The organism is Streptomyces tamarix (genome assembly GCF_032423885.1).
In the GTDB taxonomy this organism is placed as follows: Bacteria; Actinomycetota; Actinomycetes; order Streptomycetales; family Streptomycetaceae; genus Streptomyces; species Streptomyces tamarix.
The window spans coordinates 1-54,105 of sequence record NZ_JAWCTQ010000050.1 but is presented as its reverse complement, the minus strand read 5'-3'; the positions used below and the strand labels follow the sequence as shown (position 1 = coordinate 54,105).

At 73.9% G+C, this 54,105-nt stretch carries 51 protein-coding genes; 18 read left to right on the top strand and 33 right to left on the bottom strand.

Going from position 1 to position 54,105, the window contains the following annotated elements; all coding sequences use genetic code 11:
* Nucleotides 1–356: 356 nt before the first annotated feature.
* On the top strand, nt 357–1,208 hold the full coding sequence (locus tag RND61_RS28190; protein WP_315880955.1) for an RNA polymerase sigma factor SigF: 852 nt from the start codon (nt 357–359) through the stop codon (nt 1,206–1,208).
* Between the two features lie 20 nt (nt 1,209–1,228).
* On the opposite strand, the gene RND61_RS28185 is transcribed toward RND61_RS28190, so the two are convergent.
* The 4 genes from RND61_RS28185 to RND61_RS28170 all read right to left on the bottom strand — a co-directional run bounded on the left by RND61_RS28185 (nt 1,229) and on the right by RND61_RS28170 (nt 4,293).
* Nucleotides 1,229–2,419, bottom strand: a complete 1,191-nt coding sequence (locus tag RND61_RS28185; RefSeq protein ID WP_315880954.1) for a phospholipase D-like domain-containing protein — start codon at nt 2,417–2,419, stop codon at nt 1,229–1,231.
* A complete protein-coding gene (locus RND61_RS28180) occupies nt 2,416–2,550 on the bottom strand; it encodes a hypothetical protein (RefSeq protein ID WP_315880953.1) in 135 nt (44 codons plus the stop codon). Before RND61_RS28180 ends, RND61_RS28185 begins: the two co-directional genes overlap by 4 nt.
* A gap of 249 nt (nt 2,551–2,799) precedes the next feature.
* Nucleotides 2,800–3,603, bottom strand: a complete 804-nt coding sequence (locus tag RND61_RS28175) for a pectate lyase (protein ID WP_315880952.1) — start codon at nt 3,601–3,603, stop codon at nt 2,800–2,802.
* Nucleotides 3,604–3,978: 375 nt separating this feature from the next.
* Complete coding sequence (locus tag RND61_RS28170) at nt 3,979–4,293, bottom strand: hypothetical protein (protein WP_315880951.1); 315 nt, start codon at nt 4,291–4,293, stop codon at nt 3,979–3,981.
* Between the two features lie 780 nt (nt 4,294–5,073).
* On the opposite strand from RND61_RS28170, the gene RND61_RS28165 reads away from it, so the two are divergent.
* The 3 genes from RND61_RS28165 to RND61_RS28155 all read left to right on the top strand — a co-directional run bounded on the left by RND61_RS28165 (nt 5,074) and on the right by RND61_RS28155 (nt 8,177).
* Nucleotides 5,074–5,535, top strand: coding sequence for a cupin domain-containing protein (locus RND61_RS28165; protein WP_315880950.1), 462 nt, complete (start codon nt 5,074–5,076; stop codon nt 5,533–5,535).
* A gap of 222 nt (nt 5,536–5,757) precedes the next feature.
* Nucleotides 5,758–7,401, top strand: coding sequence for a ribosomal protection-like ABC-F family protein (abc-f, locus tag RND61_RS28160; RefSeq protein ID WP_315880949.1), 1,644 nt, complete (start codon nt 5,758–5,760; stop codon nt 7,399–7,401).
* A gap of 116 nt (nt 7,402–7,517) precedes the next feature.
* Nucleotides 7,518–8,177: a maltokinase N-terminal cap-like domain-containing protein gene (locus tag RND61_RS28155; RefSeq protein ID WP_315880948.1), complete on the top strand. Its 660-nt coding sequence runs from the start codon at nt 7,518–7,520 to the stop codon at nt 8,175–8,177.
* Between the two features lie 205 nt (nt 8,178–8,382).
* Here RND61_RS28155 and RND61_RS28150 read toward each other — a convergent pair whose 3' ends face one another.
* Together RND61_RS28150 and RND61_RS28145 are read right to left on the bottom strand one after the other, a co-directional pair.
* The gene (locus tag RND61_RS28150; RefSeq protein WP_315880947.1) at nt 8,383–9,831 is read right to left on the bottom strand and encodes an FAD/NAD(P)-binding protein; all 1,449 of its coding nucleotides are present in this window, start codon (nt 9,829–9,831) and stop codon (nt 8,383–8,385) included.
* Nucleotides 9,832–9,844: 13 nt separating this feature from the next.
* Nucleotides 9,845–11,056 carry an ATP-grasp domain-containing protein gene (locus tag RND61_RS28145; RefSeq protein ID WP_315880946.1) on the bottom strand — a complete coding sequence of 404 codons (1,212 nt, stop codon included), beginning with the start codon at nt 11,054–11,056 and terminating at the stop codon, nt 9,845–9,847.
* A gap of 292 nt (nt 11,057–11,348) precedes the next feature.
* On the opposite strand from RND61_RS28145, the gene RND61_RS28140 reads away from it, so the two are divergent.
* Nucleotides 11,349–12,326 (top strand): phenylacetaldoxime dehydratase family protein, encoded by a 978-nt coding sequence (locus RND61_RS28140; protein WP_315880945.1) that lies wholly within the window; start codon nt 11,349–11,351, stop codon nt 12,324–12,326.
* A gap of 80 nt (nt 12,327–12,406) precedes the next feature.
* Nucleotides 12,407–13,189: a class II aldolase/adducin family protein gene (locus RND61_RS28135; protein WP_315880944.1), complete on the top strand. Its 783-nt coding sequence runs from the start codon at nt 12,407–12,409 to the stop codon at nt 13,187–13,189.
* Between the two features lie 579 nt (nt 13,190–13,768).
* Here RND61_RS28135 and RND61_RS28130 read toward each other — a convergent pair.
* Together RND61_RS28130 and RND61_RS28125 are read right to left on the bottom strand one after the other, a co-directional pair.
* Complete coding sequence (locus RND61_RS28130) at nt 13,769–14,047, bottom strand: hypothetical protein (RefSeq protein WP_315880943.1); 279 nt, start codon at nt 14,045–14,047, stop codon at nt 13,769–13,771.
* Between the two features lie 327 nt (nt 14,048–14,374).
* A complete protein-coding gene (locus tag RND61_RS28125) occupies nt 14,375–14,893 on the bottom strand; it encodes a CGNR zinc finger domain-containing protein (RefSeq protein WP_315880942.1) in 519 nt (172 codons plus the stop codon).
* Between the two features lie 200 nt (nt 14,894–15,093).
* Between RND61_RS28125 and RND61_RS28120 the strand changes: the two genes are divergently transcribed.
* The gene (locus RND61_RS28120) at nt 15,094–15,438 is read left to right on the top strand and encodes an alpha/beta fold hydrolase (RefSeq protein WP_315880941.1); all 345 of its coding nucleotides are present in this window, start codon (nt 15,094–15,096) and stop codon (nt 15,436–15,438) included.
* 156 nt (nt 15,439–15,594) lie between these two features.
* Nucleotides 15,595–16,002 carry a hypothetical protein gene (locus RND61_RS28115; RefSeq protein WP_315880940.1) on the top strand — a complete coding sequence of 136 codons (408 nt, stop codon included), beginning with the start codon at nt 15,595–15,597 and terminating at the stop codon, nt 16,000–16,002.
* A 114-nt stretch (nt 16,003–16,116) separates the two neighbouring features.
* Here the strand turns inward: RND61_RS28115 and RND61_RS28110 are convergent, their stop codons facing one another.
* The gene (locus tag RND61_RS28110; protein ID WP_315880939.1) at nt 16,117–16,488 is read right to left on the bottom strand and encodes a hypothetical protein; all 372 of its coding nucleotides are present in this window, start codon (nt 16,486–16,488) and stop codon (nt 16,117–16,119) included.
* Between the two features lie 375 nt (nt 16,489–16,863).
* On the opposite strand from RND61_RS28110, the gene RND61_RS28105 reads away from it, so the two are divergent.
* Nucleotides 16,864–17,688 carry a hypothetical protein gene (locus RND61_RS28105; protein WP_315880938.1) on the top strand — a complete coding sequence of 275 codons (825 nt, stop codon included), beginning with the start codon at nt 16,864–16,866 and terminating at the stop codon, nt 17,686–17,688.
* Between the two features lie 515 nt (nt 17,689–18,203).
* Here RND61_RS28105 and RND61_RS28100 read toward each other — a convergent pair.
* Nucleotides 18,204–18,407 carry a cold-shock protein gene (locus tag RND61_RS28100; protein ID WP_019330262.1) on the bottom strand — a complete coding sequence of 68 codons (204 nt, stop codon included), beginning with the start codon at nt 18,405–18,407 and terminating at the stop codon, nt 18,204–18,206.
* 795 nt (nt 18,408–19,202) lie between these two features.
* On the opposite strand from RND61_RS28100, the gene RND61_RS28095 reads away from it, so the two are divergent.
* Nucleotides 19,203–19,580 carry a hypothetical protein gene (locus RND61_RS28095; protein WP_315880937.1) on the top strand — a complete coding sequence of 126 codons (378 nt, stop codon included), beginning with the start codon at nt 19,203–19,205 and terminating at the stop codon, nt 19,578–19,580.
* 146 nt (nt 19,581–19,726) lie between these two features.
* On the opposite strand, the gene metX is transcribed toward RND61_RS28095, so the two are convergent.
* The 4 genes from metX to RND61_RS28075 form a co-directional block, all read right to left on the bottom strand.
* Nucleotides 19,727–20,920 (bottom strand): homoserine O-acetyltransferase MetX, encoded by a 1,194-nt coding sequence (gene metX, locus RND61_RS28090; protein WP_315880958.1) that lies wholly within the window; start codon nt 20,918–20,920, stop codon nt 19,727–19,729.
* Nucleotides 20,917–22,278, bottom strand: a complete 1,362-nt coding sequence (locus tag RND61_RS28085; protein WP_315880936.1) for a bifunctional o-acetylhomoserine/o-acetylserine sulfhydrylase — start codon at nt 22,276–22,278, stop codon at nt 20,917–20,919. The genes metX and RND61_RS28085 overlap by 4 nt, the downstream gene beginning before the upstream one ends.
* A 563-nt stretch (nt 22,279–22,841) precedes the next feature.
* Entirely contained in the window at nt 22,842–23,324 is a 483-nt protein-coding gene (locus tag RND61_RS28080; protein WP_315880957.1) for an ATP-binding protein, read from the bottom strand.
* Between the two features lie 122 nt (nt 23,325–23,446).
* Nucleotides 23,447–24,541 (bottom strand): helix-turn-helix transcriptional regulator, encoded by a 1,095-nt coding sequence (locus RND61_RS28075; protein ID WP_315880935.1) that lies wholly within the window; start codon nt 24,539–24,541, stop codon nt 23,447–23,449.
* Nucleotides 24,542–24,984: 443 nt separating this feature from the next.
* On the opposite strand from RND61_RS28075, the gene RND61_RS28070 reads away from it, so the two are divergent.
* Nucleotides 24,985–26,148, top strand: coding sequence for a S8 family peptidase (locus RND61_RS28070; protein ID WP_315880934.1), 1,164 nt, complete (start codon nt 24,985–24,987; stop codon nt 26,146–26,148).
* An 86-nt stretch (nt 26,149–26,234) separates the two neighbouring features.
* Here the strand turns inward: RND61_RS28070 and RND61_RS28065 are convergent, their stop codons facing one another.
* Both RND61_RS28065 and RND61_RS28060 read right to left on the bottom strand, forming a co-directional pair.
* Entirely contained in the window at nt 26,235–26,819 is a 585-nt protein-coding gene (locus tag RND61_RS28065; protein ID WP_315880933.1) for an ABC transporter substrate-binding protein, read from the bottom strand.
* A 310-nt stretch (nt 26,820–27,129) separates the two neighbouring features.
* Entirely contained in the window at nt 27,130–27,747 is a 618-nt protein-coding gene (locus RND61_RS28060; protein WP_315880932.1) for a TetR/AcrR family transcriptional regulator, read from the bottom strand.
* A 103-nt stretch (nt 27,748–27,850) separates the two neighbouring features.
* Between RND61_RS28060 and RND61_RS28055 the strand changes: the two genes are divergently transcribed.
* Nucleotides 27,851–28,909, top strand: coding sequence for an aldo/keto reductase (locus RND61_RS28055; protein ID WP_315880931.1), 1,059 nt, complete (start codon nt 27,851–27,853; stop codon nt 28,907–28,909).
* 6 nt (nt 28,910–28,915) lie between these two features.
* Here the strand turns inward: RND61_RS28055 and RND61_RS28050 are convergent, their stop codons facing one another.
* A complete protein-coding gene (locus tag RND61_RS28050) occupies nt 28,916–29,875 on the bottom strand; it encodes a DUF389 domain-containing protein (RefSeq protein ID WP_315880930.1) in 960 nt (319 codons plus the stop codon).
* Nucleotides 29,876–30,087: 212 nt separating this feature from the next.
* On the opposite strand from RND61_RS28050, the gene RND61_RS28045 reads away from it, so the two are divergent.
* A complete protein-coding gene (locus tag RND61_RS28045; protein WP_315880956.1) occupies nt 30,088–30,342 on the top strand; it encodes an EF-hand domain-containing protein in 255 nt (84 codons plus the stop codon).
* Between the two features lie 263 nt (nt 30,343–30,605).
* A complete protein-coding gene (locus RND61_RS28040; protein ID WP_315880929.1) occupies nt 30,606–31,904 on the top strand; it encodes an MFS transporter in 1,299 nt (432 codons plus the stop codon).
* 809 nt (nt 31,905–32,713) lie between these two features.
* Here the strand turns inward: RND61_RS28040 and RND61_RS28035 are convergent.
* Both RND61_RS28035 and RND61_RS28030 read right to left on the bottom strand, forming a co-directional pair.
* Nucleotides 32,714–33,187: a hypothetical protein gene (locus tag RND61_RS28035; protein WP_315880928.1), complete on the bottom strand. Its 474-nt coding sequence runs from the start codon at nt 33,185–33,187 to the stop codon at nt 32,714–32,716.
* Between the two features lie 114 nt (nt 33,188–33,301).
* A complete protein-coding gene (locus tag RND61_RS28030; protein ID WP_315880927.1) occupies nt 33,302–33,691 on the bottom strand; it encodes a hypothetical protein in 390 nt (129 codons plus the stop codon).
* A gap of 659 nt (nt 33,692–34,350) precedes the next feature.
* Here RND61_RS28030 and RND61_RS28025 point away from each other — a divergent pair.
* A complete protein-coding gene (locus RND61_RS28025) occupies nt 34,351–34,938 on the top strand; it encodes a choice-of-anchor C family protein (RefSeq protein ID WP_315880926.1) in 588 nt (195 codons plus the stop codon).
* Nucleotides 34,939–35,205: 267 nt separating this feature from the next.
* Here RND61_RS28025 and RND61_RS28020 read toward each other — a convergent pair whose 3' ends face one another.
* Both RND61_RS28020 and RND61_RS28015 read right to left on the bottom strand, forming a co-directional pair.
* Nucleotides 35,206–36,390, bottom strand: coding sequence for a GDSL-type esterase/lipase family protein (locus RND61_RS28020; protein ID WP_315880925.1), 1,185 nt, complete (start codon nt 36,388–36,390; stop codon nt 35,206–35,208).
* A gap of 86 nt (nt 36,391–36,476) precedes the next feature.
* Nucleotides 36,477–37,046: a TetR/AcrR family transcriptional regulator gene (locus RND61_RS28015; protein WP_315880924.1), complete on the bottom strand. Its 570-nt coding sequence runs from the start codon at nt 37,044–37,046 to the stop codon at nt 36,477–36,479.
* A 238-nt stretch (nt 37,047–37,284) separates the two neighbouring features.
* Here RND61_RS28015 and RND61_RS28010 point away from each other — a divergent pair, with 238 nt between their 5' ends.
* On the top strand, nt 37,285–38,376 hold the full coding sequence (locus RND61_RS28010; protein WP_315880923.1) for a GNAT family N-acetyltransferase: 1,092 nt from the start codon (nt 37,285–37,287) through the stop codon (nt 38,374–38,376).
* Nucleotides 38,377–38,407: 31 nt separating this feature from the next.
* Nucleotides 38,408–39,001 (top strand): DinB family protein, encoded by a 594-nt coding sequence (locus tag RND61_RS28005; protein WP_315880922.1) that lies wholly within the window; start codon nt 38,408–38,410, stop codon nt 38,999–39,001.
* Between the two features lie 425 nt (nt 39,002–39,426).
* Here RND61_RS28005 and RND61_RS28000 read toward each other — a convergent pair whose 3' ends face one another.
* From RND61_RS28000 to RND61_RS27955, 10 genes are all read right to left on the bottom strand, one after another.
* On the bottom strand, nt 39,427–40,710 hold the full coding sequence (locus RND61_RS28000) for an MFS transporter (protein ID WP_315880921.1): 1,284 nt from the start codon (nt 40,708–40,710) through the stop codon (nt 39,427–39,429).
* 240 nt (nt 40,711–40,950) lie between these two features.
* Nucleotides 40,951–42,105, bottom strand: a complete 1,155-nt coding sequence (locus RND61_RS27995) for a polysaccharide deacetylase family protein (RefSeq protein WP_315880920.1) — start codon at nt 42,103–42,105, stop codon at nt 40,951–40,953.
* A gap of 2 nt (nt 42,106–42,107) precedes the next feature.
* Nucleotides 42,108–43,484 (bottom strand): condensation domain-containing protein, encoded by a 1,377-nt coding sequence (locus RND61_RS27990; RefSeq protein WP_315880919.1) that lies wholly within the window; start codon nt 43,482–43,484, stop codon nt 42,108–42,110.
* A gap of 70 nt (nt 43,485–43,554) precedes the next feature.
* Nucleotides 43,555–44,694, bottom strand: a complete 1,140-nt coding sequence (locus tag RND61_RS27985) for an acyl-CoA dehydrogenase family protein (RefSeq protein ID WP_315880918.1) — start codon at nt 44,692–44,694, stop codon at nt 43,555–43,557.
* 133 nt (nt 44,695–44,827) lie between these two features.
* Nucleotides 44,828–45,577, bottom strand: a complete 750-nt coding sequence (locus RND61_RS27980; protein ID WP_315880917.1) for a class II aldolase/adducin family protein — start codon at nt 45,575–45,577, stop codon at nt 44,828–44,830.
* Nucleotides 45,574–46,290, bottom strand: coding sequence for a dihydrodipicolinate reductase C-terminal domain-containing protein (locus RND61_RS27975; RefSeq protein WP_315880916.1), 717 nt, complete (start codon nt 46,288–46,290; stop codon nt 45,574–45,576). Before RND61_RS27975 ends, RND61_RS27980 begins: the two co-directional genes overlap by 4 nt.
* On the bottom strand, nt 46,283–46,546 hold the full coding sequence (locus RND61_RS27970; RefSeq protein ID WP_315880915.1) for a phosphopantetheine-binding protein: 264 nt from the start codon (nt 46,544–46,546) through the stop codon (nt 46,283–46,285). Before RND61_RS27970 ends, RND61_RS27975 begins: the two co-directional genes overlap by 8 nt.
* A gap of 28 nt (nt 46,547–46,574) precedes the next feature.
* Nucleotides 46,575–48,014: a class I adenylate-forming enzyme family protein gene (locus RND61_RS27965; RefSeq protein WP_315880914.1), complete on the bottom strand. Its 1,440-nt coding sequence runs from the start codon at nt 48,012–48,014 to the stop codon at nt 46,575–46,577.
* Nucleotides 48,015–48,019: 5 nt separating this feature from the next.
* Complete coding sequence (locus RND61_RS27960; RefSeq protein ID WP_315880913.1) at nt 48,020–49,453, bottom strand: nitroreductase family protein; 1,434 nt, start codon at nt 49,451–49,453, stop codon at nt 48,020–48,022.
* A gap of 648 nt (nt 49,454–50,101) precedes the next feature.
* A complete protein-coding gene (locus RND61_RS27955; RefSeq protein ID WP_315880912.1) occupies nt 50,102–50,788 on the bottom strand; it encodes a lysophospholipid acyltransferase family protein in 687 nt (228 codons plus the stop codon).
* Between the two features lie 267 nt (nt 50,789–51,055).
* Here RND61_RS27955 and RND61_RS27950 point away from each other — a divergent pair, with 267 nt between their 5' ends.
* Nucleotides 51,056–52,375, top strand: coding sequence for a cation:proton antiporter (locus tag RND61_RS27950; protein WP_315880911.1), 1,320 nt, complete (start codon nt 51,056–51,058; stop codon nt 52,373–52,375).
* Nucleotides 52,376–52,790: 415 nt separating this feature from the next.
* Here RND61_RS27950 and RND61_RS27945 read toward each other — a convergent pair whose 3' ends face one another.
* Nucleotides 52,791–53,411 (bottom strand): L-threonylcarbamoyladenylate synthase, encoded by a 621-nt coding sequence (locus tag RND61_RS27945; RefSeq protein WP_315880910.1) that lies wholly within the window; start codon nt 53,409–53,411, stop codon nt 52,791–52,793.
* A gap of 41 nt (nt 53,412–53,452) precedes the next feature.
* A complete protein-coding gene (locus tag RND61_RS27940; RefSeq protein WP_315880909.1) occupies nt 53,453–53,770 on the bottom strand; it encodes an alpha-amylase in 318 nt (105 codons plus the stop codon).
* Between the last annotated feature and the right edge of the window lie 335 nt (nt 53,771–54,105).

Below are 54,105 nucleotides of genomic sequence, written 5' to 3'. Positions count from 1 at the left end.
GGCGGCCGGGTGGGGGGGGGGGGGGGGGGGGGGGCCCGCCCCGGCAGGGTCCGCCGGAACCGCGCCCACCGACCACGGCGGGAAGCGACGGACGGCGCCGCTCTCGTCCTGGGGGCCCTCCTCCTCTCCGGCGCCTGAGCAACACGAAGAAGTAAAGGAGGATTCATGGCGCTTTGCCCACCGGTTTCTCGGGACTCCGGCGGCGCGGACCCGTGAGGGAGACCGGGGGCACCCGCCTCACGCACCCGCTCACCTTTTCGAAAAACATTGAAGAGCATGAGGGAGGGACTTGTGGGTAGGCGCGCCACGTCGGCCCATGCAGGGCCGAGAAGAATCCGTGTACTGAGGAGGGGACGATGACGGTGGCGACGACCGACACGAGCACGAGGGCCATCAGCGGTATCGCCACGCTGCCGGAGGTGGCGGACCCCCGGAACGTCCCGCCGAAGGACGCCCGGGCGCTGACGAAGCTGTTCCTCGAACAGCTCGCGGTCCTGGAGGAGGGCACGCGCGAGTACCAGTACGCGCGCAACACGCTCATCGAGATGAACATGTCCCTCGTCCGGTACGCGGCGGGCCGGTTCCGCAGCCGCAGCGACGAGATGGACGACATCGTCCAGGTGGGGATGATCGGCCTCATCAAGGCGATCGACCGGTTCGAGCTCTCCCGCGAGGTGGAGTTCACCACGTTCGCCGTGCCGTACATCGTCGGCGAGATCAAGCGGTTCTTCCGCGACACCTCGTGGGCCGTGCACGTGCCGCGCCGCCTGCAGGAAGCGCGCGTCGAGCTCGCGCGGGCCACCGAGGAGCTGCGCACCCGGCTGGGACGCACGCCCACCGTCAAGGAGCTCGCCGAGCTGATGAACCTGTCCGAGGAGGAGGTCATCGAGGCCCGGCTCGCGTCGAACGGCTACAACTCCTCCTCCCTGGACGCCGCCATCAGCGGTGACGAGAGCGGCGAGACCGCGCTGGCCGACTTCATCGGCACCGAGGACCCCGCCATGGAGCTGGTGGAGGACTTCCAGTCCCTCGCCCCGCTGATCGCCCAACTCGACGAGCGCGACCGGCGGATCCTCCACCTGCGGTTCGTGGAGGAACTCACCCAGGCTCAGATCGGCGAACAGCTCGGCTGCTCGCAGATGCACGTGTCACGCCTGCTGTCCCGCACCCTCAAGCGCCTGCGCGAGGGCATGCTGACCACGCGCTGACCGCGCGGGCCACGGGCCCGCTACAAGAACCTCCGAATCGGAGTGACCGCCGCCTCCCGCAGCCGCTGGAAGGCGGCGCGTCGCTTCCAGCGGGAGAGGTCGACGGCCACGCTGCGGGTGAGGTCCTCGTCGAAGTGGTCGTCGAGGGTGGCGGTGAACTCCTCGTCGAGCACGGCGAGCATGACCTCCTCGTCGTGGTCCATGGAGCGGCGGTTGAAGTTCGTCGAGCCGATCAGCGACGCCACCCGGTCCACGGTGATGACCTTGGCGTGCATCATCGTCGGCTGGTACTGCAGGATCTCCACGCCGGCTTCCAGCAGATCGGTGTAGTGGGCCTGGCCGGCGAGCCGGCAGGCGCGCTGGTCGGTGTACGGGCCGGGCAGCAGGATCTCCACCCGTACGCCCCGGCGCGCGGTGGCGCGGAGCAGGTCGATGAAGTACTGGTCCGGCGCGAAGTAGGCGGTGGCCAGGCGGAAGCGCTCCTCGGCCGAGGTGAGCATGACCCGGATGAGGGTCTGCATGTCCTGCCAGCCGATGCTCGCCGACCCGCGGACGACCTGGACGACCGACGTGCCGTACTGGGCGTGCTCGGTGAAGCGGTCGCGCTCGTCGTACAGGTCGTCGTGGCACTCGGCCCAGTTCTGGGCGAACGCCGCGGCGATGCCGTCCACGGCCGGCCCGCGGACCTGCACGTGCGTGTCGCGCCACTCGCCGGGGTTGCGGGCGTCGCCGCACCATTCCTCGGCGATGCCGACGCCGCCCGTGTAGGCGGTGTGCTCGTCGACGACGAGCGCCTTCCGGTGGCAGCGGTGGTTCTGCTTGAACGGCGAGAGCCACACCGGTTTGCGGAACCAGGCGACCTGCACGCCGGCCGCCTCCATGTCGTCGAGCAGGTCCGTCTCTATCAGCCTGGCGCCGAAGCCGTCGAGCAGCAGCCGCACCCGGATCCCGGCGCGGGCGCGTTCGGCGAGTGCCGCGGCGAATTCCCTGGCGATCTCCCCCCGCCAGTACACGAACGTCATCATGTCGACGGTGTGCCGGGCGGTGCGGATGGCCTTCAGCATCGCGGGGAAGATCTCGTCGCCGTTGCGCAGCGCCACGAGTTCGTTCCCCTCGGTGGCGGCCACGCCGATCAACCGCTCCAGCCGTCGCCTGAGCCGCTGCTTGCGCTCCTCGCTGTCGGCGGTGGCGACGTCGGAGAGGGGGGTCATATGACGTCCCCCGGGGTGCGGGCGGCGAGTGGACCGCCGATCGCGTCGCGGGCGGACGCGACACCGGCGGGCGCGGCGGCCTCGGGCGTGGACACGCAGGCGGCGTGCCGGGCGCCAAAGTGCTCGGACATCGGTTCTGTACCTCTCTGGGCGGCACCCGCCGGTGGGCGGCGGGCCGACGTCGGAAGCCTAGTCCCCGTACGGAGGCGGTCCGGCCCCGGTGCCGGCGTCACCGCCGGTGGCACCGCCCGGAACGAACCGTCCCCGCAGGGCGACCCTGCGGGGACGGTTCCGAACACGGCTGCCCCGGCCCGGCCGTGCGAGGCGTCGCGCGGCGCCTCGCACGGCGGTGCGCGGTGCGGCTCCCTACCGCCGGGCGGTCACCTGTAGGTGATGTCGGCCGCCGTGTACTTGCAGTAGGTCCCGTCGGGGCCGCTGCCGTTCGTCTTCGGCTCCGCACCGGTGTTGTTGCCGATGTACTTCTGGCACGGGACGATCTTCCGGTCGGTGTCGCCGACGATGGTGATGTTCCTCAGCGTCGCCGAATCGCCGTAGTTCGTGTTGATGCCGACGATCCTGCTGCCCTTCCAACCCACCTCGATGGTGTTGAGGTTGATCGTCCGCTTGTACTGCGTCTTGCAGTTGCCGCAGGAGCGGATGAAGGTGCCGAAGTCCTTGACCGCGAAGTTCGACACGTTGAGCGTTCCGGCGCCGTTGAACTGGAACACCTTGTCGCTGGCCGACTTCGCGCCTCCCCCGGTGACGGTGTAGACGCTCGACGAGGAGGTGCCGCGGAACGTCGCCGCGTCCTCGCCGACGTCCTCCCACCAGACGTTCTGCAGCGTGCAGCTGCCCAGGCAGTGGATGCCGTCCGCGGCGGGAGAGCCGATGATGACGTTCTTCAGCACGGCACCGGCGGCGAGCTGCAGGATCGGCCCCTGGTCCTCGTCCTGGCTCCCGGAGCCCAGGTCGCCCGTGCCGTAGAGGCGCTTCATCCCGTAGTCCTTGGTACCGGAGATCGAGATGGTGGAGGCGACGGGCTCGCTGCCGTTGGGGGTGGGCCAGGTGGCGGCACTGGCCGGCGACGCCCCGCCGGTCATGAGCATGCCAACCGAGAGGGCCAGTGTGGCCAAGGCGCTGCCCACCGCGCGCCGGCGGTGGCGCGGTCGTGTCACGGAACTCACAGTGCGGCTCCTTCTTCGTGTTCAAGAGGACTTCCGGGTACGGAGAACGGGCTCCAGTGGCGGGTCGAGCACGCGGTACCGAGCGCACCGGCCCCTGACGGGGTGGCGAGCCGCCGCGGCGCGGTACACCGCACCCGCCACGACGCAGACCGTCCGGTACACAAGGAGACACGCTCCTCTCCCTGAACGCCGTTCACCATGCGGAACAGGCCGTACGGGATGACGCCGTCCCAGTGGGTCATTCCCGTACTTTCACCTCACTCCCGTTGCCCTACGGTGTGGGGGTGAATCACATTCTTGAACGGAAGGTAGAGGGCAAGCGCTTTCTAGTCAACGCTTCGCGCAAGACATCTCGCAAGCGGCCGTCGCGGGTGGTCAGGGCCGGGGGTTGGTGCGCTGCCACCGGGGACGCGCGTCCGCGCCCCGGCGTCCGGCGACCGCGGCGCACCGGTGGCACAGGCGCTGGACCCGGTCGGCCGCGCCCCCGGACTCGGGCATCGTGTCGATCCAGGGCACGTGGGGGAAACGGGTCAGCAGCGAGCGGCTGAGCGAGAGTCCGCACACGGTTTCGTTCCGGCCGGGTTCCCACGCGTGGACCTCCCCTGCGGGCAGCCTGCGCCGGCGCCCCTCCTCGTTCTCGGTCCACTGTCCGGAGGCGGCGACCGCGTAGTGCTTCTGTCGTGTTGCCATGTCGTGCGGCTACCCAGGAAGAGCGGGTTATGCGACCCGTACGGCGGCCCGCCCGGCGACGGGCCGGCGGGCCCGCGGCCGGGCGGGAGCACGAAGAAGCCCCGGCTGGTCGGGGGGAAACCAGCCGGGGCGGCACGGAGGCGGGTACGAAGGGCGGTCGCCTCTCGGCGAAGAGCTCCATGGGGCTTCAGCCGAACGATCTTCCCCATGGGCGAGGGATGAGGCCCGGGGACACAGTCCCCTCCGTACCCACACGTAGATGAACGGTGAACCACCTCCCGGTGTTCCGGGAACGGTGTGAAGCCCGTCACCCTCACCTCCGCGCCCACGGGAACGCCTTTTCGGCCCGGTCCTTCCGGCCCGGTCCCGTGCCCGGACCGGCGGCTGCCCCGCCCCGCCCGACGGGGGACCCACAGGGGTGCGGGCGCCTTGCCCCCGCGGAACGGGCCCCGCCCCCGCCCCCTCGGAGTCCCTCCGGACGTGTGGTCGTGCCGACACCGGCCCGCCCCGCGCCACCCCCGCACCCCGTCGGCGGTCACGCCTCGCACCGCCGCACCGCAGGTCACCCGGTCAGCCGGCGTGGGGCGCCCCGCGAGGCCCGGCCGTCCGTACGCGGCCTCCCTCCCCCGAGCCCCCGGACGAAGCACCCCACCGGCCGAACCGCGTACGACGCCCCCGGCGGGGGCGGGGCGGCGGACGACCCACCGGGCGCGGGCGGCAACGGGGCTCCCCGGCCGGAGTTGCGTAGGGTGGCCCGCACCCGAGGAGAGCGAGGCGACGGTGCCGGACTGGAGACGCCGACTGGGCCTGGAAGCGCACCCCGAGGGCGGGTTCTTCCGGCGGATCTACACCAGCCCCCACACCACGCGCACGGCCGGGGGGCCGCGTCCGACGGCGACCTCCATCCACTACCTGCTCACGCGCGACGAACCGCGCGGACGCCTGCACCGCAACCGCAGCGACATCCTCCACTTCCTCCTCGACGGGGGACCCGTCGAGTACGTGACCCTCACCCCGGACGGCGTCCTCGAACGGGTCACCCTGCGGGCCGGCGACCGGCACTTCCTCGCCGTCCCCGGCCGGGTGTGGAAGGGCTCCCGGCTCGTCGGCGGGGCCGCCCACGCCCTGGTGGCGGAGGTCGTCACCCCCGGGTTCGACCACGCCGACCACCGGTTCGCCGTGCGCGAGGACTTCGCCCACCTGCCCGCGCTGCGTGCGGACCTCGCCCCGTTCCTGCCCTGAGCCGCGCCCGCCGACCGCGCCGCCGCCCCGGAAACTCCTTCGCCCCCGGCGGGCCGCGCCCCGTACACTCGGGCCCGTGGGTTCGTTCTACTTCTTTCTCTGATTCCGGGCGCGGACACGCGGTGACCACCGGCCCGCAGGCCGGCGCGTCGGCACCGCCGTCCCCTCCCCCAGGTCCGTGAACCCCGGCCTGCGCCCACGCCTCCACTCAGGGAAAGAACCATGCGCGACCGCGCCCCCTCTCAGCTGTCCGTCAAGGACGTCTCCAAGACGTACGGCGTACGGACCGTCCTCGACCAGGTCTCCTTCTCCGTCCGTCCCGGCGAGCGGATCGGCGTCATCGGGGAGAACGGATCCGGGAAGTCGACACTGCTGCGGCTCCTCGCCGGCATCGAACGGCCCGACACCGGTGACATCACGGTCGATTTCGCCGGTGGCGTCGGCCACCTCTCCCAGACCCTCGCGCTCGCGCCGTCCCGCACCGTGCAGGACGCCGTCGACGCCTCCCTCGCCGACCTCCGCGCCCTGGAGCGGCGGATCCGGCGGGCCGAGGCCGCCCTCGCCGACGCGACACCCGGACAGCTCGACGCGTACGGCGACCTGCTGGCCGCCTACGAGGAGCGCGGCGGGTACGAGGCGGACGCCCGCGTGGACGCCTCGCTGCACGGGCTCGGCGCGGACCGGCTCGCGCGGGACCGGACGCTCGGGTCCCTGTCGGGCGGCGAGCGGTCCCGCCTGGCGCTGGCCTGCGCCCTCGCCTCGGGGGCCGAGCTGCTCCTGCTGGACGAGCCGACCAACCACCTGGACCTCGACGCCGTGCGGTGGTTGCAGGAGCGACTGCGCGCCCACCGCGGAACCGTGCTGGCGGTGACCCACGACAGGGTCTTCCTGGAGGAGGTCGCGACGGCGCTCCTGGAGGTCGACCGGGACTCGCGCGCCGTCCACCGCCACGGCGACGGCGACGGCTGGAACGGGTACCGCGCCGCGAAGGCCGCCGCCCACCGCCGCCGGGTGCGGGAGTACGAGGAGTGGCGGGACGAGCTGGCCCGTACGGAGGCGCTGGTCGAGGCCGCCGGGCAGCGGCTCGCCGTCACGGGCAAGGACCCTCGGCAGGGCTTCGGCAAGCACCGCCGCTCCTCCGAGGCGAAGTTGTCCGGGCAGGTGCGCGCCGCCCGCGTACGGCTGGAGCAGTTGCGCCGGGCCCCGGTGCCGGCACCGCCCGAACCGCTGCGGTTCACGGCGCGTCTCGCGACCGGAACGCCGACTGGAACGCCGGGCGGGACGACGGGCGGCGTCGTCGCCGAGCTCACGGACGTCGTCGTGGGGAACCGGTTGCGTCTGCCGGGGTTGCGGGTCGAGGCCGGCCAGCGCCTGCTGGTGTCCGGTCCCAACGGCGCCGGCAAGACGACGCTCCTGCGGGTGCTCGCCGGTGACCTGCGCCCGGACACCGGTACGGTGCGCGGCACCGCCGCGGTCGGTTACCTGCCGCAGGAACTGCCCGCCGCACCGTCGCGCGAGCCCCTGCTGGCGGCGTACGCGGCGGGCCGCCCCGGGCCCGCGGAGGAGTACGCCGACGAGCTGCTGGCACTCGGGCTGTTCCGCGAGGACGACCTCGACGTGCCGGTCGCCTCCCTCTCGGCCGGCCAGCAGCGACGGCTGGAACTGGCCCGACTGGTGGCCCGCCCGGTGGACCTGCTGGTCCTGGACGAGCCCACCAACCATGTCGCGCCGGGCCTCGTCGAGGACCTCGAAGAGGCACTGGCGCGGTACGAGGGCGCCGTGGTGGCCGTCTCGCACGACCGCCGGTTCCGCAGCGGCTTCACCGGCGACCGCCTGGAGCTGCGGGCGGGCCGGACGGCCGCCTGACCGCCCCGGGGCACCGCGCCCGCCGCTCCCGGTGGCGGCGGGCGTTCCGTGTGATCGGTGCCGCGCGGAGGGAGGATGTGAGGGCTCGTATCCGCTCAAAGGGAAGGGACTCCGACATGGCCGTCATCCACCACACCGCCCTCAAGCCGACCAAGCTCGAACTGCTCACCTCCTGGCTGCCCACCCGGCCGTGGTACGGCGGCGCGGGGAAACCGGAGCTGGTGAAGGCCGGCGGCTTCCGGCTGGACGACCCGCAGGGTGAGGTCGGGATCGAGTTCATCGTGGCCACCGACACGTCCGGGGCCCGGCCGGTCGCGTACCTGCTGCCTCTCACGTATCGCGGTGCCCCGCTCGACGGGGCGGAGCACGCCCTCGTCGGCACGCTGGAGCACGGGGTGCTGGGGCGGCGCTGGGTCTACGACGGCTGCCACGACCCGGTGCTGGTCGCCCAGCTGCTCGCCCTCGTCGAGGCCCGCGTCCAGGCACAGGACCAGGACACCAGTGACACGCCCGACCCCGAGGTCACCCGCTCCTACACGGGTGACGGCCCCCTCCTCGCGAACCGCGTCACCGCCGACGACGACCGGGAGGGCACCACGCTGGACGTCGCGCGCGGCATGACCCTCCGCCTGCACCGGGTCCTGAGCCCCGCCCCGGACGGCCCGCCCGTCCTGTCGCGGGCCGCGATCGGCCACGTCGCCGGCCCCTGGCACCTGCCGGACGGCACCCGGGTCCGGGGCCTGTTCGCCGTGCTCCACACCAACCCCCAGGGCTAGGCGGTTCCGTTCCGGCCGGTGGGACGCCGGTCCGGGGGTGTCGTCGGATGACGCGCGGCGGGCGCGGGCCCGGCCACTCTCGGTTCGCCCTTCCTCGTTCGCGTATGGGCCAGTTGTCCGGAATGTGTGTGCCGGGATGTGGGGCACGGAGCGAAGTCCGTGCCCGAGCGACCACCCGGCCCTGGGCCAGGGCCCCGCCGTCGGCTCACCCGTCGTCGCTGACGCCGCGGCGGCCCCCTGCCGGGAGCGCCCGCAACTGGCGCATGACGTGGGAGATCTGGGGGACGACGGCGACCACCCCGTGCACGAGCGGCACCCGGGTCGCGGAGCACTGTCCCACCGCGAACACGCGCTCGTCCGCGTCCCGCCCGAGGTCCACGCGCAGATCGGCCGACACCGCGGGCGGCGCTCCCCGCCGGCGTTCTCCCAGGAGGAGCCTGCCGCCCGCACACCGCAGGGCGGGCGGACGGTAACCGGTGGCGTAGACGACGGCGTCGAAGCGATCACACGAGCCGTCCTGCCACGTCATGGCCCACCGGCCGCCCGTCCGGAACAGCTCGGCCGGCCGGCGCCCGCGCACCTCGAGGCGTCCGGCGTCCGCCAGTGACAGGAGCTTCTTCGCGTTGTCCACCGGCATGGCCGAGATGTAGCGGTCGAGGACGCCTTCCACGATTTCCCAGAAGTCCTGCCACGCCGCCGGCGGTTGCCGGAGCAGCCACTCATTGGTCAGCGCGATGAATTCGACGGTCAGCTCCTGCCAGAAGTTGTGTCCTTCCTCCGCGATGGCGATCTCCGCGCGCAGGCGTTCCACCGGGTCGTCCGCCAGGGACAGTTGGTCGCGCAGGTGGGGACGGCCGTGACCGGCCAGGCCACGGACCAGGCCGGCGACGAACCGGTCGGCCTGCGCCGCGTCCGTCGTCCCCACCCAGGGGTGTCCCGCCAGGGCGGTGAGCGATCCCCTGTCCGAGGGGTACATCCGGGTCCTCACGGAGGGCAGGGTGCCCGACGGCGAAGCCACCTGGACACGGCAGCCGGAACGGCCGAGCAGGATCACCGCGTCGACCGCGGACAGTCGGCTTCCCAGGACCAGGACACGTGCGTCGCGGGGCAAGGTGCTCGTCGAGCCCAGGGCCGAGGCCGGCACCACCCCCGGGTGGCACCAAAACGGCCGGACGACCGGCGGGGTCCAGGCGTCCACTCCCATGCAGAGCATCACGGCGTCGGCCGGCCATTCGGCCCCGCCCTCGGTGAGGAGGGCGTAGCCCGGCCCCGCGCCCGCGACGGAGGCCACCTTGTCCCGGTGGTGACGGAGCCGTACCCCGCGTGTCGAGGCTTCCGAGCGCAGGCCCAGGTACCGGTCCCGGCAGTACTGCGCGAACAGGTACCGCGGAACGCAGTCCTGCGGCGCGACGGGCATGCCGAGTCCGTGCAGATAGTCGACGAAGTCACCGGGACGCCCGGCGTCCAGCGACATGCTGTCGGCCGAGGTGTTGCACAGGAGCGCCGGGTCCGTCGAGGAGAAGGCGTCCCCGTGGCCGATCGCGCCCGGTTCGAAGACGTCGATGCGCTGGGCGACGCCGGACCGGACCAGGTTGACCACCGCTGCCGTACCGGTCGCACCGGCTCCCACCACGGCGACGTCGCGGAGCACCACCGGTGCCTCCGGGTCACACCGCGGCGATGTCGAAAAGCGTGCCCGCGTCCTCCATCCCCACCAGAACGGCGAGGGACTTCTCGACCACGGGCTCGTCCTCGTGGACGAAGTACACGATGCCCGTGGTTCCCGTGGTGAGAGCGTGGTCCTCGACCGTGCTCCCGACCTCGGGCAGGGACGTGACGCTGTGAAAACCCGGCAGGCGGCGGACGGCCTCCAGCCCCGGGATGCCGCGCAGGACACCCGAACCGAAGCTGCGCAGGAACGCCTTCCCCATCACGTTCGGCGGGGCGTACCCCAGACGCAGGCGCCGTCGGAAGTCGGCGGGAGCCAGCAGGCTCTCGACCAGGAGGTGCTGCTGACTCGATCCGAAGGCTATGAAGTAGGGATCCGGGTGAAGGGTCGGCCCGAGGATCCGGGCGTTCACCTCGATGATCCGGGGCCCGGCCTCCGTGAGGCGCACGTCCGTGTTGGCCGCGCCGCGCCGGATCCCGAGGGCGTCCAGGCACGCGCACACGTAGGCGACCAGGCGGCGTTCCTCGGACCCGAGACGGTGGCAACTGATCGTGTGGCGCCGCGTCGGGGTACCGCCGCGTTCGTCGATGCGGCTGCGCGACAGTTCGTGGAGATGGTGCTGTCCGTCCATGCTCACCGTGGCGACGACGTACTGGGTACCGGGAAGGTACTCCTGTACGAGCACTGCCTCGTTGACCTTGCCGATCAGGTTGGAGCGACCGTGGACCGCCGTGAAGTGCTCGACGGCCTCCCGTTCCGTACGGCAGATCCTGCACCCGTCGCTCCCGGAACTGGCGGGGGGCTTGACGACAGCCGGCAGTCCCACGTGATCGAGGGCGCGAGCCAGGTCTTCCCGGGTGGTGACGAGGGCCTGCCGGGGCACCTGGAGGCCGGCGTCGCCCAGGGCCTTCACCATCTGCGCCTTGTCACGCCGTGCCGAGGCCGTCGCGTCGTCGTTGCGCGGAAGGTCCAGGTGCTCGGCGAGGCGGTGGGCGAGGTCGACGCCGGCCTCGCTTCCGGGAACGACGTGCCGGACCCGCAGGTCGCGCAGCAGGCGGGCGGTGCTGTGCACGTCCCGGTGGACCACACGCCGGCCGGGACCGCCGCTCCCGGCTTCCGCGGCGAAGTGCCCGTCGTAGACGAGCGCACACTCCTCGCCGCGCTCCCGGAGGGCCGCCGACAGGAAAACCCCGCTCGAGACAGGGTTCACGAGGGCAATCATCAGCGCACCTCCGCCTATCGATCTCCGCTTGGACCGGCCGCCCGGACCGGCCGCCCGCATCACGAGTCGAAGTCCGGGCCGACGGGCACGTCTCGACCGCACTCAGACTATTCCCGCGCCCGGTAAGACGCGATCGGAGCAGATCAATACAACCGGCACCGGTCCAGAAAATGCCGAATCGTGAAAACACGCTACAATGGATCGGGGTCCTGTTCCAGACCCTCGGCCCCTCCCACTCCTGGTCAAAGCCCCGACGAAGTCTCGCACCAAGGATGTGGCCATGACGAAGAATTCCTCTGCCCCTCCCCAGCACACTCCTCGCTTTCCCGCGTTCACCGGGGTCTTCCCGTCGGGGTGCACGGGCTACGTGATGGGTCAGTACGGTGTTCAGTCCGCCTCTGGTGCGATACACGAGAGGGCGGCGGCTGAAATGCGTGAGAGGTTTCAGTCCGCCAACCGGCCGGATGTCGTCAATCGGGGATCGTTCACGGATTCCTCGGGACTGACGAACACCATGTGGTTCGCCTACTGGCTCGAGCCGGCCCGTCATCGCTCGTGGGTCGCCGAGGGGAAACACTCGTCTCCGGTCCAGGGAGCAGGCTGGTGGTGGGAAGAGGCACTGATACCCGTTGAATCCACCGAAACCCTGCACACCCACCAGCAGGAGCAGTATCCCACTAGTGGCCTGGCGGAAATCCTCGATCAGGAATCGACCGAACTGCACGACTACTGGGGGTCCGCGCGCGACCGCATGCGGAAAGCCTCGGTACCGCCGACCCGTGGTGCCGCGCTCGGGGTCCACGACAGCACCGTGGATGTGGTCGTGGAAGGGGGAATCTGCCTCATCCGCACCGCCCAGGACTGGTCAGGGAGCAGCGTTTTCCGCGAACGCTTCCTGCAAAAAGTCCAGCCGGTCATGAAGAAAGGCGTCACCTACCTCGGCGAGCACCCGGAAACCGGTTGCATATGCACGCGGGAAATATCCGAGCAGGATATGGATGGACACCCGCTGGACCGAGCGTGCACCGTGGCCTGGTTCGTCTCGCTCGATCATCTTCTGTCGTGGACCCATCACCACGAAACACACCTGCGGATATACCGGTCGTTCTTCTCCATGCTCCAGGAGGAACAGAGCCCCCTGGACATCGCTCTGTGGCACGAGGTGAGCGTGCTGCCGCCGGGTTCCGTACGGGCCCGCTATGTCGGATGCCATCCGACCACCGGGTTGCTGCCACTCGGCCTCTCCCCCCACGAATGAGACGTCCAAGGTCCGCCGCTTCGCCTCCCGGGTCCTCGTCCAGCACCTGCCCCACCCCGTTCAGCGAAAGGACCCCACTCGTGACAGACCATGAATCCGACACCGGCCTGCCCATCCCCGACCCACCCGTCTTCGCCTCGCCCGCCGACGAACGCCGCCACCGCAAACAGCGCCTGACCGCGGCCCTGCGCCTCTTCGGCAAGTACGGGTACGGGGAAGGCATCTCCGGCCACCTCTCCGCGCGTGATCCCGAACACCCTGATCACTTCTGGGTGAATCCCTTCGGTCTCTCCTTCAACCGCCTCCGCGTCGCCGACCTGATCTGCGTCGATGGCACCGGGACCGTGGTGGAGGGCCACCACCGGCTCAACACCAGCGCCTTCGTCGTCCACTCGCCCATCCACAAACGGCGCCCCGACGTCACCGCCGCCGCCCACGGCCACACCGTGCACTCCCGCGCGTTGGGCTCCCTCAACCAACTCCTGATTCCCCTGGATCAGGAATCAGCCGCCTTCTACCAGCAGCAGGTCCTCTACGAGGACTACGAGGGCCCTTCCGTCACCCTGGCCCAGGGCCGCGACATGGCCCACAAGCTCGGCGACCGCCGGGTCCTCCTCCTCAAGCACCACGGCCTCGTCACCGTCGGCGCATCGATCGAAGAGGCCGTGCACTGGTTCTTCACCTACGAGACCTGCGCCCGCGTCCAGCTCCTCGCATCGGCAGCCGGAACCCCCCAACCCTTCACCCACGAACAGGCCCTCGCCGCGGCCGAAGGCTTCGGTGCCCCCGAGCTCGCCCGCTTCAGCTTCGAGCTCCTGTGGGAGGAGATCACCCACGAACACCCCGAGCTGCTCGACGAGTGACACCCTCAAGACCGGCAAGAACGGGCCTGTCGAACGAACGGCGCGACAGGGGTCGAGAGGTACTGGCGGACCGCGGAGAGCCGACCGCCGAAGGTGGCGTCGAAAGCGTTCAGGGTCGTCTTCCCGCGCGTGGTCCAGCGGGCCCGACCCTTGCTGGGTCGGGGCCGGCGGTTCTCCCCTCCGGGCCGGGTCACCGCGGGCCTGCCGGTCGAGCCACGCCCCGGCGGCCGGGCGCCTCCCCGTCTCAGTGGCATGTCAGGCCGCCCGGCCACGGGGTGGAGGCGCGCGTCGGAGAGGCCCGGCCGGCCGGTGACGGCCCGTGGGCGGGCGCTTACGGATTCGGCGACGGACGTCAGGCCCGCCGGCATCCCCGCGACCGAGGCCGGCCCTGAGCGGCCGGTCCGCGTCCGGTCCCTCCTCGGCGGTCGGTTCCGGGGCGTCTTCCCGGGCGTGCGCCCGACGCGCCACGGCCCCGGCACGCGCTCCACGGCCGCGCCCGCGACCACTCCGGGGTGCCGGGCACGGCAGGGGGGAACGCCCCGAGCCGATCCGTGCCACGCGCGTCGTCCACAGGTGCGATCAACGGTCCTCGTGGTGACGGGGGAGGAGCACCTCGCCCACCGTGCCCACCACGTGCGCCGACTCGGCCTTCTCCTCGACGGTCTCGGAACAGTCGATGTACCCGTCGGCGGCCGCGAGGTTCGGCTGGTCGAAGATCTCGACGACGCTGCAGCTGAGGACCTGCGTGCTGTTGTCGATCTTCGACGTGTCGTCGTCGGCCGCCTGCGCGGTCCCGGTGCCACCACCGACGACGGCCAGAGCGGCGAACGTGCAGGCGAGGGCGTTCTTGAGCTTCATGGTTCTCTTGCCTTCCGAGGTCATTTCATGTCGGCGCGTCGACAAATAGATAAAAAGGGGTGCACGGCCGATCACCCGCCCGCGCGGGTGTGCGGAACAGCCCATCGCCACGGACGCCCCTGTCCGCGAAGCGCCGGATTCGCGCACACTCTCAAGCGGTAAACGAAGCGCCGCCCGGGAAGGCATTGCTCCAAGCAGGTGGCGCCGCCCCGTACCCCGCCCCTCCGCACACGCCCGCGGGCAACGCCTCGCGGCCCACGGGAGACCGCCCTTCCGGACGCCGTCACGGCGTGCCGTACCGGGCGCGGCGCCACGCCCCTCCCCCGGTCACCCCTCGCCGTCGGCGGGCTTTCCGTGGCGCCGGTAGTAGTGGGCGACGCGGGCACGGTTGCCGCAGCATCCGGCGGAGCACCAGCGGCGGTGGGGGTGCGCGGGCAGGAAGAGCATCACGCAGTCGTCGGCCTCGCGCTCCTTGAGCCGGCCGATCATGGGGTCGGTGAGCAGGTCGGCGGCGGCCTCGGCCAGTTGGGCGGCGAGACGCACGCCGAGCGGGCCAAAACGTCGGGACGCGGCGGTGACCGCGGCGCCGTCCCAGGCGAGTTCCCGGGCGGCGGGCGCGGCGCGCGGGGCACCGGTGAGCCCGCGCAGGGCCGCCGCGGAGGGCTCGGCCCCGCGCAGCAGGGCGCGTACGGCCGCCTCGGTGTGGTCCTGGACGGCTTCGCGTACTCCTTCGAGCGGTTGGCCGGCGTCGTCGAGGGCTTCACCGAGCGGCTCGGCCTGTCCCGGTACGCGGTGTACGTCTTCGACTTCGGCGCCCCGGACGGCTTCCGCCTCGCCCTTCGCCACCCCGAGCGAGTCGCCGGCCTCGTCGTGCGAAACGGCAACGCCTATCGGGAGGGCCTGTCCGAAGCGGCCCGCGAGTTCACCGCGCTCACGCCCCAGGCCCCCGGCGCCGAAGCCGCGGTCCTCGACCTGTTCACCCCGGCCGCCACGCGCGCCCAGTACGAGGGAGGCACCGCCGATCCCGCGCCGGTCGCCCCGGAAGGGTGGCTGCTGGACCAGTCCTGGACCGGCCCGGCTGCAAGCAGGCCCAACTGGCGCTCGCCTACGACGACAAGAGCAACCTCGCCGCCCACCCGGACCGGCAGGCGTGGCTGCGGGAGCACCGCCCGCCGACGCTGATCACCCGGGGCACCGGCGACCCGTTCTTCACCGGGTCCGGCGCCCGCGCCTACCTGCGCGACGTACCCGACCCCGAACCGCACCTCCTCCCCGCCGGCCACTTCGCCCTGGAGGGCCACCTCCCGGAGATCGCCCCGCTCGTCGCCGGCTTCCTCGACCGGTCCTGGGCCTGGCCCGCCCGTACGCGAGGCCCCTCCCGGCCGACATGACGCCGCGTCACGCACGAACCGCCCGCCGGGGGCGGTAGCCACGCGGCTGGACGGGGTACACCGATCTCCTTACTTCGTGTCGAACAATCCGGTTATCTCCTCATGTGCTTACGTTTCCGGTGAGTCCTTCCCCCTTCCTCACCTGGGAGACAGAGCATGCGTCAGTCCGTACGTACCCGGGGTGCCGGAATCGCCGTGGCGGCCGTGGTGGCCGGTTCGGTCGGCGCGGCGATGGCCGTCGCCTCGCCGTCCCCCGCACGGCACCAACCGGCCGCCTCGGCCGCCACGGCCTTCTCGGCCCAGGCATCCGCGAAGAACGTGCGCGCCTGGCAGCAGTTCCGGGTCCGCGGTGTCGCGAGGAACGTGCCGCCCGGCAGCCGGGTCACCCTCCAGCAGAAGGTGCGCGGCGGCGGCTGGGCCACCCTCCCCGCGTCGATGAACACCAACTCCCGGTCGATGTACAACATGCGCGTCGTGCTCGGCATGAAGGGCCACAACAAGCTGCGCCTGGTCGACAGCGGCAGGCGGGCCGTCTCCCCGGTCATCGACGTCTGGGTGCGCTGACCCCCCGCACGCCACCCGGCGCGCACACGCGGACGCCTCCACCGGTTCGACCGGGGAGGCGTTCGTGTGTGCGGGGCCCGCCGCCGCGCCCCGGCCCGTCGCCCGGGGTACGGCTCAGCCGCGCGCCAACTCCTCCGCCGTGCGCGCCACCGCCTCGCGGGACACCTCCAGGGCCTCGCGGGACGCCTCCCGCGCCCGGCGCAACCTGACCCGGCCGTACCGGAAGAGCGCCGAGGCGCCGGTGGCGTACGCCAGGGTCAGCGCCCCCGCGGCGACCTCCGGCGACCACGCCCGGGCCAGCCGCTCCTGGAGGGCCGCGTGCGCGGTCAGCGCCGCGAGCAGACCGCACGCGCCTCCTGCGGCGATGGCCGACAACCCGCCCCGGGCTCCCTCGACGGCCTCCGTCACCGTGCCGCCCAACTCTTCGCGTACGCTCATCGCTTCCTCGACCACCACGGCCACCACGTTCTCGGCTGAATCCGGCATGTTCCCCGCCTACCCGCCGCGTCCTCGCTCATACGGGGCGGCGGAGGCGGCGGCCGTCGAGAGCCGGCGGCCCGCTTCCGGTGCCTCGGCGGCCGGACGGCGAACGGCGCGGGGCACGACGGCGGCCGGACGGGGCCGCGCCCCGGGTGGCGGGGCCGGTGGCCGGACGGACCGTTGCCACGGGGAACACGGTCGCTGCCACGGGGACACGGGCGCACGGCCCACTCGCTCTCCTCGTATGCTGCGGCGGCACCTCCCTTCCCGCGCCGCTCCACGCGCCACGGGACGGGAGGTGCCGCTTCGGCCGCCGACCGCGGCCGGGGACACGGCACAGGCGTGCCCGTGCGCGCCGGGAGGAAGACGAGGTGGGATCCGATGAGGCCCAGGACATGGACAACGGCCGCCGTTTCGGCGGCGCTGCTGGTCGGCACCGCGCAGGTGAGCCCCGCGGGGGCGACCGCGCTGCCCGTCTGCCCGACGGTCTTCGGGCACGGCGGCTACCCGACCGGGGAGAACCCCTGGGAGCGTGACCAGATACGCCAGCCGAACCATCCGAAGGGCCTGGCGGCACAGAAGGCTTGGGGGGCGGGCGGGGTGGAGGCCGACCTCCAGCTCACCAAGAACGGCACCAAGGGCGTGATGTGGCACAACACCACGACCAACGGGCTGACCGGCACCCGCAAGCCGATCACGGAGCTGTGGTGGGCGACCGGAACCGAACAGCTCAAGGGCCGCACGATCACCCGCGGCCCGTACACCGGGGAGACCGTCTACACCTTCCGTGAGTGGCTCGACAGCGCCAGGTCCATGCGCCTGGTCCCTCTGGTGGAACTCAAGGGCGAGGCCAAGCAGTCCCTGCTCAACAGTGACCCGGCCATCCGCGAGACGGCGTGGAAGGAGGTCATCGCGCCCATCTCGGAGCGGATCTCCTCACAGGAGATCATGATCTACACGCACGACGCCGCGCTCAAGCCGGAGCTCGACAAGCGCGTCAGGGAGGCGGGGCTCGCCGCCGCGCTCACGGGCCGCCCTTCCTGGGTCGACGGGATCGGCTGGGAGGAGCCGCCTCCGGCGGCTTCCGGCAACCACGCGTCGTGGCAGGCGGAGTTGGCACGGCTCGGCTCCACCACGGCGCCGGCGCGGATGGCCACCTCGTGGACGAAGGACTTCACGACCTGGCTGGACGGGAAGTGCGTCTGACGTCGCGGGGCTGACGGTCCGTCACCGCGGTGCGCGAGCCGTCCGGGCAGCGGTACGCGGGCCGTCGGGCAGCGGACGCGCGGGCCGTCCCAGGAAGACCGGATCACGCAGGAGTCGGCTGTCGCCGGGCAGCGGGCGCGCGGGCCGTCCCTCCCCCGGCGCGTCCCGGCGGCGGGGCGCCTGTCCGGTCCGTACGCGAGGTGCGCCTCGCCGGCCGCCTTCCGGCCCACCGCCCCGGTGACCAGCGGGCCGCCGAGGCCGCCGCGGAAGGCCGCCGCCGGGACGGTCACCGCTCCCCCGGCGCGGGCGCGGTCCGTGGCGTACGCGAACGTGTCGGCGTCGGCCCCGGTCCCGGCCGGCGCGCCGGGCCGTCCCCGCGTCCGCCGGTCCTGGGCCGCCGCCCTCGGAGCTTCCGGGCGGGCGCCGGGGGCCGGACCGTCGTGCCGTGGCGGAACGGGGCAGGGCCCCCGGAGCGGGTGCTCCGGGGGCCCTGTCGTGATCGCCTGACCGGCGGATCAGGCGGGGGTGATGTTCTCCGCCTGCGGGCCCTTCTGGCCCTGCGTGATGTCGAAGGTCACCGCCTGGCCCTCCTGGAGCTCGCGGTAGCCGGTGGCGTTGATGTTGGAGTAGTGCGCGAAGACGTCCGGACCGCCGCCGTCCTGCGCGATGAATCCGAAGCCCTTCTCGGAGTTGAACCACTTCACGGTTCCGCTGGCCATGCTCATGCCTCTCAGTCGATATCGGGCCCGCACCGCGCGAGCCCGGAGGTGATCGCCCTGGTTCTCAGGCACTGCACAGCAAGAAGCCCACGCCTCGGCGTGGGCAGGAACTGCGAACCACGACATCTGCCCATGACGCTACACCGCGAAAACGCTCATCACCAGAGAGCAACTGCCCACGGTTCGCGGTCGCGTCGCCGCGGAGCCCCCACCGGTGGGCCCCGCGGCGGTGCCGTCCGCCGCGTCGTCCCGGGTCCCCCGAGCGGGGGGAAGCGCGGGGTCACAGGCGCCCGAAGGAGGTGGCGGCCACGACTGCGAACGGGTGAAAGGCCAGGTCAGAGGCTGGTGACGCAGGGACGGCGCGTACGCGGGCGGGCCCTGCGCGGCCCGGGCGCGGGTGCTGCCGTACCGCCGCCGAAGCGTGCCGCCGCGCGCCCCGAACAGGCGCCCCCTCCCAATGGCCTACGTCCTGCGGCCTACTTCCCGCGGAGCACGGTCGGTCCGTCCCGGGGCCGCCCTCGACGACGGGGCGGGCAGGGGCCGCTGCCCGCGGGGAGGGGCGCCGGGAGATCCGCGGCCCGCGAGGGCCGCCCGGCCTCGCCGCGTCCGGTACCGCGGACCGGGCCGTGGGGGCACCCCGGCACCGGCCGCGTCCCCAGGGGGTGCGCCGATCAGTCAGATGGCCGGAAGGGGCCGGCCGGAGGAGTTCGGTGACCTGCGGGGTGTCTGCCCGGCTTCTTCAAGTCGCGTCGTTCGGAACGGTTTTCACGGCGGAAGACGGGTTACGCGCACTGCATGAGCGAAACGGACAAGAACAAGAGCAAGGGCCCGACCACGGGCACGGGGTCGGCCAACGGGAAGGCCGGTGCCACCGGCACGGCCACGAGGACGGTCCGCCGCGCGGCCCGCACCGTCACCGACCGCGCCGACGGGGCCCGCCAGGAGACGATGAGCGCGCTCGCGAACCCGGCGCAGGCACTGACGTCCACGGTCGGCGTCGTGTGGCGCAAGGCCGCGGTGCCGGCGCTGGGCCTCCTCAAGGCCAATCCGGTCACCGCGGGCGGAGTCGCGGCGGCCGCGACGGCGGTGGCGGTCAGTGCCTACGCCGGTGGGCGCAGGTCCGTCCGGCGCACCTACGGCCCCGTCACCCGGCTGACGGGTGGCCGCCTCTGAACGCCCCTGCGGTGCGCCCCCGTCCGGCGTACCGGCGCCTCCCCTCTCGCTGAGCCCCCCAGCCCGTGCCGGGGGGCTCCGGCCGTGCCGGGGCGCGCCGTGGCGCAGGGGCCGGTCGAGGGGGGGCGGAGAGGGCGGCTCCCCCGTCAGGACAGGAGCCGGTGGCGGTCGTCCGGAACCCGGGCGCCGTGGAGGAGCTCGCCCACCAGGGCGGCGATCTGTTCCGTCTCCAGCAGGAAGCCGTCGTGTCCGTACGGCGACGCGATCACCCGCACGTCGTCCGCCGACGGTATCCCGGCCGCCAGTCCCCCCTGCTGCGCCAGGGGGAAGAGCCGGTCGGAGTCGACGCCCGCCACGAGGGTCCTGGCCCGGACCCGGCGCAGGGCGGCGGCGACGCCGCCCCGCCCGCGGCCCACGTCGTGGGCGTTCATCGCCTCGGCCAGCACGACGTAGCTGGCGGCGTCGAAGCGGCGGACCAGCTTGGCGGCCTGGTGGTCGAGGTAGGACTCCACCTGGTACCGGCCGCCGTGCCGGGGGTCCTCCCCGCCCTGCGGCCGGTTGCCGAAGCGGGCCTCCAGCTCGGCCGCGGCGCGGTACGTGACGTGCGCGATGCGGCGCGCCGCGCCGAGGCCCGCGTGCGGCCCCCGGCCGGGTCCGGCGTCGTGGTAGTCGCCGCCCCGCCAGTGCGGGTCGGCGCGGATCGCGTGGAGTTGGGCGGAGGTCCACGCGATCTGGTCCGCGCTCGCCGCCGCCGGGCAGGCGAGCAGCAGCAGGGCGTCCACGCGGCCGGGGTGCGACACGGCCCACTCCAGTGCCCGCATCCCGCCCATGGACCCGCCGAGGACGAGCGCCCAGCGGTCGATGCCCAGCGCGTCCGCGAGGCCCGCCTCGGCCCGCACCTGGTCGCGCTGCGTCAGCCGGGGGAAGGCGCCTCCCCAGCGGCGCCCGTCCGGTCGCGGTGCGGCGGGGCCCGTACTGCCCTGGCAGCCTCCCAGGACGTTGGGGGCCACCACGAACCAGCGGTCGGTGTCCAGGGCGCGGCCCGGTCCGACCAGCCCGTCCCACCAGCCCGGTGTGGGATGGCCGGGCGCGGCCGGGCCCGCGACGTGGCTGTCACCGGTCAGCGCGTGCAGGACGAGCACCGCGTTGGAGCGGTCGGGCGCGAGCCGCCCCCAGGTCTCGTACGCCAGCCGGACGCCGGGCAGTCGGCCGCCGCCCTCCAGGGGGAGGGGTCCTTCCCGGTGGTGCCAGCGGCGGCGTCCCGGCGGGTCGCCCTCCCGCCACGCACCGGTGGCGGGAGGGAGCGCGGCCCCGGGGGCGGTCGCGCGGGTGGCGGTCAGGACGCGCCCTTCGCCGCGCGGAAGCCCGCCTCCAGGTCCGCCTTGAGGTCGGCGAGGTTCTCGATGCCGACCGACAGGCGCACCAGGCCGGGGGTCGTCCCGGTCGCCGCGAGCTGTTCGGGGTCGAGCTGGCTGTGGGTGGTGGAGGCCGGGTGGATGATGAGGCTGCGCACGTCGCCGATGTTGGCGAGGTGGCTGAAGAGTTCGACGGCGTCGACGAAGCGCTTGCCCGCCTCGGCGCCGTCCCGCAGCTCGAAGGAGAGGACGGCGCCCGCGCCGCGCGGCAGGTAGCGCCGCCCCGCCTCGTACCAGCGGTTGGAGGGGAGCCCCGGGTAGTGGACGGCGGCGACCTCGTCCCGCTGCTCCAGCCACTCCGCCAGCGCCTGGGCGTTGGCGGAGTGGCGCTCGACGCGCAGGCTCAGCGTCTCGACGCCCTGGAGCAGCAGGAACGCCGAGTGGGGGGCGATGGCGGGCCCGAGGTCCCGCAGTAGCTGTACGCGCAGTTTGACGGCGTAGGCGCCGGCTCCGAGGGCCGGCCAGTACCGCAGGCCGTGGTAGCTGGGGTCCGGTTCGCTGAAGCCGGGGAAGCGCTCGGGGTGCGCGCCGAAGTCGAAGGTGCCGCCGTCCACCACGACGCCGCCGATGGTGGTGCCGTGCCCGCCGAGGAACTTGGTCGCCGAGTGGACGACGACGTCGGCCCCGTGCTCGATCGGCCGCAGCAGGTACGGGGTGGGGACCGTGTTGTCCACGATGAGCGGGACGCCGGCCTCGTGGGCGACGTCGGCGACCGCGCGGACGTCCAGGACGTTGCCGCGGGGGTTGCCGAGGGCCTCGGCGAACAGGGCCTTGGTGCCGGGTCGGATGGCGGACCGCCACGCGTCGGGGTCGTCGGGGTCGTCGACGAAGGACACCTCGATGCCGAACCGGGGAAGCGTGTGCCGGAAGAGGTTGTAGGTGCCGCCGTACAGGGAGGTGCTGGAGACGATGTGGTCGCCCGCGCCCGCGACGTTGAGGATGGCCAGGGTCTCCGCGGCCTGGCCGGAGGCGAGCGCCACGGCGGCGACGCCGCCTTCGAGCGCGGCGACGCGCTGCTCGAAGACGTCCTGCGTGGGGTTGTGGATGCGGGTGTAGATGTTGCCGGGCTCCGCCAGCGAGAACAGGTCGGCGGCGTGCCGGGTGTCGCGGAAGACGAACGAGGTGGTCTGGTAGATCGGCACCGCCCGTGCGCCGGTCGTCGGGTCGGGGGCGGCGCCGGCGTGGAGCTGCTTGGTCTCGAAGGACCACGCGGAGGTGTCGGGTCCGGTGTTCTCGTCGTCCGGGGTGTGTCCGGCGGTGACGGCGTCGATCGGCTGGCTCATGGTCTTCCTTCGTCGGCGCATGGCGCATGGCGCGCGGGTGCGGGGCGGGACGGGGCCGGGCTGGAGCGGGCTCGGGGCGCGGCGTACGGGCGCGCGGACGCGGTCGTACGACGGGACGCGCCACGGAGCGGGAGGGGTCACCGCGGTGCCGCGGGCCGCGCCCCGGAGCGGGGCGGGGCGGAGCGGGGTGCCGGAACGGCGAGGGGTCACCGGGGACCGTGACGTCCGGTCAGCGGCCGGTGCGACAGCCCGTGGTCGTGACGCGCGCGTAGTCCACGTGGCGGCGGGTCACGAGTACGGTCATGGGTTCAGGCAACCACGGCGGGGCGGCCCGCACCAGCGCCGCGGTGGGCTGGGCCGCCCTTGGCAACGGGCTTTTATCACGGGGGCAACACCGGCTTCACGACAGCGCCGCGACACCGGGCCTCCCCGGGCGCGGCGAGGGCGAGGGCGGGGGCGCGGCGGGGGCGCCCGTCGCCGCCCCCCGCCGCCGGGTCCGCCGCCGCGGCCGGGCCCCGCGCCACAGACGGCCGGGCCCCGCGCCGCAGACGGTCGGGGCGGGGCTACTGCGGGTTCCGCCCGGAGACGTCCCCGTCGGGGTCGTCGGGCAGGGCGACGCGTACGGTGATCCGCTTGCCGACGGGCTCCCGCTGGACCTCGAAGCCCTGGGCCACCGCCATCACGATCTCCAGCCCGTGCTGCCCGACCCTGCCCGGGTCGGCGGCGCGGGCCACGGGCAGCACCGGATCGCTGTCCCACACCGCCACCTCCACCGTGTCCCCGACGATCCGCAGGTCCAGCAGCGCGGGCCCGGGGGCGTACTTGTGGGCGTTGGTGACCAGCTCGCTCACCACCAGCTGCGTGAGGTGCATCGCACGCAGCGACACGGGCAGGCCGTGCTCGGCCTGGACCCGGGTGAGGAAATCCGCCGCGGCGTCGCGCCCTTGCGCGATGCAGGCGGTGCCGCCTTCCAGGGCGACGGTCGTTCGTATCGTGTGCGCCGTCGGCGCCGCCTGACCCTGGGCACCGTGTGCCGACTTCACCATGTCCATCCTCGCTCCCCCGTTCACGAACCCGCGTCTACCCGGCGCCTCCACCTCTCACACCTCCCTGTTCTGCGAGAAGTGGCGGACCGGCCCGGCCCGGCCCGCGCCGCGGGGCCGCCGCCTCAGTCCAGGAGGCCCAGCCGGACCGCCTGCACGCCCGCCGCGAAGCGGCTGTCGGCGCCGAGCTTGGCCACCAGCGAGGTCAGCAGACGGCGCAGGGTCCGTTCCGAGCAGCCCAGTCTGCGGGCGATCGCCTCGTCCTTCGCGCCGGCGGCGAGCAGGGCCAGCACTTCGCGCTCCCTCGGTGAGTAGTCCTCCGGTGCCCCGCCGGTGCCGGGGCGCCTCACCCTCGACGCCGCCGGGTGCCCGGTGGCCCAGTGGTGGTCGAAGACCCGGACGAAGGAGTCGGCGAGCCGTGTGCTGTGCAGGATGACGTCGCCCGAGGTCTCGTCCTGCCCGTCCGCGGTCCCGACGGCCATGACGGTCACGGCCCGGTCGAAGACGTTCAGGTGGAGCGGGACGGTCGAGGCCACGCGCACCCGGGCGCCGTGCTCCATCAGTACGGAGAGGTACTGCGCGACGCCGGTGCGCCGCAGGGCCGGCGCGGCCACCAGCAGGCGCAGGTCGACGCCGCGTTCCAGCAGCCGCAGGTCCGATTCGACGCCCTCTTCCAGGACCTCCCGCCCGGGGAAGCTGGTGCGCATGCCGAGGACCTGCGCCCGGCACAGGGCGTCCAGGTCCTCCATCCGCTTGCGCAGCCTGGCGCGGTCGTCGAAGAGCTCCGCCTCCACGGTCTCCCGTCTGGTGGGCGCCATGCCCGGGAGCAGTCTCAGGACGTCGTCGACGGCTTCCAGGCCGCGGTGGAGCTCCTCCCGGTACCGGTCGATCCGCGACCGGTGTTCGGCGATCAACTCGTGCAGCGCCCGTTGGGGCGACCGCGCCTGTTGGCGCGTTTCGTCGAGCAGCCGCCGCTCGGCGAGCCAGCGCCGTACGTCCCCGGGCAGCGCCCCCGCGTCGCCGGGTGCCCGGTCCCGCGCGCCGGCCGTGCGGGGCTCCCGGGGCTGTGCCGTCCGCTGGAGGAGCACCTCGTAGGCGGCGCGGGCCGCGGCCGGGGCCGTGCCGTGCTCGTCGGCCGGCTCTCCCCGGTACGCCTCCGGCGTGCACGCCGGTGTTTCGGGCGGCCCTTCGGGGGGCCGGCGGGGGGTCTTCGGTGACATGGGCAGGACCATAGGGCCGCCGGTCGGACTTTGACCATGGTCGGGAACCTCTCCGTCCCCTCCGTGTCCGCCGGCGGTCATGCCTGATTCGGCCGTGGTCAACCCGCCATTACCGTCGGTATGTTCTTCGCCGCGCCGAGAAATCGCTTCGGTCCCGTGGGGCGGAGACCCCTTCCCGCGGCCGTGGCCCGGCGCGTGCCGGCCGTCCCGTCACGAGGAACGGGAGGGCCGGGCGGACGGGTCCTCGACATGCCCGTCCCGATGTTCTGCCCCGCACCACGGCCGCACGGCGCCCGCCGTCGTGCCGCGCTGTTCCGCCCCGCGCGCCACCATCCCCAGCCGACCGGTCACCGCAGGTGCCCGCACGGTTTCGGTGGCGCACCCCCACGCACCGGCCGGGGCGACGCCCTCGGCCGGAAACACGATGAGGTGTTCGCTTCCCCATGCGCAGAAGTCACATCGGTGCCCTCGCCCTGGCCTTCCCCCTGGCCCTGTCCCCCACCGTCGGTACCGCCGCCTCCGCGGCCGAGCCGACGCCCGCCCCGCTGCTGAAGGTGGCCGAGGCTCCCGCCGCGCAGGAGATCAAGGGCCGTTACATCGTGACCCTCAAGGCCGGGGCCGACCCGGCCGGTCTCGCCGAGGACGAGTCGGTCACGACGCGCCACCTGTACCGGAAGGTCCTCAACGGTTTCGCCGCGGACCTGAACGCCGGCCAGTTGGAGGCGCTCCGGCGCGACTCCCGCGTCCTGTCGATCGAGGAGGACCAGAAGGTCAGCGCCACGGCCACGCAGACCAACGCCCCTTGGGGCCTGGACCGCGTGGACCAGCGAAGCGGCCGTGACGGCGCGTACACCTACACGCGCAACGGCTCGGGCGTGACGGCGTACATCATCGACACGGGCATCGACACGGCCCACGCCGACTTCGGTGGGCGCGCCCGCAACGTCTTCGACGCCTTCGGCGGCAACGGCCAGGACTGCAACGGCCACGGCACGCACGTCGCCGGTACCGTCGGCGGCACCACGTACGGCGTGGCCAAGGGCGTCCAACTGCGCGGTGTGCGCGTGCTCGACTGTCAGGGCTCCGGTTCGTTCTCCGGCATCATCGCGGGCTTCGACTGGGTCCGGCAGAACGCCGTCAAGCCGGCCGTGGCCAACGCCTCGCTGGGTGGCGGCTACTCCGCGGCGCTGAACAACGCCGCGACCGCCCTGGCCAACTCCGGTGTCCACCTGGCCGTCGCGGCCGGCAACGAGAACCAGGACGCCTGCAACGTGTCCCCGGCCAGCGCCTCGGGCACCATCACGGTCGCCGCGTCCGACTCCTCCGACCGCAAGGCTAGCTTCAGCAACTACGGCAACTGCACCGACCTGTATGCCCCCGGAGTGAGCATCACCTCGGCCCGTGCCGGTGGCGGCTCCACGGCGATGAGCGGCACTTCGATGGCCTCGCCGCACGTCAGCGGTGTGGCGGCCCTCTACAAGTCGGCCTACGGTGACGCCTCCAGTGCCACCGTCAACAACTGGCTGATCAGCAACAGCACCACGAACGTGATCGGCGGCAACGTCAGCGGCACTCCGAACCGCCTGCTGTTCAAGTCCTCGCTCTGAACCCCACTCCTCCTCTCCGTCCCACCTCCGGCGCGTCCGGGGGGACTTCCCCTCGGACAGGGGTGGCGTTGTGACACCGGGTCCGGTCAGCGTGCTGCTGACCGGGCCCGGTCGTCGTCCCGCCGGGCCGGAAACCTGGTGACCCAGCCGCCGCGGACCTCCCACGTGCCGCCGTCGGCGCTCGCGCCGCGCAGTCCGTGCAGGACTCCGGGGCCGGCCAGGGCCAAAACGCGCGGGTCGCACAGCGAACCGAAGCAGTAGGTGCGGGACGGCTCCCACGAGGTGCTGTGCCGCAGCCGCCGGGCCAGTTGGACGAAGCCCGGCACGGCCGCGGCCATCACCCAGGCGTCGGGGGTCTCCGCGGTCATCCGGCGGGCCGCCCGCAGCCACGAGGCCGCCGTCTCGGGCCAGTCGGCCACGGCGAGGACCGTACCGCCGCCCGCCTCCCACGCCTCGGTGAAGGCCTCGGCGGACTGCGAGGAGGCCGTGTCCCTGCTGTGGCCGACCACGACGGTCGCCGTCCGGGACCGCGGGGCCGTGAGGAGGCCGGTCAGCGCGTCCAGTTCGGCCGTCGTGTGCGGAGCGGGACGGGGCGGTTCCCCGGGCAGCTCCCGCTCGGCCGGATCGACGAGCGGCGAGTCAACGGCCTCGGTACGGTGGTCGGGTTGCATCGGAGGAGCCTTTCCGTCGTCGGGGAGCGGGCCGTCCCCGCCGGCGCCCCGGGGCCGGGGCCGCGCGGAGGCGGGAGCGGTGCCGCCCGGGTGATACCGGCTTGGTTCACCCCACGTCCTTACGAACACCTCGACGAGCCCGTCGGTTGCACGGGCCCGGAGGCATCCGCGTGGGCGCCCGGCTTCGCGCACCCCCACGAGGCCCGCCGCCGTCCACCGGCACGAGCGGCCCCACCGGCCCTACCGCTCCCACTGGTCCTGCCCGCCCACCGGCCCCACCGATCCCACTGGCCCTGCCAGCCCACCGGCCCTACCGGTCCCGCAGGTACACCCCCGCGCGCGCCGCGGCCGCGGCGGCCTCGGCGGACCGGTCGGCGGCGGCCTCGTCGAGGCGTTCGCCGCTGGTCAGCAGGCGGTAGTAGAGGGGCGCGGAGACGGCCCTGATCACCTCGTACGGGTCGGTTCCCGCGGGCACTTCGCCCCGGTCGACGGCCTGCTGGACGCACGGGGCCCACTCCCGGACGCGGACGTCGTAGAAGCGGTGCAGGGCCTCGGCCGTCTTCGCGTCGCAGGTGGCGGCGGCGATCACCGCCTTGAACAGCGCCCCTTGCCGCGGGTCGGTCAACGTCCGCCACACCAGCCGGGCGTTGGCCCGCAGGTCGCCGAGCAGCGAACCGGTCTCGGTCCGGGGCAGCGACTGCTCGGCCATGTCCACCAGCAGATCGGCCACGAGGCCCGTCACCGTTCCCCAGCGGCGGTAGACGGTCGTCTTGCCCACACCGGCGCGGCGTGCGACGTCGGCGAGGTCGAGGTGCGCGAACCCCCGCTCCGCCAGGGCGTCCCCCGCCGCCCGCAGCACCGCTGCCCGTACGCGTGCCGTGCGCCCTCCCGGGCGGACGGTCCCCGGATCCGCGTCGTCAAACCCCATAACGGGACTCCTGTTCCCTTAGTCGCTCGCAGCCGCTATGGTAGCGACCAGGCAAACGGGACCACAGACCCGTTAAGGGTCTGCGGGTGAGGGAGGAGCAACGATGGAGTACAGGCGACTGGGCGCGTCCGGGCTCAAGGTCCCCGCACTGAGCTTCGGCGCGGGCACCTTCGGCGGCCGGGGACCTCTCTTCGGGGCGTGGGGGAACACCGACGCGCGGGAGGCGCGGCGCCTCGTGGACATCTGCCTCGACGCCGGGCTCACGATGTTCGACACGGCCGACGTCTACTCCGGGGGCGCGTCCGAGGAAGTGCTGGGCGAGGCGATCAGGGGCCGCAGGGACCGGGTGATCGTGTCCACCAAGACCGGCCTGCCGATGGGCGACGGACCGGGCGACGCGGGTTCCTCCCGTTCGCGCCTGATCACCGCGTGCGAGGACGCCCTGCGCCGGCTGGGCACCGACCACATCGACCTGTTCCAGCTGCACGCCTTCGACGCCGGCACGCCCGTCGAGGAGGTCCTCTCCGCCCTGGATGACCTGGTACGGGCGGGAAAGGTCCGCTACCTCGGGATCTCCAACTTCTCCGGCTGGCAGGCGATGAAGTCCCTGGCCGTGGCGGAGAGGTACGGCCACCCGCGCTACGTCGCGCACCAGGTGTACTACTCGCTCGTCGGCCGCGACTACGAGTGGGAGCTGATGCCCCTCGGGCTCGACCAGGGACTCGGGGCCCTCGTCTGGAGCCCCCTCGGCTGGGGACGGCTGACGGGCAGGATCCGCCGCGGCGGGCCGCTGCCCGCCGGCAGCCGCCTGCACGACACGGCGGACTACGGGCCCCCGGTCGAGGACGAGCACCTCTACCGCGTGGTCGACGCCCTCGACGAGATCGCCCGGGAGACCGGCAGGACCGTGCCGCAGATCGCCATCAACTGGCTGCTGCAGCGGCCGACCGTGTCCTCCGTCATCATCGGCGCCCGCAACGAGGAGCAGCTCCGCCAGAACCTCGGTGCCGTCGGCTGGACGCTCGCGCCCGAGCACATGGCGAGGCTCGACGCCGCGAGCAGCCGGACGGCCCCGTACCCGTACTTCCCCTACCACCGCCAGGAGGGCTTCGCCCGCCTCAACCCGCCGGTGGGTACGGTCGCCCCCGCTCCCGGCGCGTGAGGCGGCTCACGCCCGGCGGCGGAACCGCTGCCGGCGGGAGGGGCGCTCCGCGCGCCGCGCCCAGAGGGCCTTCTGGACGAGCAGCGTCAGCGTGCCGGCGACGACGATGCCGAGCAGGTTCAGCAGCAGCTGCTCCGTCGACCCGCGGGTCTGGCCGAGCTCGCCGTACGACAGGGCGACCGCCGCGTTCGCCGCCGCCGGGACCGTCGTCACCGAGATCGCCACCCCGACCAGCGCGCCCGCCTTCGACGACGTCAGCGACAGCGTCCCCGCCGCGCCCGCCAGCACGGCGACGACGAAGGAGAACCAGTCCGGCGCGTAGACGAAGCCCGTGTTCGGCCGCTCGCCGTCCAGCCGTTCCACGGAGAACAACCCGACGGCGTCCATGAAGAGGCTGAACAGCACCGTGATCGCCATGGCCGCGGCGAAACCGACGAGGAGGGCCGTCAGCGACCGCCACGCCAGCCGCGGGGCGCGCCGCACCAGCGCCGTGCAGAACCCGGCGAGCGGGCCGAACTCCGGCCCGACCGCCATCGCGCCCACGATCAGGATCGCGTTGTCCAGCACCACACCGCACGCGGCGATCATCGTGGCCAGCGCCAGGAAGGCGATGTAGGTGACGGACAGCGTGGACTCCTCGTGCGTCGCTCCGGCCAGCTGCTCCCACAGCACCGCGTCCGCGCCCTCGCCCGGGGCCTCCTCCTCCGCCTCGTCGGCCCTTTTCGACAGGAGCAGGTCGACGTTCTCGACGGCGATCGCGCCGTTCTCGGCGAGGCCCCTCGCGCGCAGTTCGTCGATCAGCCCGTCGCCGACCTCGCGCGCCACGTCGAACATGACCACGTCGCCCGCGGGGTCGCGGGCGGCGCCCGGCAGCACCGCGAGGTGTGTGCAGCCGACCGTCCCCTCCACGAGCCGTACGATGTCGTCGGTCCGGTCGGCCGGCACGATGACCCGCAGATGCAGCACAGTGTCTCCTCCGTGTTTCCGTGGCGACACCCGCCGCACCCGGCGGCCGGCCCGCGCGCCACATCGTACGGGCGCGGGGGCGACGCGTTCGGGGCCGGACGGCGCCACCGCGCCGGGCACGACTCCGGGGCAACCCCCGCGGGGCGGGACGCGTCTTCGCGGGCGAGCGGGCGGGCCGCCCACCCGCGAACGAAGGGGACGAGACCGACGTGATCAGTGACAAGGCCCGGAAGCTGTTCGAGGCGCTCGACCTCGACCACGACGGGACGCTGACCCGCGAAGAGGTGATCAAGGCCTTGCGGACGAAGGGGCCGACCCTGGCCGCGGCGGGTGATCTGCCCTTCTGGGGCGTGGGGGACGCCGAGGCGTCCTCCGCGCTGTTCGACAGCGCGGACCAGAACGGGGACGCCGTACTGACCCTGGAGGAGTTCGCGGCGGTGGTCGACCGCCGTTTCGGATGGCGCTGACCCCCGGCGGGGCGGCCCCGGCCGGCCACGGGGAGCGGCTGTCCGTACTCCGCGAACCGCTCGCGGGGGGCCTCGGCCGGCGCGCTTCGGCGTGACGCGGCTGCCCCGGGGTGCCGCGGAGCGCCCGGGGCGAGGGCCCCGCCACCGCTCGGACCCTCGACCGGTGACAGCCGAATCGTAAGGAGCGCAAATCACTGCGCTCCTATACTGCGCTCCATGCGACCCCACCACGCCCCACTCCCCCGCGCCCCGTGGGCGCCGCGATGAACGAGACCTCCGGAGCCGGCACCGCGCACGGGACCGACGACCCGCCGACTGCGCCGGCCGCGCCGCGGCGACGCGTACTCGCCGACCTGACGCCGCTGCGCACCAGCCCGGACTACCGGCGGCTGTGGATCGGCAACACGATCTCCTGGACCGGCCAGGGGATGACCACCCTCGCGATATCCCTCCACGTCTACGAACTGACGGGATCCAGCTTCTCCGTGGGTCTGGTCGGCCTGTTCACGCTCGTCCCGCTCGTCGCGTTCGGGCTGTACGGGGGCGCTGTGGCGGACGCGGTCGACCGCCGGCTCCTCGGCCTGGTCAGCGCGGTCGGGCTGGCCGCGCTCTCCGCGGTGCTGGCCGCCGGCGCCGTCGCCGGGTTCCACCGGGTGTGGTTCCTCTACGCGGTGGTGGCCCTGCAGGCGGTCTGCGGGGCGGTCAACTCGCCCGCCCGCAGCGCGATGATCCCCCGCCTCCTCCCGAAGGAGCAGCTCCCGGCGGCCAACGCCCTGTCGTCGATGACGACGACCTCCGGGTCCCTGATCGGCCCCATGCTGGGCGGGCTCGTCGTCGGGGCGTGGGGGTACGAGGCCGCCTACCTGATCGACGCCGTCGCCTTCGGCGCCGCCCTGTACGCGATGTGGCGGCTGCCCGCGATGCCGCCGCACCGCACCGAGGGGGCGAAGCGGCCGTCCGTCCTGGACGGGCTGCGGTTCCTGGCCACCCGGCCGAACGTGCGCATGACGTTCTACACCGACTTCTGCGCGATGGTCCTCGCCCACCCGCGGGCGCTGTTCCCGGCGATGGCCCTGCTGTCGTACGGGGGCGACGCCCGGACGACCGGCCTGCTCGTCGCCGCGCCCGCCGTCGGCGCCCTCCTCGGCGGCGTCTTCTCCGGCTGGCTGGGCCGCGTCCACCGCCACGGCCTGGCCATCGTCCTGGCCGTCGCCTCGTGGGGGGCCGCGATCGCCGTGTTCGGCCTGACCCGCCACCTCTGGCTGGGCCTGGCCTTCCTCGCCGTCGCCGGCTGCGCGGACACCGTCTCGATGGTCTTCCGCTCCACGGTGCTCCAGGCGGCCGTCCCCGACGACATGCGCGGCCGTCTGCAGGGCGTCTTCATCGTCGTGGTCGCGGGTGGCCCCCGGGCCGGCGACTTCCTGGCCGGGACGGCCGGTGACCTCTTCTCGCCGTCCGCCGCCGTGGTCGCCGGGGGTGTCGCGTGCGTGGTCGCCGTGGGCCTCCTGGCCCTCGCCCGCCCCGGTTTCCTCCGCTACGACGCCCGGACCCCGCAGGCGTGACCCGCGCGGCCCCGGCCCCGCCTCCGCCGGGACGCGCGCCGCCGGGGCCGGGTCGCGCGGAGGGGTCGCGCCGCCCGCGGTGCGCGGCGAGGAGCCCGCTCCGGTGCGGGGCCGGTACGCGTCCGTCGCTCACGCCACCGCCGCGCCCGCCGCGCGGGGGCGCGTGCCGGGACAGCGGTGGAGACGGCCGCGGCGCACGACCGCCCCGCCCGCCGCAGTGGACGGCCGGACGCCCCGAGCCGTTCGGCCGCTTCCCGCACCGCAGGCCGGTAACCCGCCGGCCTCGCGGGCGGGGGCCTTCGTGAGACCGTGCCGCGCGCGGGGCGCCCGCGCCCCTACCGGGTCGGCGCGGGTGTCCGGCACCCTGCCGGCACGCGCCCGGCCTCGGGGCGGTCGTCCCCACCGCCTCCACGACACGGTCCGCGCCGCCCTCTCCGCGTACGTCCTCGCGCGGGAAGACGCGTCTCCCCCAGCCGTGGGCTCGGCGGTCGGGGGCCACGGCGACGTGGCTTCCCCGGTCGGGGCGGCCCGCGCACGGCCGCGGCCGAGCGCCTGATCGGGCGGCGGAGCGGTCGCCGGAATTTCCTCGGTACCGGGCCGCATACCCGTACCGATCGGGGGCACCAGGAGTTCGACCCGAGCTCGCGCGTCGACACCCCCCCGACCGGCGCCGGGCACCCGGCCCCGCCACCCTCCTGTCCCGGTGGCGGGGCCAACCCCTTTCACGACCCCGGCCGCTCCCCCCTCCGAGCCGGCGGCCGGGGCCCGGACCGTAAAACCGCGGACGCGGGAGCGCGCACCGACGCGTGTCAGCCGTAGGCACGGTGGCACAGGTCGGCGAGGGAACGGTCCACGGTGCCGCGCGCCGCCTGGCACAGGTCGCGCATCCGGACTGTCTGCCGCGGCGCGGGCCGGGGCACCGTGATCGACGGCTTCCTCCCCCGCCCGCCGCGCTCCGGTTCCCCGGCCCCGGTCCGCCGCGCCCGCCCCGGTGGGTCCGCCCGGTGGTCCTTCGGCCCGAGCCTCCGGGGCGGCGCGCCGGTCGGTGCGGCGCCCCGGCCGGCGGCCGTACGGCGCGGGGTCGCCGCGACCGGGACCGGGTCCGTGCCGGCCAGTTCCTCACGCGGGGCGGGCGGTGTCGGGGACGCCGGTGCGGGCGGGCGGCTCCCGGCCGGTGACTTCCCCGGCACGGGCGGGGTGGGCGGGCCGCCCTGCACGGACACGCATCCGGCGAGCGCGAGCACGGTGGCCAGGACGGCGGGCACGAGCCGGTGTGTTCGCATGGGGCCACAGTGCCCGCGCGCCGGGCCCCCGGGGGGCGGAACGCCCCCTCGGCCACCGTGACGGGTGAGGGCGAACGGCCGGTGACTGACGGGCGGGCGAACGGCGGTGCGCCGTCAGCAGCGGCGCAGACCGTGCGCCGAGGGGTCGGCGTCGAAGGAGGAGGACGTGTGGACCGCGGCGGCCGGGACGAAGCCCGAGGCGCCGTGGTCGTCGCCCGTGGTCTTGTACCAGGTGCGGTTGCCGCCCGCGTGCAGCGAACCCGTGGTCCAGCAGTTGAACCAGCTGTACGTGGTGCGCAGGGTGTCGACCTGCCAGCTGTCCGTGGTGTGGGGGTAGTTGCGGATCGAGGTGGGGGCGTTGTTGCCGCACCACAGGACGCCGTTGGACCGCACGCCGCATATCTGGATCACCGACGCCTCCGCCGTGGCGGGCACGGCCACGGCGGTGAGAGCGGCGAGAGCGGTCGCGGTGGTGGAGGTGGCGAGGACTCGGCGCAGGGACAACGGTGACTCCCGTGGTGTGAGGGGGCGGTGTTTCGGTAGCGGGGACGCGGGTGGACGGCTGGTGGTTCCGGCGCCGGTACGCGGAGGAGGAACGGCCCCGGCGGACGCGGCGGGAACACGCCTGCCGGTGGCGGCGACGACCGCCCGCGCACGAGGCTCCGACGGAATGCCGGACCCGCCCCCGTACCGACGGCGCCGGGCCCCGGGGGCGCACCGGAGCGGGAGGGCGGGCGGTGAGCGGCACGTACGACGAGTTCAGGACGGCCGCCGAGCGGTGGGACCGCGCCCGGCCGCCCTTCGAGGCCGAGGAACGAGGCCGGCGCGTCGGGCGGGCCGCGGCCCCGTGGGGCGCCTTCGCCGTGCCTCCAACCTCGGGAGGGGAAGCCCCGAGCGATCCGTCACGCGACCGCTGAGGCGTGTCGGAAGGGCGAGTTCGAGGACCGGCACCCGCGTCCCGATCGCGCCATCCCGTCGTGGCGGGTGCGCACGCCGGTGTGCGCGCTGATCCACCGGCTCGCGCCGGAACGCCCCGGCGCCCGCGCACCACGCGGTCCGACGACCGCCTCCGCACGCCGGGGCGCGGCCCTTCTCCTCCCTCCCGCCCAGGCAGGAGCCTTGGCCATGCTCCACCGGAACGTCACCACTCCCAGGAGGTACTCATGGTGGTTTCGCGCTCCTTCGCCACTGTCGCCCTGGCCGGGTTACTCACGGCCGGAACGGCCATGGCACTGGCCTCTCCGGCCTCGGCAGCGAGCCGGTTCGACGACGGCAGCTTCGAATACCCGACCGCCCCGGCGAACTCGTTCACGACGCTCTCCAGCGGCCAGTCCATCGGTCCGTGGAGGGTCACCAGCGGGGCGGTGGACCTCATCGGTGCCGGGTTCTGGCAGGCCGCCGAAGGGGACCAGTCCGTCGACCTCAACGCCACACAGCCCGGAACGGTGTCACAGACCTTCACGACGACCGCGGGGAAGAAGTACACCGTCACCTACTCGCTGGCCGCGAACCCGGCGGGCGGCCCTGCGGTGAAGACGGGCCGGGTCCTGGTCGACGGGCAGAACTTCCAGGACTTCTCGTTCGACTCCACGGGCAAGACGCGCGCCGCCATGGGCTACGTGACCCGGCAGGTGACGTTCGTGGCCAACGGGCCGACGACGACGCTCGGGTTCGCCAGCACGGTGCCGGGCGCGTACGGCCCGGTCGTCGACGACGTACGGGTCGACACGTGCTGCGCGTGCTGTTGCTAGGCGAGGCGGTCGCCGAGGCCCTCACGGCCCGGTGACGACGCTCCCACGCGAACGCCGGAGGCCGTGCCCGTCGGAGACGTCCGACCGGCACGGCCTCCGGGCCGGTGGGCCGCCCGGCGTACGGGGCGGGCGCCGTGCACGCCGGGCGGGTGCCGCGCTCGCGGGTGGCCCCGGGGCGGGGGCCCGCGGCCGGGAACAGGAGCCCTCGGCGGGGGCGGGGGCCGTCCCGTCTCGCCGGGCTCGGGGCGGGGGGGGCGGGGCCCGGTCTCAGGCGCTGCGGTGGGCGAAGGCGCCGCCGTCGGCGAAGACCAGCCCGGCGAAGCGTTCACCGACGCGGCGGTGGGTGGCGGCGTCCGGGTGGAGCCCGTCGGGCAGCGGGAGCTCCGCGAAGTCCGCCTCTCCGTAGAGGGCGCGGCCGTCGAGGTGGTGCAGGTTCGGGTCCCGGGCAGCCCGCTGCTCCACGATGCGGGCCAGCTCGTCCCGGATGACGCCCAGGGTGAGTTTCCCGCTCGCGCGTTCCGCCGGATCGCCCATGGCGCGGAACCGCAACCGCCCGGTGCTCAGGCTGCTGAAGTCGGGGGCGCTGGGGCCGGGGGTGTCCTCGTGGAGGGGGCACAGGAGGGGCGAGACGACCAGCAGCGGCGTGGTCGGGTGGCCTTCGCGGATGGTGTCGAGGAAGCCGTGGACCGCGGGGGTGAAGGCGCGCAGGCGCATCAGGTCGGTGTTGACCAGGTTGATGCCGATCTTGACGCTGATCAGGTCGGCGGGTGTGTCGCGGAGCACGCGGGCGGTGAACGGGTCGAGCAGGGCGCTGCCGCCCAGGCCCAGGTTGACCAGTTCCACGCCTCCGAGGGAGGCGGCGAGCGCGGGCCAGGTGGTGGTGGGGGTCGCGGCGTCGGAGCCCTGGCTGATCGAACTCCCGTGGTGCAGCCACACCCTGCGGCCGCTGTCCGGCGCGGGTTCGACGGGCGCGTCGGTGCGCAGGGCGACGAGTTCGGTGGTCTCGTCGTGCGGCAGCCAGATCTCGACGTTCTTCGTGCCGTCGGGCAGGCCGGTGAAGCGGAGGGTGCCGGGCTGCCCGGGCCGGTGCTCGACGGTCCCGGTGGTCATGTCGATGGTCAGGGTGTCGCCTCCCTCCACGCTGGCCCGGCCGGCCGGGCGGCCGTCGACGAGCAGCTCGTACACGCCGTCCGGGCGGGGCGGGGCGCCCACGTAGACCCGTTTGGTGGGTACTGCGTCCAGTTCGACGGCGGTGGCCCCGGTGCGGAAGGCCAGGCGTACGCCGGAGGGCTGGGCCTCGGCCATGGCCAGTTGGCCGTCGGCGCACTGGGCGCGGGCCCAGGCGGGCAGGCGGTGCGGCAGCACACCGCGCTCGGTGCGTTCCACTTCGAGGGCGCCCCGCAGGAGGTCCGCGGTGACGGGGGTGGTGATCCGGTCGTCCTGGGTGTGCATGGTCTCCACCTGTCGGTGACGTGTGCGGTGCGTTCGGCTGGGCCGGTGCGCGGGCGGGCGCGCCCCGGGTCCGGGAGCGGCCCCGGTCATGCCGCGGGCCAGTTCCGCAGCAGCGCGTCGAGGGCGTCGATGATCCTCGGCCAGGTCTCCTGCGGGTCGGGGGCGCTGTGGCTGAACCCTCCTGCCGCCTCCAGGCTGACGTAGCCGTGGAAGACGCTGCCCAGCAGCCGGACCGCGTGCGTCTGGTCCGGCTCCGCCAGGTCGTAGCCGCGCAGGATGGCCCGGGTCATCCGCGCGTGCCTGCCGCCCGCGCCGGCGGCGGCCACCGCCGGGTCGAGGCGCATCTGGGCGGCGGCGTAGCGGCCGGGGTGCTCCCGGGCGTAGTCGCGGTAGACGTTCGCGAAGGCGGCCAGGGCGTCCTTGCCGGCCCGCCCGGCCAGCGCCGCGGCGCCCCGGTCGGCGAGTTCCTCCAGGGCGAGCAGGGCGATCCTGGTCTTGAGGTCCTGGGAGTTCTTCACGTGCGAGTACAGGCTCGCGACCTTGACGTCGAACCGCCTGGCGATCGCCGAGACGGTCACCTGGTCGAAGCCGACCTCGTCGGCCAGCTCCGCGCCCGCCTGCGCCAGGCGTTCCGCGGTCAGTCCCGCGCGGACCATTTCCTTCCCTTCCTTCGGCCGGGTGCATCAGCCATTAACCTTTTACCTAATACCTTTAGGCAAACTACCACATCATGTAGGCGAGGGGCGTCCGACGCCGGGTGGGGTGCGGCACGGCCGGGCCCGCCCCCGGTGGCGAGCACGGCTGTACCAGGGGCGTTCGGGGGCGTGGGCGGGCCCCGCTCCGCGTCTGCAAAACCCTTGGTGCCTTCGGGAACGGGACCCTAGGGTCGTCCCCATGACGATCATGGGCCCACACGACATCGACGAGGCGGTCACCGCCACCGCCTCCGCGCTCCGCGACGTGACGGGCCGGGACTGGTCCGTTCCGGCGGCCGGGCTGGAGTGGAGCTGCTTCGACACCGCCGTCCACATCGCGAGCGACTTCGTGGGCTACGCCACCCAACTGACGGGCCGCGCGACCGACGGGTACGCCCCCTTCGACATCGTCGCCGGACCGGGCGCCACCCCCGAGGGCCTGGTCCGCGTCCTGGAGGCCACCGGCGGGCTGCTCTCCGCCGCCGTCCTCAGGACGCCCCCCGACGTGCGCGCCTGGCACCCGTACGGCGACGCGGGCGGCGACGGCTTCGCGGCCATGGGCGTCGTCGAGGCGCTGGTGCACACCCGGGACATCCTCGACGCCCTCGGCGCGCACGGCTGGCAGCCGCCCGGGCACCTGTGCGCCCGGGTGCTGGAGCGGCTCTTCCCGCAGGCCCCCCGCGGAGGCGACCCCTGGAGAACGCTGCTGTGGGCCACCGGCCGCGGTGAACTCGACGGCCTGCCCCGCCCGGGGGCCTGGCGCTGGTACGCCGACCCGATCCGCTCCGAGCGGCTCGTCCTGTGCGAGGTGTCCCCCGTGGTCGCGGCCGATCTGCACGGCGGCGGCAGCGGCGGCTTCGCCTGGGCCGAGGGGGGCCCGGAGGAGGGCACGCGGTTCGCCGGGGGCCTGGTGGTGCGGGCGCGCGAGGCCGGCACGTACCGGCCGGGCTGGGGCACGTACGCCATCGTCCGCGCCTCCGACCGGCGCGCCGTGGGCGGCATCGGCTTCCACGCCGCCCCGGACGCCAACGGCGAGGCCGAGATCGGCTACGACATCGTGGAGTCCGCGCGCGGCCACGGCTACGCCACGGAGGCGCTGCGCGCCCTGGTCGACTGGGCCTTCACCCACCCGGAGGCGAAGGTGCTGCGCGCCACCGTCGACCACGGCAACGCCCCCTCGCACGCCGTCGTCACCCGGGCCGGGTTCACACCGGCCGGTTCCACCGACGACAGCGTCCGCTACGTCCTGCCCCGGCGCCCGATCACGGGGGAACAGGGCGAAATCCGGTGACCGAAGACCACGCGGGCAGCAGGATGACCCCATGACCGCATCGGATCCCAAGACCGATCTCCGCTTCTACCTGCAGTCCGCCCGCGACGCCCTGCTGTGGAAGCTCGAAGGGCTCTCGGAGTACGACGTCCGCCGCCCGCTGACGCCGACCGGCACCAACCTCCTGGGCCTGGTGAAGCACGTGGCCGGCGTGGAACTGGGCTACCTCGGCGACACCTTCGGCCGGCCGTCCGGCGAGCCGCTGCCCTGGCTCGAGGACGGTGCCGAGCCCAACGCGGACATGTGGGCCACCGCCGAGGAGTCACGCGAGTTCGTCGTGGGCCTCTACCGCCGGGCGTGGGCGCACTCGGACGCGACGATCGACGCGCTGGCGCTGGACACGACCGGCAGGGTGCCGTGGTGGCCGAGCGGCAGGGACGAGGTGACGCTGCATCACGCCGTGACGCGGGTGATCGCCGACACGCACCGGCACGCCGGTCACGCCGACATCCTCCGGGAGCTCATGGACGGCGCCGTCGGGATGAACGAGGGCAACGACAGCATGGCGCCGGTCGACCCGGCGTGGTGGGAGGACCAGCGGAACCGGCTGGAGCGGGTGGCTCGGGAAGCCGGCCGGGACGTGTGAGTCACGGCGGCCCCGGTGCCGCGGGCGCAGCGGCCGGGACGTGTGAGTCACGGCGGCCCCGGTGCCGCGGGCGGAGCGGCCGGAGCGGCGGAAGCATCCCCCGCGGTCACCCGTGCCGCGTCGGTCCCCGGCCCGCGTCGGCGGTGCCCACCGCCCCGGTGGGGCCGGCTGCGCGCCCGGGGCCTCGGGCGACGGGGCCGCGGGCGACGGGGGCGGCCCCGGCCCGTCCCCGACGCCCTGCCGCGAGGACGGCGCGCCCGCCGGTTTGGCCGTGTGCGTCCGCGGCCGGACCGGGCCCGGTCCTCACCCGGTCCTGACGGGGCCGCCCGTGGCCTTCCGGGCGCCGCACCACGCTGGATCCGCACCGCGTCCGGGCCCGCGCACCGCCGGTCGGGGTCGGTGTCGGCGCCCCTCCGCCGCACCGCTCAGGCGCGGTTCGGCACCCGGCCCAGGGTGCGGATCGGGCGGGCGGCCAGCAGGGCGGCGGCGGTGAAGAGGGCGAACACGACGCCCACCAGGAGCACCTGGTCGGTACCGAACGCCCCGGCGGCCGGACCGGCCAGCGCGCTGCCGACCGGGAACATGCCCACGGAGCCGGCGACCTCGTAGGCGTGGACGCGGTTGAGCATCTCGCCCGGCACCTGGGTCTGCACGCTGGTGGCCCACATGACGCCCCAGAAGGTGATGCCGACCCCGACCGCGACCTGGGCGACGGCGAGCAGCCAGACCGGCCAGTCGAGCACGATGCCGAGCGGGTAGAGCGGGTAGGCCAACATCGCCACGGCCCCGGCGGCGAGCGGCCGCTCGGGCTTGTAGCGCAGGGCCAGCAGACCACCGGCCACGGTGCCCGCGCCGAACGCGCAGTTGAGCAGGCCGAAGGCGGTGGCTCCGTGCTCGGGCACGATCACCCCGGCGGTGATCGACAACTGCGGCCCCCAGGAGAACACGGCGAAGAACATCCAGATCACCATCACGCCCCAGAGCCAGCTGCGGCTGCGGACCTCCTGCCACCCGACCACCAGGTTGCGCCACAGGCTCTCACCGGCCGGCGGCGCGGGCACCACCCCCAGCCGGAGCGCGAGCAGACAGGCCGCACTGGTCCCGTAGGCGACGGCGGAGATCACCATCACCCAGCCGGTGGCGCCGAGTCCGACCAGCACACCGGCCAGCGCGGGGCCGCCCAGCGCGGTGAGCGCCTCGGAGATGCGCAGCACCCCGTTGGCGCCCTGCACGTCCCGGGCCACCAGCGGGACGGTCGAGGAGGCGCCCGGCTGGAACATCGCGTTGGCGACACCGGCCACCACCAACAGCGCGTACAGGTGCCAGAGGTGGTCGATGCCCTGGAGGAAGAGGAAGGCGAGCAGCACGTGGGCGGTGAGGTTGGCCAGGTCCGCGGCGATCATCAGCCGGCGGGCGGTGAAGCGGTCCGCGAGCACCCCGCCGAACAGCACCAGCCCGGCGAACGGGCCCACCAGGAAGGCCATCGCGTTCCCCGCCGTGCTCAGGCCGTACCCGGCACTGAGCAACCCGGCCGAGACCGCGACGGGCAGCATGGCCCAGCCGAGCAGGCCCGCGCTGCGGGCGGTGAAGTAGTACTGGAAGTTGCGGGACCAGATCGCCGGTTGTCCGGTCGGCGGCGCCTCGCCGGGCCGGTCCTGGATCTGCGAAGACGCCACCGCCGCCGTGTGGTCTGCCGAGCGTTCTTTCATGACTTTTCCATACTCCAGCGGTAGGTCGTGATCTTCGTGGTCGAGTGGCCGCTCGCCGTCGGCGCCGGGTGGCGCGGGCGCGGTGGCCGTCCGGTCCGTGAGCTGCGGGCCGCGGGCCGTGGTGAAGCGGTCGCGGTCCGCGGCTCGCGGTCCGCGACGCGCATCGGGACGACCGGTTGCCTCCCCCGCCCCGCCGAGGGCCGCCCCGCGCCCGGCGGCAACGCCGGACGGCTCGGCGTCTCACCCCGCGCCGCGCGGCGGATCGTCGCCGGTCCGCCGGAACGCCTCGGGGGCGGCAGCCGGTTCGAGGCGGGGGTCGAGGCCGTCCGGCGGACTCGCCGCCGACCGTCCGCCGGTCCCGGCCCGGGCGGGCGGCGCGGTCAGTTCTCCCACGGTGACCGGTTCCAGGCCGCGTCCGAGCAGGCCCTCGATGATCGACGGAAGGGCCCGCACGGTCTGGCCGCGATCGCCGGCGCCCTCGTGCATCAGCACCACCGACCCCGGTCCGGCGGCCTCCAGGACGGTCGCGGCGATCCGCTCCGGCCCCGGCCTGGCCCAGTCGCGGGAGTCCACGTCCCACAGCGTCAGGGTCGCCGGATGCCCCTCCAGCGCGGCCAGCACCTCCGGGCTCAGCGCGCCGTACGGCGGGCGGAACCGTGTCGGGGCCTCGCCGGTCACCCGGGCCACCGCCTCCGCCGTCCGGTCGATCTGCTCGCGCAGTTCGTCCGGTGTCAGGTCGGGCAGGAAGGGATGCGACCAGGAGTGGTTGCCGAGTTCGTGGCCGGCCGCGGCGATCCGGCGCACCTCGTCGGGCAGCGCCGCGACGTGGTGGCCGACGCAGAAGAAGGTCGCCCGGACGCCGTAGCGGTCCAGGATCTCCAGGATCCGGCGGGTCTGCACCGGGTCGGGGCCGTCGTCGAAGGTCAGCGCGACCCGCGGCGTGTCCCGGCGGCCGTGCTCGAAGCAGCGTCCGGCCGCCGTCAGCGCGGCCTGCATCGGCTCGCTGCGCCGCACACCTTCGAAGTACTCGTCGGCGCGGCCGGTCAGGCTGCCCCCCTCGGCGGTCACCCGGGCCAGGGCGCCGGGCGCGCTGCGGGCCTGCTCCGCCAGTCGGCCGGCCGGGACGGAACCGAACCGCGGCCGGGGCGGCAGCAGCCAGGGGTCGGCGCGGTAGACCTCCAGGCCCGCCGCCGTCATCGGCCCGTCGAGCAGGCCGTTGGTGCTGTCGATCACCACGGCCAGCGGCTCCTCCTCGCCCAGGTCCCGCAGCCGGGCGATGAGTTCGGCGACCTGGGCGGCGCCCCACCTGCTCGGCTCCGCCACCCGGCGCCCCGCGCCGTCGAGGACCTCGACCTGATAGCCCGTGCCCGTCCAGGCGATTCCCGCGTACCGCATGGTCATCCGTCCCCCAGGGCGATCGCCTCGGCGACCACCGATTCCTCGACCCCGCGCAGGAAGCGCTCCATCCCCTCGCGGGTGAGGACTGCCGGGTCGGCGGTCATGGCGAGTTCCAGGGCGCCCGGGGCGGTCAGCACGTCCACCGCCACGGAGACGTTCGCACGGGGCAGGAACTCCGTCGGCCAGCTCAGTTCGGTCCGGCCGACCAGCTCGCCCAGCGCGGCCCGCGGCCGCTCGACCGCGTCGAACGGCCCGTCGGCCGGGTCCCGGGTGTCGTTCCACCAGCACGAGTGGTCGGCCGCCTCGCCGCGTTCGACCAGCCGCGCCACCTCCCGGTCCAGCGCCCACTTGTCGTACCCGGCGTGGCGGAACGCGCTGAACGAGACGGACCGCGTCCGCCGTACCGCGTCCTCGAAGTCCTTGTCCGCGTCCGTGAGGAGGAACACGGCCTCCTGCGCCATCGTGCTGACCGACTCGGCGGCGGCCGGCTGGAAGCGGTTGCTCACCACCACCTGGAACAGGACGTCGCTGCTCCCGGACATCTTGGCCAGTTGGTGGGAGGCCGCCCCCAGCAGCACCGCGGCGTCGCTCACCGCCAGCGCCGCCGCCACCCGTTCGACGGCGACCGCCAGCGCGGGCGAGCGCAGCAGCGCGTTGGGGAACAGCCGGCCCGGATCGGTCACCGCGAGTTCCGGCGCCGCGGGGTCCAGGAAGATCCGCCGGGGGCCGGCGGTGAGCCGCTCGCACCAGTAGCGCCGGGCGGCCTCGTCCCGGCGGCGGCCGAGCGGCGACGCCTGGAGCGCCGCGGCCTCCAGGGGCTGGAGGGCGGGGCGCTCCAGGAGCAGCGACTCGGCGGACCGCCCCGATTCGATCAACCGCAGGTCGCGGAGCATCCGGCCCTCCCCCCACAGGTCCATCGCGGTGTGCGACGCCGCCAGCACCAGCCGGTGGACCAGCCCCTCGCACTCCACGAGGCCGACCCTGAACGGCCACTCCCGCGCGTGGTCGAAGGGGCGCCCCGCCAGTTCCTCCATCAGGGCCTCGCCTACCGCCGGGGCCGTTGCCGCGGAGCACTCCCGGACCTCCACCGGAAGTTCGCCGGTTCCGTCCACGACCTGCTCCAGGCCGTCCTCGCCGTTCGGCAGGAGCCTGGTGTGCAGGCTGTCGTGCATCCGGAGCAGCTCCGCCAGGTCCGCGAGCACGCGGGAGGCGGGGCGGGGCGGGGCGAGGGGGAGGTCGAGCCGCAGGTTGTACCTGGGGGCGTCGTCGCCGAGCCGGGTGACGACGCCCCAGATCGCCCGCTGCCCCCAGGTGGCCGGGCCCGTCCCGGCCCTCGCGGAGTCCAGTCTGATGGTCCGCTCCTCGACCGTGGTCATCTGTTCCACACCTTCCCTTCGGTTGCCGCGTACGGCACCTGCTGACATCGGGCTGGACGCGCCGGGGCGGCTAGTCCAGGCCCTGCGAGATGACCATGCGCTGGATCTGGTTGGTGCCCTCGACGATCTGCAGCAGCTTGGCCTCGCGCATCCAGCGCTCCACGGGATGGTCGGAGACGTAACCGGCGCCGCCGAGGACCTGCACCGCGTCGGTGGTCACCTTCATCGCCATGTCGGTGGCGAACAGCTTCGCCTTCGCCGCCTCCAGGGAGTACGGCAGGCCGGCGTCCTTCAGGCGGGCGGCGGCCAGGGTGAGCGCCCGTGCCGCGGCGATCTGCGTGGCCATGTCGGCGAGCATGAAGCCGACGCCCTGGAAGGAGATGATCCGCTGCCCGAACTGGCGGCGTTCCTTCGCGTACCGCACGGCGTAGTCGGCGGCGGCCTGGGCGATGCCGACCGCGCAGGCCGCGATGCCCAGCCGGCCGCAGTCCAGTGCGCCCATCGCGATCAGGAAGCCCTTGCCCTCGCGGCCGATCAACCGCCCGGCCGGCACCCGGACGTCGTCGAAGACGACCTGGGCGGTGGGGTTGGACCAGACGCCGAGCTTCCGCTCCGGCTCGTGCACCACCATGCCCGGCGTGCCGCCGGGGACCACCAGGCAGGACAGCCCCCGGGCCCCCGGCCCGCCGGTGCGGCTGAACACGTTGTAGAAGTCCGCGTGACCGGCGTGGGTGACCCAGGACTTGGTGCCCGTGATGCGGTAGCCGTCGCCCTCCCGCACCGCCCGGGTGGTGAGCGAGGCCGCGTCCGAACCGGCCTCCGCCTCGGACAGGCAGTACGCGCCCAGCAGTTCGCCGCTCAGCATGCCGGGCAGCAGCTCCTCGCGCTGGGCCGGGGTGCCGTAGGTGGCGGTGCCGAAGCAGGCGAGGTTGTGCACGTTGACCGCCTCGGCCACCGCGAACCAGTGGTAGGCGATCTCCTCCAGCGCCTGGAGGTAGACCTCGTACGGCTGTCCGCCACCGCCGTACTCCTCGGGGTACGGCAGGCTCAGCAGCCCGGCCTTGCCCAGGGTGCGCACGACCTCCCGGGGGAACTCGTGGGCCGCTTCGAACTCGGCGACGCGGGGGGCGAGTTCGCCGGCCGCGATCTCCCGGACCAGGCCGAGCAGGTCGGCCGCCTCCTCCGTGGGCAGGATGCGCTGGACCTTCATGGGACGACCTCCGTGGGTGTCGGGTGTGGTGAGTGGAGCAGGCGTCGCCCGCCCTCGTCCCGCGAGGGCGCGGCGGCCCGCCTGCTCCGTGGTGACGGGTCCTCCACCGGTGGAGACCGTTCGGGTGGTGCGGTCAGCCACGGCCCCAGTCGGTGGTCTCCGGCCAGTGCCGGCCGACCCGGCGGACGGCGTAGTCCCAGTACGAGCGGACGGAGAGGTCGGCGTAGATGAAGTCCTGCTTGGCGGCCACGTCCTGCTCGGTGGACCAGGCGTACGGAACGCCGGTGCCCTCGGCGGTCAACTGGAGGCGGCAGGCCCGTTCCAGTACCTGGGCGAAGACGGAGGCGTGCCGCACGCTCTTGCCGACGATCACGCCGCCGTGGTTGCGCAGCAGGACGGCCGGGTGCTCGCCGAGGTCCTTGGCGATGTGCTCGCCGGTTCCGATGTCCAGGACGGTGTTGCTGGTCTCGGTGAACAGGCCGATCCGGTCGCGGAAGTAGGCGCCGTCGTGCGAGATCGGGCGCATCGGCAGGTCGGTGGCACCGAACAGCAGGGTGTACGGGGCGTGGCTGTGGACGATGCCGTTGACGTCCGGGCGGGCCCGGTAGATGGCCTGGTGCAGCGGCAGTTCCGGCGGCGCCAGCGGCGGCGCGGGCAGGGTGTGGTCCACCGAGCAGCGGACCACGTCCGCCGGGGTGGCCTCGTCGAAGCCGACCAGCGCCCCCTTGATGAAGAACTCGTCCCGGCCGGGCATCCGGGCGGAGATCTGCCCCTGGTTGAAGTCGTCGTGCCCGTCGAGGGAGAGCATCCGGGCGCCGATCGCCACCTGGAGGACGAGCCGACGTTCGGCCGGGTTCAGCGGCTGCGGTTCATCGGTGGTCATGCCGTGCTCCTAGCTGTCAGGTCGTCGTAGACGGTCCGCATGGTGACCAGGCCGGGGGATGCGGCGCGGGCCCATTCGGCGGCGGCCAGCGCGCCCCGGGCCGGCACCGTCCAACTGCCGACATGGTGCCGCACGTGCAACGACTCGCCGTCCCAGGTGTGGGTCACCTCGTGTTCGCTGACCGGCAGTCCGGCGCGCTCGTCGGCGATGTCGGCCACGGCCCGGCCGCTCGCCCCGGCCCAGGTGTCCGCCAGCGCCAGCGCGGTGGCGCTCGGCCGGTGCGCCTTGCCGAGCGGGTGTCGCTCCCGGACGGTGGTGGTCGGGCCGTACCGGCCCGTGGTGAGGGCGGCGGTGAACTCGGTGACGCGGACCTGGAGGTAGTGGGCGAAGGAGAGGTTGGTGGCCCGGACCACCGGTACCGCTCCGGCCAGTTCCTCCAGCGCCTTCCACTGGGTGTCCGTCAGGTTGGAGACGCAGGCGACGAGCGGTACCCGGTGGGCGGCGCAGTAGGCGAGGACTTCGGTGTGCGCCTCGGGTGCGCTGGCGTCGACGAGCACCTCGGGCACCGCCTCGACGGACCAGCCGTCGCTGCGGGAGGCGGTGAGGGTGACCCTCGCGCCGTTGGCCCGGCAGACCGACCGCAGTGCCGAGCCGAGCCGCCCGAGGCCGACGATCCCGATCGTGGGACCGTCGCTCACGGGTGTCTCAGGCATCGGCGCCTGTCCCGCTGGCGATCACCAGGGCCGTGACGGAATCGATGGTCTCGTAGTGCTCGATGGCGGCCTCCGGGTCCAGGTAGACACCGATCTCGTTCTCGATGCTGTCGATCAGGCGCATGTAGGAGAGCGAGGTGTAGCCGACGTCGCGCAGCGAGTAGTTGGCACCGGCGAGTTCGGCGGCGGTGACGCTGCCGTCCCCCGCCGCGATGGCGAGGTCGAGGATCTTGGTACGGAGCGCGCTGCTGTCCATGGGTGATTCCTGTGTCTCGAAGGGGGATTCAGTTGTCCTGGGGGGCGCTGAGCATGCGCCGCAGGTGTTCGACGGACGGCTTGCCGATCGAGTTCGCCGGTATGCGGTCCACCAGGCGGAGGATTCCGGGCACCTTGAACGAAGGGAGCGTCGCCGCGCAGTGCGTGCGCAGGGTCTGCGCGGTCACGCCGGGTTCGACGGCGACGACGGCGGCCAGGGCCGGTTCGCCGTGCTGGTTCTCGGCCTCGAAGGCCACCGCGTCCAGCACCCCGGAGGCCGCGCGCAGCACTTCGGCGATCTCGATCGGGTCGATCTTGCGCCCGCCCACGTTGACCAGCCGGCTCGTGCGCCCGGTCAGGTGGAGCGTGCCGTCGAGCAGGCGGCCCTGGTCGCCGGTGTGGTAGTAGCCCTCGTCGTCGACGCGCTCCTCGAACACGCCGGGGGCGTTGAGGTAGCGCGAGCCCATCGACTCGCTCCTGACCCGGATGCCCTGCTCCTCCGCGAGCAGGCGCACACCGGGCAGGGGGGCTCCGAGCCCGCTGCCGGTCCCGTCGGCGGCGTACGTCAGCGGTCCGGCCTCGGCGACCCCGTAGTAGTTGTGGATCGGTACGCCGGTGAGCCGGGTGAACTCCTCGCGCACGGTGTCGCGCAGCGGAGCGCCGGAGGAGATCGCGGTCCGGACGGTGGCGAAGCCTTCCTTCGGGGAGCGCCGCACGATCGACTCGTACAGCGCCGGGAACGCCACCAGCCGCGTGGCGGCGGTGCTCTCCAGGAGCCGCACGACCCGGGAGGCGGTGGGCAGGCCGTGCGACAGGTGCAGCGAGGCGCCCGGCAGGAAGGCCGCCAGCAGCGAGGTGTTGAAGGCCAGGCCGTTGGAGAGCGCGGCGAAACAGGCGATCCGGTCCTCGGCCGCGAGGCCGGTGCCCTTCACCCAGTTGGCGGCCGCCGCGGACACGGCCGCGCCGGAGAACTCGATGCAGTTGGGCCGGCCGGTGGAGCCGGACGTGAAACGGCACACCTCGGTGTCGTCCAGCAGCCGCGGGCGGGGGGTGTCGTACCGGCGCACCCGGCTGACCGCGAGGGCGCCGAACTCTCCGTCGTCCGTGAGGGTCTCGTCCACGACGGCCCGGACATCGGCGTCCGGGGCGTGGATCAGCAGGTCCAGCCCGCAGTCCTCGGCGATCCGGGAGAGGTCGAACGGGCCGAAGGCCGAGTCGGCCAGGAAGGGCACCGCGCCGGCGAACAGCGTCGCCAGGTAACCGACCACGTAGTCGACGGAGTTGGTGGCGTACAGGCCCACCCGCAGCCGCTCGCTGCGCACGTCGCACCGGGCGAGCCTGTCCGCCGCGGCACGGGCCCGGTCGGCGAGTTCGGCGTATCCGAGCGAACCGTCGGCGTCGGTGACCGCGACGCGATCGCCGTGGCGGGCGAGGACGTCGGTGAGGAGGTCGGGAAGGACGGGGGACATCGGGCTCACCGCTCGTTCTGGGCGTGCGCCATGGCAAGCCGGTCGAACTTGACGCCCGAGTCGTCCGGGTGGCCGAGCAGCAGGGCGTACAGGATCTCGTCGTCCTCCGGCAGCCCCGCCAGCGTGCGCCACAGCGGCGTGTCGAAGCCGCCGATGGCGGTCACCCCGACCGCCGCGCGGTTCGCGCCCAGGTAGAGCAGCTGCCCCAGGGCACCGCAGCGGAAGGCGAGTTCGCGCAGGTTCTCGGCGTCGGCGGCCGAGCCGGCCCCGGCGAGCGAGGTGCGCGGCACGTGCAGCAGCAGGATGGCGGCGGCCCCGGCGAGGGCGCGCTGCTGCATGCAGGCACGGGCCACCTCGTCGGTGGACGGCAGCCGTCCAGGCTGCCGCTCACCGGTGCCCAGCCGGTACACCGCGTCCTGCTCGGGTTCCGTCGTCGACCGCAGGACCAGGGTCGCGGACAGCGGCGAGGCGTCGGGAAGGTCGGTCTCCCACGGCGTCGACAGGGCCGAGACCGCCTGCCAGACGGCGGCGGCGGAGACGGGTTCGCCCGTGAACGCCTTGCTGGAGACCCGCGTCCCGATCAGTTCCGGCCAGGTGGACGGGGCACCCAGACCGCTTTGCCCGGCGGGCAGTGGCCGGCCGGTGCGGATGCGGGCGAGCGGCGCGGGCGCGCCCTGGGGGGCGGGGGGGCCGAAGTGCCCGGGCCACGCGGCGAGGGAGTCCCAGCAGGTGCTCTCCAGCCACGACCGCCAGGTGGGTCCGCGCAGCTCCCGATCGGTGTCGTCGTGCACGGTCCAGCGGGTCCACGCCTCGTCGGCCGGGCCGGCCGGCACCAGGGTCGCGGAGTGGATCTCCCGGCAGTTCTCGCCCGCCTCCAGCAGTTCCGAGAGGGACTCCCTCGGGAAGCGGAGCCGTAGCGCCCCCGTGGCGCCACGGCCGGCCGCGGCCAGTACGAGGTTCCCGGCCGCGTGCCCCGCGTCGAGCTGCGTGTACAGGTACCCGCGGTCGCCGTACTTGCGCATCGAGAGCCAGGGGCGGGTGAGCGTGACCACCAGCGCTCCGCCGTCTTCCGGGACGGCCAGCGTGGACGCGTCCAGCGCGGCGGTGACGCGGGACCCGGCGGCCAGCCGGGCACAGGTGCGGCGGTCGGCGTCGATCCGGAAGGCCGTCGGCACGCCGTCCTCCATGACGAGGACGGCGAACTCGTACGGGTACACGGCTCCGGCCGACGGCACCGCCCGCGCCACGTACGAGCCGCAGGAGCGGTTGGCGCGGCTGGTCAGTACGCCTTCCTCGAGCAGGGACAGGGCACGACGCAGGCCGGGGGCGGCCACGGGCTCGGCGGGCGGCTCGGGAGACGCTGCCGGCAGGGCCACCCGGGCCCACAGGTCGACGGCGTGGCCCGAGGAATCGCGCTCGGGCGCGTATGCGACTGACACGGGTTTTTGTGTGATCAGTTTTCCTTGCACGTCTGACGCTAACCTCCTATTCTCCGGCAGTCCACGGGATATTCATGAGGCAGGCGGTGCCCTCCGCGCCGATTTCGCGGGCCTCATGCACCATGGAGGAATGCGAGGGGCATAGCATTTACAGTCGCAGCGATCCTCTTGCAGGATGCGCTGCCACCTTTGAGCAGGACTGATGCTTTCTCGGGTCACGAGACGGGCGAGGTGGCCACTTGACATCCACATTGCTGCGCCGATCACGGCGAGCGCTTCCCTTTTCGGCCCCCTGTCTCAGAATGTGGCACGTATCCGATTGAGCTCCCCGCATCGCGGGAATGCATGATCGGTTACGGTCTTCGCCAGCATGCCAAGCATCTCGGGCATTGGTCAAGACCAATGAAACAAAGCTGTTTAATAAATCCCAACCAACTGAGTGAATGCTGTAAATCGGACACCAAAGCGGAATGGCTGATTCTGAACGGTGGGCCGGTGAGTGCGAGGCCGGGGACGGCGCCGGGCACCGGGAAGGGGCATGAGGGGGCGGCGGACACGGCGGCCCCGCCGGTCTCGGAGCCCAAAAGTCCCGTGGCCCGCAGGCGCCCCGCTCGCCCCGCTCCGGGACGGCCGGCGGGCCCGGCCCGATCAGGCGCGGTACGCGCGGACCGCCTCGGGGTCCTGGGGCCGGGGCCCGTCGAGAAGGGTGGCCGCCGTGCGCCAGGCGGCCGTCACCGCCGCGTGCGCCCGGGCGGTGCCCGTGGCGCGGTCGCCGGTCAGCGTCAGCGGGGCGCCCACGTGGACGTGCAGGGCGGGGCGGCGGAGCGGGGCGCTGAGGACGCCCACCAGTTGCCCGGCCGGGGTGCCGGAGGCGACCCGGCGGGCTCCCGCCTGACCCACGGGGACGACCGGCGCGCCGGTGCGTTCGGCCAGGCGGGACAGGCCGCTGCGGAAGGGGCCGGGTGCGGCCTCGGCGGTGCCCCCGTGCGCGGGGATCCCCCCTTCGGCGTAGATGAGGACGAGCCGTCCCCGGCGGAGGGCGGCCTCCGCCAGGTCGAGGGCGTGTGCGGCGCGGCGGTCGCCCCGGTGCACGGGGATGTGGCCCTCGCGGGTGAGTGCGCGGCCGAGCACGGGGACCCTCCACAGCCCCGCGGTCGCCATGACGACCGGCCGGGCGCCGAGGCGGCGCAGCGCGGCGAGCACGATGGCGGGGTCGGCGAGCGAGGTGTGGTTGGCGGCGAGGATGCTGCCCGGTGCGAGGTCCGCGTCGTGGTCGGCGGTCACCGAGAGGCGGCCGAAGGCAGGGACCAGGGCGTGGGCGAGGCGGCTGAGCATGCGGGTCTCCCGGTTGCGGCGGTGTCGGCCGTCATCGTCGCCGGCCGGGCGGCGGCGGGGACTGAGCACCCGTACTCAATTCGAGCAGACGTGCGCACCCGGGCAGGGTCCTCTCCCCCACGGGGGCGGATGCCCTCCGGCACGGGTCTGTCGGGCCCTGCGAGGCAGAGGCGGAGGCTCCCACGGAGGCGGAGGCTGAGGACGGGGCCCGACCCGCCCTGGTGTGCCGCTTGAGCAGGGGGCGTACTGGTGGGGCGTGAGGGGCACATGTCTGCGGTGAGCTCGGGTGATTTCTTCTTCACGTTGTTCGGGGCCGGTGCGCTCGCCGCCGCCGTGCTGCCACGGCTCGTGGCCGGACGGCCGCTGTCCATGCCGCTCGTCTTCCTGCTGTGCGGGATGGTCCTCCAGGCGTCGCCGCTGCCGCTGCCCGAGGTCGATCCGGTGGGCGACCGGATCTGGGTCGAGCACCTCACCGAGGTGTGCGTCATCGTCTCGCTCATGGGTGCCGGTCTGGCCCTGAACCGGCCCGTGGGGTGGCGGCAGTGGCAGGCGTCGTGGCGGCTGCTGGGCGTGACGATGCCGCTGACCATCGCGGTGACCGGTCTGCTCGCCTGGTGGCTGCTGGACTGGCCGCCCGCCGCCGCGCTGCTGCTCGCCGCCGTGCTCTCGCCCACCGACCCGGTGCTCGCCTCCGAGGTGCGGGTCGGCGCGCCCACCGAGTCCGAGCACGACGAGGACGAGGTGCGGTTCGCCCTGACCAGTGAGGCCGGGATCAACGACGGGCTCGCCTTCCCCGTCGTCATGGCGGCGGTGGCGCTGGCCGCGGCGGCCGGTACGGGGCTGTCCGGCGCGTGGGTCGGGCAGTGGCTGCTGGGCGACGTGGTCTACAAGTGCGTCGTCGGCGTCCTGGCGGGGCTCGCCGTGGGCAGGCTGCTCGGCTGGCTGTTCTTCCGCACCGGCTGGGAGTCGATGCGGCTGTCCGAGCACCGCGACGGGTTCGTCGCCCTGGGCGCCACCTTCCTCGCGTACGGGGTCACGGAACTCGCCCACGGGTACGGCTTCCTCGCCGTGTTCGTCACCGCGTGCCGGATCCGGGCCGCCGAGCGCGCCCACGGCTACCACACGGTGCTGCACGACTTCGTCGAGCAGGTCGAACGGCTCATGACCGCCGGGCTGCTCTTCCTGCTCGGCGCCTTCGTCGCCCAGGGCGCCCTCGCCCCGCTGACCTGGCAGGGCGCCCTCGTCGGCCTGCTGCTGCTCCTCGCCGTGCGGCCCCTGACCGGCTGGGTGGCGCAGCTCGGCACCGCCGCCGGTCCTCGGGAGCGCGCCGTGACCGCGTTCTTCGGCATCCGGGGCATCGGGTCGCTGTTCTACCTCGCGTACGCCCTCGGCGTGGAGGGCTTCCACGTCCCGGCGGGGGAGCTCTGGGCCGTCGTGACCTTCACCGTCCTCGCCTCCGTCGTCGTGCACGGCGTCAGCGCCTCGCCCGTCATCTCGCGCCTCGACCGGATGCGGCTGCTCAAGGCCCGGCGCAGGCACCGCGGCGGGCGGCCCGGCGACGACGACGTCGCCCACGAGCGGCTTTGACACCCCACCGGGGCCAAACGGCGTCAGCGACCGCGCCACCGCGGGGCGGGGCGTCGGTACGGCACCGTCACGCGGCCCTCGCCGCGACCGCCACGGCCCCGGTGGGGCGCGGGGCGCCGACGGCCAGGCGCGCCACCGCCACCGGTGGGCGGTCGGGGAGGCGGGGCCGTGCGGGAGGGGCGCTGCGGTGCGCGGGGCGTCGACGCGGGAGGGCGGGTACGCCGCGACCGGCGCCGCGGCCACCCGGGCCCCGGGAGCGGGGACGCGGCGGTCGGGGTGCCCGCGGCGGTGAGGAGGGCCGCGGCGCCGCTGCCGCCGCGGGCCCCGCGAGGACTCCCCCGCGGGTTCCGCAAGGGCTCCCCCTGCCCGGCCGGGGCGGGTCCGCCTCCCCGCCGGCGAAGTGCCCGGCCGGTGGCTACTCGAAGCGGGACGTGTCCCCGGCGCCCCGGCGGACGATCTCCGGTGCGCCGCCGGAGAAGTCGACGACCGTGGTCGGCGCCGTGCCGCAGTCGCCCGAGTCGAGGACGGCGTCGAGGACGTGGTCGAGCCGGTCCTTGATCTCCCAGCCCTGCGTCATCGGCTCCTCCTCCCCCGGCAGCAGCAGCGTGCTCGACACGAGCGGTTCGCCCAGGTCGGCGAGGAGGGCCTGGGTCGCCGTGTGGTCGGGGATGCGCACCCCGACGGTCTTCTTCTTCGGGTGCTGCAACTGGCGGGGCACCTCCTTCGTCGCGGGGAGGATGAAGGTGTAGCGCCCGGGGGTCGCGGCCTTCAGCGCACGGAAGACGTCGTTGTCGATGTGCACGAACTGGCCGAGCTGGGCGAAGTTCTGGCAGACGAGGGTGAAGTGGTGGCGGTCGTCCAGGTCGCGGATGCTGCGGATCCGCGCCAGGCCCTCGCGGTTCCCCAGCTTGCACCCCAGCGCGTAGCAGGAGTCCGTGGGGTACGCGACGAGGGCGCCGGAGCGGATCATCTCGGCCACGTTGCCGATGACGCGGCGCTGCGGGTCGTCGGGGTGCACATCGAAGTACTTCGCCATCCGACGAGCCTAACGCGGCGTCGGGCGGGTGGCGGTCAGGCTCAGCAGAGCGCGATGCGGTCGACGTGGCCGTGCGTGCCCGTGTAGCCCTCGCCGACCGTGGTCGTCGTGGCGGGCTGCGCGGTGTGGCAGACCCCCTCCGCGCCGTCCTGGTAGACCACCTTGACGTCCACGGCGGTCGTGCAGTCGTTCGCCACCTGTGCGTAGCGCCAGCTCTGCCAGTAGGTGACGCACGACGGTGCCGGCTGCGCGTCGGCCGACGGGACGGACGCGGCGGCGGGGTGCGCCAGGGCCGTGCCCGCCGTCAGCAACGCGCCGAGTCCGGCGGTCGCGGCCATCCGTGCCATACGTGCCTTCATGGAGCTCGTTCCTCTCGGGAAGGGGAGGTGACGCCCCTCAGGCTATGGCCTGTGAAATCCCCCGAGTTAACGGGGTGTAGCGGCTTCGTAACCGATGCCGCAACGTCCTCGGCGGATCCCGGGGCGGCGGGGACCGGGCCCGTGTGACCGGGGGTCACCGCACGCTCGCGGCCTTCGCGTTCGCCGTCGGGGCCGCCGCTCCGGCCGCGCCCGCCGGGCGCCCGCCCGCCGCTCCGGCCGCTCCGGCGCGCGGGCCCCACCGCCTCGGTGGGTCGACGGGCCCGCCGAGGCGGAGCCCCCGGCGGCGGGGGGCGGGGCCGCCGCCCGGGGGGGGG

Excerpts from the sequence above, each read along its gene's own strand:
- RND61_RS28000 (WP_315880921.1), bottom strand. The coding sequence starts at position 40,710 with ATGAAAGAACGCTCGGCAGACCACACGGCGGCGGTGGCGTCTTCGCAG.
- abc-f (WP_315880949.1), top strand. The coding sequence starts at position 5,758 with ATGCGCGACCGCGCCCCCTCTCAGCTGTCCGTCAAGGACGTCTCCAAG.
- RND61_RS28155 (WP_315880948.1), top strand. The coding sequence starts at position 7,518 with ATGGCCGTCATCCACCACACCGCCCTCAAGCCGACCAAGCTCGAACTG.
- RND61_RS27990 (WP_315880919.1), bottom strand. The coding sequence starts at position 43,484 with ATGACCACGGTCGAGGAGCGGACCATCAGACTGGACTCCGCGAGGGCC.
- RND61_RS28190 (WP_315880955.1), top strand. The coding sequence starts at position 357 with ATGACGGTGGCGACGACCGACACGAGCACGAGGGCCATCAGCGGTATC.
- RND61_RS27940 (WP_315880909.1), bottom strand. The coding sequence starts at position 53,770 with ATGAAGGCACGTATGGCACGGATGGCCGCGACCGCCGGACTCGGCGCG.
- RND61_RS28115 (WP_315880940.1), top strand. The coding sequence starts at position 15,595 with ATGCGTCAGTCCGTACGTACCCGGGGTGCCGGAATCGCCGTGGCGGCC.
- RND61_RS28185 (WP_315880954.1), bottom strand. The coding sequence starts at position 2,419 with ATGACCCCCCTCTCCGACGTCGCCACCGCCGACAGCGAGGAGCGCAAG.
- RND61_RS27985 (WP_315880918.1), bottom strand. The coding sequence starts at position 44,694 with ATGAAGGTCCAGCGCATCCTGCCCACGGAGGAGGCGGCCGACCTGCTC.
- RND61_RS28055 (WP_315880931.1), top strand. The coding sequence starts at position 27,851 with ATGGAGTACAGGCGACTGGGCGCGTCCGGGCTCAAGGTCCCCGCACTG.
- RND61_RS27965 (WP_315880914.1), bottom strand. The coding sequence starts at position 48,014 with ATGTCCCCCGTCCTTCCCGACCTCCTCACCGACGTCCTCGCCCGCCAC.
- RND61_RS28085 (WP_315880936.1), bottom strand. The coding sequence starts at position 22,278 with ATGAGCCAGCCGATCGACGCCGTCACCGCCGGACACACCCCGGACGAC.
- RND61_RS27945 (WP_315880910.1), bottom strand. The coding sequence starts at position 53,411 with ATGGCGAAGTACTTCGATGTGCACCCCGACGACCCGCAGCGCCGCGTC.
- RND61_RS28040 (WP_315880929.1), top strand. The coding sequence starts at position 30,606 with ATGAACGAGACCTCCGGAGCCGGCACCGCGCACGGGACCGACGACCCG.
- RND61_RS28110 (WP_315880939.1), bottom strand. The coding sequence starts at position 16,488 with ATGCCGGATTCAGCCGAGAACGTGGTGGCCGTGGTGGTCGAGGAAGCG.
- RND61_RS28100 (WP_019330262.1), bottom strand. The coding sequence starts at position 18,407 with ATGGCCAGCGGAACCGTGAAGTGGTTCAACTCCGAGAAGGGCTTCGGA.
- RND61_RS28080 (WP_315880957.1), bottom strand. The coding sequence starts at position 23,324 with ATGGTGAAGTCGGCACACGGTGCCCAGGGTCAGGCGGCGCCGACGGCG.
- RND61_RS28075 (WP_315880935.1), bottom strand. The coding sequence starts at position 24,541 with ATGTCACCGAAGACCCCCCGCCGGCCCCCCGAAGGGCCGCCCGAAACA.
- RND61_RS27955 (WP_315880912.1), bottom strand. The coding sequence starts at position 50,788 with ATGCTCAGCCGCCTCGCCCACGCCCTGGTCCCTGCCTTCGGCCGCCTC.
- RND61_RS28025 (WP_315880926.1), top strand. The coding sequence starts at position 34,351 with ATGGTGGTTTCGCGCTCCTTCGCCACTGTCGCCCTGGCCGGGTTACTC.
- RND61_RS27970 (WP_315880915.1), bottom strand. The coding sequence starts at position 46,546 with ATGGACAGCAGCGCGCTCCGTACCAAGATCCTCGACCTCGCCATCGCG.
- RND61_RS28105 (WP_315880938.1), top strand. The coding sequence starts at position 16,864 with ATGAGGCCCAGGACATGGACAACGGCCGCCGTTTCGGCGGCGCTGCTG.
- RND61_RS28180 (WP_315880953.1), bottom strand. The coding sequence starts at position 2,550 with ATGTCCGAGCACTTTGGCGCCCGGCACGCCGCCTGCGTGTCCACGCCC.
- RND61_RS28170 (WP_315880951.1), bottom strand. The coding sequence starts at position 4,293 with ATGGCAACACGACAGAAGCACTACGCGGTCGCCGCCTCCGGACAGTGG.
- RND61_RS28140 (WP_315880945.1), top strand. The coding sequence starts at position 11,349 with ATGACGAAGAATTCCTCTGCCCCTCCCCAGCACACTCCTCGCTTTCCC.
- RND61_RS28130 (WP_315880943.1), bottom strand. The coding sequence starts at position 14,047 with ATGAAGCTCAAGAACGCCCTCGCCTGCACGTTCGCCGCTCTGGCCGTC.
- RND61_RS28035 (WP_315880928.1), bottom strand. The coding sequence starts at position 33,187 with ATGCGAACACACCGGCTCGTGCCCGCCGTCCTGGCCACCGTGCTCGCG.
- RND61_RS28060 (WP_315880932.1), bottom strand. The coding sequence starts at position 27,747 with ATGGGGTTTGACGACGCGGATCCGGGGACCGTCCGCCCGGGAGGGCGC.
- RND61_RS28010 (WP_315880923.1), top strand. The coding sequence starts at position 37,285 with ATGACGATCATGGGCCCACACGACATCGACGAGGCGGTCACCGCCACC.
- RND61_RS28065 (WP_315880933.1), bottom strand. The coding sequence starts at position 26,819 with ATGCAACCCGACCACCGTACCGAGGCCGTTGACTCGCCGCTCGTCGAT.
- RND61_RS28015 (WP_315880924.1), bottom strand. The coding sequence starts at position 37,046 with ATGGTCCGCGCGGGACTGACCGCGGAACGCCTGGCGCAGGCGGGCGCG.
- RND61_RS28070 (WP_315880934.1), top strand. The coding sequence starts at position 24,985 with ATGCGCAGAAGTCACATCGGTGCCCTCGCCCTGGCCTTCCCCCTGGCC.
- RND61_RS27950 (WP_315880911.1), top strand. The coding sequence starts at position 51,056 with ATGTCTGCGGTGAGCTCGGGTGATTTCTTCTTCACGTTGTTCGGGGCC.
- RND61_RS27975 (WP_315880916.1), bottom strand. The coding sequence starts at position 46,290 with ATGCCTGAGACACCCGTGAGCGACGGTCCCACGATCGGGATCGTCGGC.
- RND61_RS27995 (WP_315880920.1), bottom strand. The coding sequence starts at position 42,105 with ATGCGGTACGCGGGAATCGCCTGGACGGGCACGGGCTATCAGGTCGAG.
- RND61_RS28005 (WP_315880922.1), top strand. The coding sequence starts at position 38,408 with ATGACCGCATCGGATCCCAAGACCGATCTCCGCTTCTACCTGCAGTCC.
- RND61_RS27980 (WP_315880917.1), bottom strand. The coding sequence starts at position 45,577 with ATGACCACCGATGAACCGCAGCCGCTGAACCCGGCCGAACGTCGGCTC.
- RND61_RS28020 (WP_315880925.1), bottom strand. The coding sequence starts at position 36,390 with ATGCACACCCAGGACGACCGGATCACCACCCCCGTCACCGCGGACCTC.
- RND61_RS28095 (WP_315880937.1), top strand. The coding sequence starts at position 19,203 with ATGAGCGAAACGGACAAGAACAAGAGCAAGGGCCCGACCACGGGCACG.